Raw genomic sequence first — 57,671 nt, forward strand, 5'->3', positions numbered from 1 at the left:
CGAGTACAACCACTACCGTCCGCATGAGGCTCTGGACCAACGGCCGCCCATAGAACGCTATCGGCCCAGCCCACGTAGCTACCCGGAACAACTGCCAACAATCGAGTACGAGCCGGGAGACCACGTGGTGAAGGTACGTCGGACCGGGCAGGTGTATTTCAAAGGGCTCAACGTCTTCGTCAGCGGAGGTTTATACGGGGAAAGGGTCGCCATCCGCCCCACCGCCGAAGATGACGTCTACGATGTGGTTTTCATCCGCAAAACGCTGCGTCAGATAGACCTGAGGCAACGGGCAACATGATCATCAACCTGTTACCCATGTCCCCCGACAGGTGTTTACCATGTCCCCCGGCTGAACACCGCGCGCACCAGGTGTTTGACGATTTCACGGTATCGGTTTTGGCTCGGTGCGCATGGCTTAACCTGCGCTGCTGCGTCAGTCGCGTAGCCCGGATGCAATCCGGGATTGATTGTCGAGACGTAGAACCTCCCCGGATTTCATCTGGGCTACGCAGCGTGTACGGCAGGTATTCAACGTTCGCGCATGGCTTCCGAGCGTGCCTTGAGCACGGGCTTGAGCAGGTAGGCCAGCACGCTTTTCTCGCCGGTGATGATGTCCACCGTAGCGACCATGCCGGGAATGATCAGCAACGGATGCTCTTCGCTGCCCAGGTGGCTTTTGTCCGTACGCACCTGAATCAGGTAGAAGCTGTTGCCTTCCTCGTCGGTGATGGTGTCGGCGCTGATCAGCTCCAGGTTGGCCTTGAGGCCGCCGTAGATGGTGTAGTCGTAGGCGGTGAACTTGACCATGGCCTTCTGCCCCGGATGCAGGAAGGCCACGTCCTGCGGCCGAACCTTGGCCTCGATCAGCAGGCTGTCGTCCAGCGGCACGATTTCCAGCATGTCGCTGCCGGGCTGTACCACGCCGCCGATGGTGTTGACCTTGAGCTGCTTGATCACCCCGCGCACGGGTGAGGTCACGGTGGTGCGGGTCACCTTGTCCTGAATGGCGACGCTGGTGGCGGTGATCTTCTGCAACTCGGTGCGCACTTCGTTGAGCTCCTTGAAAGCGTCGGAGCGAAAGCCCAGTTCGGATTCCTCCATCTTGCTCCTGATCTCGCTCATGGCCGCTTCGGCACGCGGGATGGCCAGGTTGGTGGCTTCCAGCGAGCCGCGCAGCTCGACCACGCTGCGGCGCAGGCGCAGTACCTCCACTTCGGAGATGGCGCCGGAGGCCACCAGCGGTTGTGACATGTTCAGCTCCTGTTGCAGCAAACCCAGGCTGGAGCGGTACTGCTGGGCCTTGGAGCGGAATTCGGCAAGCTCCTGCTCCTTCTGCCGCAGCTGTTCGCTCAGGGTGCGCTGTTCACTCTTGAGGCGCTGCTGGCGTGAGCGATACAGGGCCAACTCGTCTTCGGCCAGCTGTGGGGCGGTTTGGGTGATCTCTTCGGGTAGAGCCAGCTCGCGTCCTTCGGCTTCCGCGCCGAGCCGCTCCAGGCGCGCGACCAGCGCCAGTCGATCGGCCTCGGTTTCGCCGCGGTTGGACAAAAAGCGCGTGTCGTCCAGGCGCAGCAGCGTATCGCCCTTGTCCACTACCTGACCTTCACGCACGAAGATCTCGCTGACGATGCCGCCTTCGAGGTTCTGGATCACTTGCACTTTGCTTGAGGGGATGGCCTTGCCTTCACCCGTGGTCACCTCTTCCAGTACGGCGAAATGCGCCCAGACCAGTGCGCTGAGCAGGCAGGCGCTGACCGCCCACACGGTGATGCGACTCAGCCAGGGCGAGTCCTCGAGGATAGCGCCTTCCACTTCCGGCATGAATTCGGTGTCCTGGCGTTTCTCGCGCAGGCCGCCGAAGTAGTTGCCGAGGCTCTGGGTCATGGGCATCTCGCATCGCTCCTACAGGCTGGCTGGGCCGACGCGGCCCTTGCGCAAGGCTTCGATCACGGAGTCTTTCGGCCCGTCCGCGACCACATGGCCGTTGTCCAGCACGGCCAGGCGATCCACCAGGCTGAGCATGGAGGCGCGGTGGGTGATCAGGATCAGCGTCTTGCCCTGCACCCATTTGTGCAGACGCTGGCGCAGCAGGTCTTCGCTGGTGTTGTCCATGGCGCTGGTGGGCTCGTCGAGCACCAGAATCGGCGGGTCGAGCAGTAGCGCGCGGGCCAGCAGCACGGCCTGGCGCTGGCCGCCGGAGAGCAGTTGGCCGCGCTCGCCTACCGGGCGGTCGAAGCCCTGCGGATGCTGCCGCGCCAAGTCGACCACACCGGTCAATTCAGCGACTTCGAGCATGCGGGCATCGTTGATGTAGCGGGCACCGAGGGTCAGGTTGTCGCGCAGGCTGCCGGCCAGCAATGGCAGGTCGTGGGCGACGTAGCCGATCTGGTGGCGCAGGTCGGCGACGTCGATCTGCCGCAGGTCGAGGTTATCCAGCAGGATCTGGCCTTCGTCAGCGCTGTAGAAAGCCATCAGCAGTCGTGCCAGGGTGCTCTTGCCCGAACCGCTGCGGCCGATGATGCCAAGACGTTCGCCAGCGCCCAGGCGCAGGCTGATGTGGTTCAGTGCAGGCGCGCTCTGGCCGGGGTAGGTAAAGCTGATCTGACGGATGTCCAGAGCGCCTTTGAGTTGGGTGCGGTCCAGCGGCCGCTGCTTGTCCTGGCGCTCCTGCGGCAAGGCCATCAGCGCGTCGGTGCTGGTCATGGTCAGGCGCGCCTGCTGGTAGCGGGTGATCAGCCCGGCAATCTGCCCCAGCGGCGCGAGGATGCGACTGCCAAGCATGTAGCAAGCCACCAGCGCGCCGACGCTGAGGTGGCCGGCGATGATCAGATAGACCCCGGCGACGATGGTGGCCATGCCGGCGAACTGTTGCAGGAACAGCGTGCCGTTGGTGGCCAGCGAGGCGAGGAATTTTGCATGACCGTCGAGGCGGGTGAGGGCGCCATGGGTTTGCTCCCATTGGTGCTGGCGCTCGCTCTCCGCGCCGCAGGCCTTGAGCGTTTCCAGGCCGCCGAGGGTTTCGATCAGCAGCGCCTGGCGTTGCGCGCCGAGCTGCAGACTCTTCTGCACCGTGTCACGCAGGCGCACCTGGATGATGTAGGCGAACAGCGCGGTGATCGGGAAGGCCAGCAGCGGGATGAACACCAGCGGCCCGCCGATCAGGCCGATCACCAGCAGCATCAGCAGCGAGAAGGGCAGGTCGATCAGGCTGGTCAGGGTGACCGCGGTGAGAAAATCGCGCAGCCCCTGGAAGTCATGGATGCTCTGGGCAAAACCACCGATGGTCGCCGGTCGCGCTTTCATCGACATGCCGGTGATGCGCTCGAACAGGGTGGCCGAGAGCACCACATCGGTCTTCTTGCCGGCGGTGTCCAGCAGGTGGGCGCGCAGCACTTTCAGCAGCAGTTCGAAGCCGGTGCCGATCAGCAGACCGACGGCCAGTACCCACAGCGTCGAGGTGGCCTGGTTGGGCACTACGCGGTCGTAGGTCTGCATGACGAACAGCGGCACCATCAGGCCCAGCAGGTTGATCAGCAGACTCGCCAGCACGGCATCGGTGTAGAGCCAGCGCGACAGCTTGAGGGTGTCGCGGAACCAGGCTTCGATGCGCGGCACCAGCGGCGTACGGGCTTCTTCCAGTTCGTGTCGCGGGCGGGCGAAGAAGGCCTGGCCGCTGTATTCAGCAGCCAGTTGTTCGCGGCTGACCCATTGTTCGCCGCCATCCGTTTCGCAGGGCAGGATCTGCGCCTGCTGCTTTGGCCCCCACTGGCGCAACACGGCGCTGCGGCCATCCTTGAGCAGCAGCAGGACCGGCAGATTGAGCGCTGAGATGCTCGCCAACTCGCGCTGCAGCAGGCGACCCTGTAGCCCCGCCCGTGCCGCTGCACGCGGCAGCAGGTCAGGACTCAGGCGCTGGGCCGGCAGGGGCAGACCTGCACTCAGGCTGCCACGGCTGACCGAGCAGCCGTGCAGCCTGCAGAGGATCAACAAACCATCCAACAACGGATCGTCGTGACTGAGCCGCGGATCACTGGCCGGCCCTGTTCGTTCCATGGTGGTCAATTTCTACTACTCCTCAGAGCCTGTGCCAGGTTTGCTGCGCGTCGGCCCACGTGCATTCGCGTGGGCCTTCGAGCCGCGCCTACTTCATATCTGGCAAGCGTGCTTCGCTCTTCACTTCAGTGAGGGCTACCGCTTCTGCCGGGACTACGACCTGTTGCTGACGCAGCAGATCACCCATGGCCGCGACGACGCGGTACATCGAGAACTCCTCGCCGTAGCGAACCTCGGTGTAGCGGCGGTTGGCGGTGAACAGTTCGTTTTCGCTGTCGAGCAGATCGAGCAGAGTGCGTTGGCCCAGGCTGAACTGCTGTTGATAGGCCTCGCGGACCCGTGAGGTGTAGTCCGCGTAATCACGTGCCTTGGGGGTTTGCAGGCGCGCGTTCTCCATAGCGTTCCAGGCCAACGAAAGGTTTTCGTTGAGTACGCGCAGAGCGTTGTTGCGGATGTCCATCGATTCGTTGATCTGGTGCGCGGCCGATTGCAGCCGAGCCTTGTCGCGCATGCCGTTGAACAGGTTGTAGTTCATCACCACGGCGGCTCGCCAGGTGTTGTAGTGGCCCTCGTCACCCTGCACGTTGTCGTTGGCGTTGGTGGCCAGCTCCAGGTCGAAGCGCGGGTAGAAGGGCGACTTGGCGACCTCGTACTGCTTCTCGGCGGCGTTGACGTCCGACTGTGCCGACTTCAGGAAGGGGTTGTTGTCCATCACGGTCTGGCGAGCGGCGAGCAAATCGGCCGGCATGTTGCCCTTGACCGTGGCGGGTGACTCCAGCTGATCCGGCAGGCGACCTACGGCGCTGAAGAAGTTGGCTTCGGCATCGGCCAGGTTGACTTCCTCGGTGTAGAGGTTGTTTTGCGCCAGGGCCAGGCGGGCCTCGGATTGATCAAGGTCCGCGGTGCTGCCGACGCCCTGACGGCTGCGCATACCGATCTGATCGTTGATGCGCTGGTGGGCCTGCAGGTTGTTGCGCGCCAGGGTGACCATTTCGCGCCGCATCAGTACATCGAGATACACCTCGACGGTACGCAGCGCCAGGCTTTCGGATGTACCCAGCAGGCGATAGGCGCGGGAGTTGACCACTGCTTGCGTACGCGCCACTTCGTTGGGCGTATTGAAACCGTCGAACAGCATCTGCCGCAGGCGCAGCTCGGCATCGCGGTAGTTCAGGGTTTCCTTGTTGTGGTCACCGAGGGCGCGGGTACTGGGGCTGTCGGTGCTTTCCCGGCCGTAGCCGACCAGCAGGTCGACAGTGGGTAGATAGCCGCCCTTGGCGAATTTCACATCTTCATCCGATGCGAGTCGGCTATTGGCGGCAGCGTGGATTTCCGGGTGGTTATCCAGGGTGCTCTGAATCGCTTCCGAGAGATTCATGGCTTGCGCCTGACTGCAAACAGTCGCCAAAAGCATGGCGCTCCATAGCGGGGTTAAGGTGCGCATTGGCGTTTCTCCTGACTGAAGTTCTTATCCTGTCGCCATAAAAATGGCGTTTTTTCCTGTCAAACCGTTTCAGGCTTGTAACATCAGAGCTAAGAACAACTTTTGGAGAACCTAAGATGTTTTTTTCACAACCTATATTCAGAAAAAATCTTATGAACTCTGCGAAAAGCAGCACATTGTTTGAACCTGTGAGCTGCGCAAGTCCTCGTTTCCCGTGGGCTGCGCAGCTGAAATGGGTTGTCAGGCATCAAAAGGGCGGGGATTCATCTGATGGAGTAGTTCGACGCATGCTGTGGTGACATTTTTTTGTCAGTAGCGTTTTTTAGGATTTTGCGCCGTTCCATTTCAATCAGCTGTCTGGTTTCTCTCCTCGGCTTCGAAAAGGTGCTCTGACCCTTTCGGTAGGTACGTGTCGGCGGTGGTCGGCAGCTGTAGTGAGGATGGAATCATGGCTACTCTTATTGGTGTCGTCAGTCAGGTTGTCGGCGAAGTGTTCGCGGTAGCGAGCGATGGATCGCGCCGGCCAATCAGTGAAGGTGATCGTGTCTATGCCGGTGAGCAACTGGTCACCGGAGTATCAGGTGCAGTTGCAGTCGCCATGAGCAACGGGCAGCAACTGACACTGGGACGTGACAGCAGCATCACCCTCGATACGCAGATGATCGCGGACCGCGGCGAGCCCCAGGCACCCGTCGCCGAAACCCCACCGACTGCTCCCAGCGATGACGACCTCACCGATGTCGAGCGCCTGCAGGCTGCCATCGAAGCGGGTGACGACCCGACCCAGCAAGGTGAAGCCACAGCGGCGGGCCCTGGCGCTGGTGCCGGTGGAGCTGGCGGCGCAGGTGGTGGCCACTCGTTCGTGATGTTGGCCGAGGTGGGTGGGGCACTCGATCCGGTGATCGGTTTTCCCACTGCTGGCCTGCCGGGTGGGCCGGAGTTTCCGGACGCGCTACCCCTCGCTACTGCCGACCCTGAAGTGGACGGCATACCCACTGGAGGCACTGCCTCGAACGCGGTCGACGAAGATGGCTTGCCGGACGGCATCGTCGGTGGTGTGAACGATCTGGATGGCGAGGCTACGTTCGTCACCGGCGTGCTCGGCTACAGCTTCGGGCCCGACGGCCCGGGCACGTTTACCTGGTCGACCGCTGGCCTGGCGGACATGGGCGTCAGTTCGAGTGGTACGCCGCTGACCTATCAGGTAAGCACGAATGGCTTGACCCTGACCGCCTATGCTGGGGAAACGCTGGTATTCGTCGCCCAGGTCACCAACCTGGCGACCGGCGCCTACCAGTTCGAACTGTTCGCGCCGCTCGATCACGCCGCTCCGCCACTTGGCGGCAGCGACGAAAACGACATCCTGTACCTGTTCAATTACACCATCACCGATGGTAACGGTACGCCGGCCAGCGGCAGCCTGAGCATTCTGGTCGACGATGATAGCCCTGCGCTGGTAGGAGGTGAGGGGGAGCGCCCATTCGTCAGAGGGCTGGTGCACGAGGACGCACTGAGCACTGGCAACGCTGAGCCCGGTAGCCTGCCTGTGCAGACTCATCAGGCCATAGGTGAACCCGGCACTCTGGATGCGCTGGTCAATTTCGGTGCCGATGGTCGCGGTGGCTTCCAGCTGAGCACCGACCCTGAGGCGCTGGCCGATCTGCAGGCATTAGGGCTCGAGTCGGGTGGCGATCCGCTCGTGTATTCCGTTTCGGCGGATGGCACCACCCTGACTGCTATCACCGAGACGGGCGGAACTACAATTTTCACCCTAGTGGTGAGCTCAGATGGTGGCTACGTCTTCACCCTGCAGGGGGCGATCGATCACCCTCGTGCCGACGGTGACGATTCCGAGCGTCTGGGCGACGACAGCCTGGCATTGGACTTCTCCAAACTGCTGGTCGCCACTGACTACGATGGTGATGCGGTTCCCGGTGGCTTCAATGCCGGCAGCTTCGTTATCGACGTAGAAGACGACGTACCGGTGCTGGTCGAGGATGGTGTCGAAAACTGCCTGACCCTGACCTATCAGGGCGGTGATGCTGGATACAGCAACAGCTATGGCTACTACATCAAGGGGGCGGAGGGTGTTCCGCTCAGTGGCCAGATCATCTGGAGCAATACCTCCGCTCTCAGTGAGGGTAACTCGGTGAGCCTGCACGGGCTGGATCCGAGCGAGGTGGGCTTCTTCATCATTCCCAATGGCGCGGCCAATGAAATTGCCAATGGCGCCGAAGTGACCTTCCAACTGATAGATGGCCAGTGGCAAGCCTTCATTGGGGACATGCCTTTGGTTGGCGAAGGCGGTGCCAACATCGTATTCGACAACCCGGCGCTCAACCCTGGTGGCAAGTCCCATGTCGAGGACAACGGCGCACCGGGCAACCAGAACTGGGAGGACATCAACGCCGGTGGCGACAACGATTACAACGACGTCAACATCCAGACCACATGGACGACCAAGGCGCCGGTCGGTGGCACCGTGCATGAAGATCAACTGGAAACGCCGCATCAAGGTAATCCGGAGGCTGGTCAGCGTTTGCTGATCAGTACAGATGGCGGTGCTGGTAGCCTGGCGGCACTGGTCAAGTTCGGTGCTGATGGCCCCGGCGCATTCGGCCTGGCAGACAGTGATACGGTGACTGATGCGCTCGCTGCCCAGGGCGTCAAGTCGGGCGGCCAGGTATTGGTCTACAGCATCAGCGAAAGCCTCGATGACGATGGCAACCTGCTCAGCACAACACTGACCGCCACGGCGGCCGAAGAACTGGGTGGCTACCCGGTTTTCACTCTGACGGTGAATGCCGATGGCAGCTTCAGTTTCGAGTTGCAGGGGCCGATCGATCATCCGCGCGCCGACGGCGACGACAGCGAACTGTGGGCGTCCAAGGCTGGTATCGGTATCGACTTCACCCAGCTGTTCACTGCCACTGATGGCGACGGCGATCCGTTGCAACTTCCCGAGGGTGCGAAAGGCCTGTTCGTCATCAATATTCAGGATGACGTGCCGCTACCGGCCCAGCCCAGCCCGCAACAGCCGGTGGTCGGTGGCTTGGTGCACGAAGATGCCTTGGGTAATGGCAATGCCGAACCCGGCAGCGAGCCGCAGCAGACCCTTACCGTAGAAGGCGGGGCGCGCACGTTGGATGCGCTGGTCAACTTCGGTGCCGATGGTCGGGGCGGTTTCCATCTGAGCCAGGAGCCCGGCGCGCTGTCCGGTTTGCAGGCGCTCGGCTTGACCTCCGGTGGCGTGGCGCTGTTCTACGCCGTGTCGGCGGACGGCACGACATTGACTGCTACTGCGGGTGACGGTGGTAGCCCGGTATTCACGCTGCAAGTAGGTATCGATGGTAGTTACCTGTTCACGCTCAACGGTGCGTTGGATCATCAGGAGGCGGATGGTGTCGACTCGGAAACCTTGGGTGACAACAGCCAGGCGCTGGATTTCTCCGGAGTGCTGGTCGCCACTGATGGCGATGGCGACCCCATCGCCGCAGGTTTCCCGTCTGGCAGCTTCGTCATCGACGTGGAAGATGATGTACCGATTCTCAAGACCCTTGACCCGCAGCAGCCTGCTCTGGGCGGTACGGTACACGAGGATCTGTTGACCAGCCCGAACGCGGGCAACCCGGATGGCGTTACACAAACGCTGGTTGTCAGTACCGAGGGTGGTGCCGGCAATCTGAGTTCACTGGTTTCCTTCGGTGCCGACGGTCCCGGTGCATTTGGATTGGTCAATAGCGACGACGCCACTGCATTGCTGGACGCTCAGGGGCTCACCTCGGGTGGGGAAAGTCTGCTCTATGAGGTGGTTGAAATCCGCGTCGACGGCAAGCTGGTCAGCACCACGCTGACTGCGGTTTCCGCCGATAGCCTAGGCAATTATCCGGTGTTCACCCTGACGGTGAATGCCGATGGCAGCTTCAGTTTCGAGTTGCAGGGGCCGATCGATCACCCGGTGAACGACGGCAATGACGGTGAGTTGTGGAGCAACGATGGGGCTTTCGGCATCGACTTCACCCATCTGTTCACGGCCACCGATGGCGATGGCGACCACCTGCAGTTGCCGGAGGGCACCACGGGGCTGTTCGTCATCAATATCGAAGATGATGTGCCGGAACTGGTAGTGAGCGAGCCGGAGTATTGCCTGACCCTGACCTACGAGGGGGGCGATGCGTCCTATGCCAACAGCTATGGCTACTACATCAAGGGCGTCGATGGCGTGCCGGTCAGCGGTGTGCTGATTTGGGCCGACACCACGTCGCTCAGCATTGGCAGTAGCGTCACGCTGGAAGGTCTTGATCCCTCCAGTGTCGGTTTCTTCATCATTCCCGATGGTGGTGCCAATGGTGTCGCCAATGGCGCCGAAGTCACCTTCGAACTGGTGGATGGCCAGTGGCAGGCTTTCGTCAACGGTAACCCACTGGCCGGAGAGGGAGGCGCATCGATCGTTTTTGACAACCCTGTGCTCAACCCTGGTGGCAAATCCCACGTGCAGGACAACGCAGCGCCGGGCAACCAGAACTGGGAAGACGTTAACGCCGGTGGCGACAACGACTACAACGACGTCAACATCCAGGCGACCTGGGGCATCAAGACACCACCGGCCATTGGTGGCACGGTGCACGAGGACAAGCTCGACAGCCCCAACCCGGGTAATCCGGAGGGCGGTCAGACTCTGGTGATCAGTACGGCGGGGGGAGCCGGTACGCTGGCGTCGCTGGTGGCATTCGGTGCCGACGGGCCTGGCAGTTTCGCTCTGGTCGACAGAAACACCGCTGCCACGCTGCTCGATGCCCAGGAGCTGACCTCCGGCGATGAGGCGCTGGTCTATACGGTTAACGAAAGCTTCGATGACGACGGCAATCTGCTCAGTACCACGCTGACCGCTTCGGCCGCCGATGACGTTGGTGGTTATCCGGTATTCACCTTGGTGATCAATGTCGATGGCAGCTTCACCTTCACCCTGCAAGGGCCTATCGACCATCCGCAGGCCGATGGCAACGACAGTGAACTGTGGTCGAACGATGGTCAGATCGGTATCGACTTCACCCACCTGCTGGCCATCACCGATGGTGACGGCGATCCGCTGAACATCCCCGAAGGCGTTGGCGGCTTGTTCGTGATCAATATCGAGGACGATGTGCCGACCCTGAGCCTTGGGGTCAATACTCAGGCACTGGCTCAATTGGACGTGGCGTTGGACGAAACCCGTGGCAATCAGGATCGTTACGCCGCCAACGATAACCAGAGCCAGGGCTACGTGAACGACGACAATGGCGCGTTGGCCAAGGTTACCACTCAGCTTGCCGGTGGCCTGACCTCGCTGTTCACCATCGGTGGGGCAGCTGGGGCTGATGGCGAGGCTTCGCTCAACGGTACGCTGAGCTTCTCCGGAGTACCGCCCCAGGGGCTGGCCACCAGTTTGTCGGCCACCAATGGCGGTGCCATCCGCCTGTTCGTCGACCCGGCCAACAGTCAGATGGTCAGAGGTGTCGATGCCACTGGCGATACGGTCTTCACCATCGCCATCGTCACTGTCGATGGCCAACCGCAGCTGCAGACCACGCTGTTCGAAGCGATCCGTCATCCGGACAACGATCAGCGTTTCGACGAAGCGGTCGATCTACTGATCAAGCACCAGGGTTCGTTGCAGCTGCAGTATCAGGTCACCCTTGTCGACGGTGATGGTGACGCCGTGACCCGTACCGCGAAGGTCGAGCTTGCCGGCGGCAATTCGTCCTACTTCTCCTTCCAGGATGACGGCCCGAAAGTCGTCAAGTTCGAGCTGGGCCACAGCGTCAAGCTGTACGTCGACGAGTCCGTTGGCACGGGTGGCTCAAGTCAGAACGAGCCCGGTCATGCTGCGCCGAATGACGAGCAGGGCCACGGTAATGTGCTGGGTTACGCCCGGATCGACGGCGACAAGCTGTTCAAATTGATCGCCGATGGTGGCTCGGATGGCCTGGACAGTGGCCGTACCCGCTTCTCCCTGAGCCTCGCCAGCAATGGCGTGGACTCCGGCCTGAATGCCACGGCCGGTGGCGACATCCTGCTGTACAAGGAAGCCGATGGCAGCATCCTGGGTAAAGCCAATGGCGTTACGGTGTTCAAGATCAGCGTCAATACCGCTGACGGCAGCGTGACCCTGGTGCAGTACAAGGCCATCGCCCATGGCGATACCAGCAGCCATGACGAGTTGGCGCTGCTCAAGGATGGCGTGCTGAAACTGAACGTGACGGTCTATGACAAGGACGGCGACCCGCAGAGCGCCAGCCTGGATCTGGGCAAGGTTGTCGGCTTCGAGGACGACGGCCCGAGAATCACCAAGTTCGAGCTGCAGCATGGCACCAAGCTGTACGTCGACGAATCGGTGGGCACCACCGGTTCCAGCCAGAACGAGAATGGCCATGTCGCGCCGAACGATGAGCAAGGCCATGGCGATGTGCTTGGCTATGCCAGCATCGACGGCAAGGATCTGTTCAAGCTCACGGTGGATGCAGGCTCGGATGGCCAGGACACCTCGCGTACTCGTTTCGAACTGAACCTGAGCCAGGATGGTGTGGACTCCGGGCTGGATGCCACCGCAGGCGGTGACATTCGCCTGTACAAGGATGCCGACGGCAATGTGCTGGGTGTGGCCAATGGCGTCACGGTATTCAAGGTCAGCGTCAATGTCGGCAGTGGCAGTGTGACCCTCGTGCAATACGAGGCCATCGCCCATGGCAATACCAGCAACCATGACGAACTGGCGCTGATCAAAGGCGGCGTGCTGAAACTGAACGTGACGGTCTATGACAAGGACGGCGACTCCCACAGCGCCAGCCTGGACCTGGGCAAGGTAGTCGGCTTCGAGGACGATGGCCCCTCCGCAGGGATCACCAATGCTGCCTATGCGCTGGACGATGAAGGCCTGCCCAATGGCATCAACGGTGGTGAAGGCGATGTGACTGGCGCGAACACCACTGTTACCGGCACGCTGGTATTCGACGCCGGTTCCGATGGCCTGCGTGGTATCGCCCTGTCCGGGCCGAGCGTATTGGGCACCGAGAACGTCACCTCGACCTGGAATGCCGGCAGCAAAACGCTGACTATCAGCAGTGCCGCGCGCGGCCCGCTGGTGACCGTGGTGTTGACCGATCCGGCGCTCGGCAAGTACGAGCTGCAGTTGCATCAACCTCTGATGCATCAGGCAGGCCAGGATGAAAACGACATCACGCTGCAGATCGGCTACACCGTGACCGACGGTGATGGTGATACCGCCACGGGCAAACTCGTGGTTACGGTCAACGATGACACACCGACTATTCAGGCTCTGCAGCCGGGCTTCGAGTCGCAGGCTACTTTCCTCGGCAGCGATGCCGGTTATCAAAACAGCTATGGCTATTACTCGCGAGATGCCGACGGCAATCCATCCGTTGGCAAGGTGATCTGGGCTGATGTGAAGGCGCAGGTGGCAGGCGCCACCTTCGATCTTGATGGGCTCGATCCGAGTGAGATCGGCTTCTTCATCATCCCCAATGGTGCAGCCAATGCTGCGCTGAGCAATGGTGCCGAGCTGACCTTCGAGCAGGATGTTGATGGCAACTGGCAGGCCCTGCTGGGCGGGGTGCCACTGACTGGCGCTGGTGGTGCCAACGTGCTGTTCGACCGTGCCGAGTTCAACCCGGGCGGCTCGCATCTGCAGGACAACGCCGAACCAGGCAACCAGAACTGGGAGGATCTCACCGACGCTCCCGACTATGACTACAACGACGTCAATACCAATGTTACCTGGGGCATGCCGCTGCAGGTGGACGAGACCTATCTGGGTACGCCGGATGCAACCGTCAGCCGCAACTTCAGCTCGGCCTTCAACGGCGAGTATGGTGCCGACGGCCCTGGCTCTCTGGTCTATCAACTGGTGATCAAATCGCCAGACTCCGGGCTGGTCGATACCGAGAGCGATGAAGCGGTCAAGCTGGTGTTCAACGGTTCGGTGCTGGAGGGCCGTACCGAAACCGGTAATGAGCTGGTCTTCACCCTGAGCGTCGACGCCGCAGGACTGGTGATCCTGACGCAGATGAGGGCCGTGGTTCATCCCACCGCCCAGCCGGATGAGTTGCACCTGCTGGGCAGTGACAAGATTGGGCTGCAGGCAACGATAACCGATGCCGACGGCGATCAGGCCTCGTCCAGTATCGACCTGGGTCAGGTGCTGGGCTTCCGTGATGATGCGCCGATGGCGGTCAACGATGAGATTGCCGGTGAGGTCTCACGCACGGCAGTTGATCAGGTCGTCGGTAACATCAACGACCTCACCGGCAACGACAGCTTTGGCAACGATGGCAAGGCCAGCGTCGCACCGGTGCAGATCATCGGTCAGGGCAGCCAGGGTGGCACGCTGGTCATCGATAGCAGCGGCAATCTGGTCTACAGCGCCGGCAGTGGTGCCAGCGCCGGTGCGGAGGTGTTCACCTATCAGATCACCGACGGCGATGGCGACGTTTCCACGGCCACCGTGACTCTCACGCTTGGCGGCAATGACCCGGTCGGCGGCCAGGCTTCCGGCAGCGTCGACGAGGATGGCTTGACCCATGGGCTGGCCGGAGGTCCCAACGACCTGGCTGGTGAAGCCACCACGGCCAGTGGGCCGCTCGGTTATCAGGTGGACAACTTCGGTGGTTTCGCCTGGGATGCCAGTGGTCTTGGCAGCCTGTCTTCAGGCGGTTCGGCGCTCAACTATCAGCTCAGTGCTGATGGCAAGACGCTGAGTGCGTTCGATGCCGGTGGCAATCCGGTCTTCACCCTCAGCCTGACCAACTCGGATACCGGGCAATACAGCTTCAAGCTGTTCAAGCCGCTCGACCATCCGGCACCAGACGTCGATGGTACGGCAGACGAGAACGACCTGAACCTGGCCTTCTCCTACACGCTCTGGGACTCTGCTGCGCCTTCGGCTCCGGCCACGGGTAGCCTGACGATCACGGTGGATGACGACTCGCCGGCCACGCCCGACGACATCGCCAAGTCTGCCAGCGAGCCGCAAGGCATCCAGACCAACCTGATGGTCGTGCTGGATCTGTCCGGCAGCATGGACGACGCCCCGTCGGGTGTCAGCGGTTTCAGCAGCAAGCTGGCGCTGGCCAAGGATGCCGTGCAACGTCTGATCGACAGCTACGACAACCTCGGTGACGTGATGGTACGCATCGTGACCTTCTCCAACAGCGCGAGTGCTGTGGGCAATGTCTGGATGACCGCCGCCGATGCCAAGGCCTGGCTCACTGACCTGGCCAACAACGCCGGCAATGGCTCGACCAACTATGACGATGCGCTGATCGAGGCGATGAATGCCTACGATTCATCCGGCAAGCTCACCGGCGCAGAGGTACAGAACGTTTCGTACTTCCTCTCCGATGGTCAACCAACCCTGTCCAATGCCAACCCGGGTAGCAACAACAGTGGCAGCCAGTACAACCCGGAACTGGGCGATGGCATCGGGACCGGCGAGGAAGCGGATTGGATCGCCTTCCTCACGGCCAAGGACATCAAGTCCTATGCGCTGGGTATGGGGCTGGGCAGTGACCTCGACAAGACCTTGCTCAACCCCATCGCCTATGACGGCAAGGCGGACGTCAACACCGATGGCATCCTGGTCTCCAACCTCAATCAGCTCAACGATACCCTGCAGGGCACGGTGACCGGTACGGTGATCTCCGGCAACCTGATCAGCGAAGGCAGCAATGGTTTCGGTGCCGATGGTCCGGGCCTGCAGCCGATTGCCGCGATCACCCATAACGGGGTGACGTATACCAGCGAGTCGGCGGCCTACGATGCCACGAGCCATACGCTGACCTTCACCACCGCAGGCGGTGGCTCGTTCAGCGTCAACCTGGTCACCGGGGCTTACAGCTACAACTTCAATGACGATGTCGCCGAGGATGTGACGGATACCATCCGCTACACCCTGATCGACCGGGACGGCGATGCAGTGTCCGCTGACCTGAAGCTGACCGTCACCGACAGTAGCGAGGTTTATGCCTACGACAACTACAGCCAGGCCATCGTCGGGCAGACATGGGTCACGCCCGATCCGGTAACCAAGGTACTGGCAGACTTCTCCAGTACCAGCAATCCGGCCTCGTCCGGGCCTAACTACAACCCCTGGATATTCGATACCAACGACAACGGCAACGTGAGTGGTAATGAAACCACGGTGATTACGCAGGCCGATGTAATGGCTGTGGCGGGCAGCAAGTGGGGTGTTACCGCTGTCAATTCGTCCAATGGTGTCAGTGTGCAGAGCAATGCCCTGCAGCTCATCGACAGCGATCGTAGCGCTGGTGTCAGCACCAAGGCTGCCACACCGACCTTCGAGGTAGCTGAGGGCAGCACGGCCACGGTGTCCTTCGACCTGGGCAGCATCAGCAACTTCAGCAGCAGCGGTTCTGGAGACCAGTTCACCTGGACCTTGTACAAGCAGAACGGCAGCGCTTGGACGCTGGTGCAGAGCGGCACCCATGCGTCCAGTAACTCGACTACCGTCACCAGCAATAGCGTGGGCGAGGGGACTTATCGCCTCTACTTCGAGGTCAATGATCGCACCAACAACAGCAACAGCTTCCGTGTTCGGGTGGACAACATCACCCTGATCACCGTAGCAGCTGCGATGCTGGTCGATACGGCCACGGCGGTGGCGGGCAACGTGCTGACAGATGCCAACAACTATCTCTACAGCGATCACCCATGGGGCGCGGTGGATAGCAAAGGCAGCGAAGGGGCGGTGCTCAGCGTGCTGGATAACGGCAGCTATGTGGCGGTGAGCACCTCGAAGACTATCGACGGGCAGTGGGGCAGCCTGCTGTTGCACAGCGATGGCTCCTACACCTACACGCCGGACCCCGACTACGCCAACCTGGGCAAGGAGGATGTCTTCACCTACCAGCTGACCCAGCCCGATGGCGACGTCAGCACGGCGCGTCTGGTGGTCGGTATCGGCTCGGGGCCTGCACCGCAGCCAAATGTGGTGATGGGCCACGAGGCGCTCAACGACACCTTGCTGGGCAGCGAAGGCAGTGATGTGCTGCTGGGGCTGGGCGGCAACGATACGCTCCATGGTCTGGGCGGCAATGATCGCCTGGAAGGTGGTGATGGCAATGACACCCTGATCGGCGGCAAGGGCAACGACATCCTCATTGGTGGTGCCGGTAACGACACCTTCGTGTGGAACGCTGATGATCGGGGCGGCAACTATCACGACATCGTCAAGGACTTCGGCAATGGCGACGACAAGCTGGATCTGTCGCAACTGTTGCAGGGCGTCACTGATGCAGGCAGCGCCGACGTGTTGACCCAGTATCTGAGCTTCGACTTCGTCAGCGATCCGGGCAGCACGGTGATCAACGTCGCCAGCGCAGGCAGTGGCACGCCGGTGGATCAGACCATTACCCTGGAAAATACCGTGCTGTCCGGTGGTAATGCGGCGGATATCATCCAGGGCATGCTGGACAACGACCAGTTGGTCGCCTGAGGCATTGAGTTGAAACCGTCGGCATGTAGCCGGCGGTTTCTCAGACACAAGGAAATGCTTCTCAGAGTTTCCTTAGTTCGAGCACTCAACTAGAGTAAGCCCGCTACCCGTTCCGGGAGCGGGCTTTTTTATGGCGTTTGCTGGAGGCACCGATGGTTTACGTACAGCGCGACGCGGCCGGGCGTTTGTTGCGGGTTGAACACGAGCCCTTCGATGGGATGACGGAAAACCTGGCGGTCGAAAGCGAGGAGTTGCATGCCTGGCTGGCTGCCAAGGAAGAGGTCAAGGCGCGCCTGGACAGCCTCAAGCAATCCGACCTGGAGTTGGTGCGCGTGCTGGAAGACGTGGTCAGTGTGCTGGTCGAGCGCGGTGTGATTCGCTATACCGATCTGCCCGAAGCCGCGCGGCAGAAGCTCGACCAGCGCGCCATCGCGCGGGCCGAGATCGAAGGGCTGAGTGGTCTACTCGGTGATGACGATCACCACCTGGTGTAGCCTCGCGCCATGACGGTATCGTGCCCCGTCCCCGGTAACGACTGGCCGAGAATCAAGGTGTCAGGCTAGTCAGCAAACGCCGAGCAGCTGCGCTTGCCGAGTACATTGATTTCACTGCCAGGGCGCCGGAGCGCCGATCAGGCGGCCCATGGCGCCGTGTACACCCAGTTCGGTCAGCACCTCCAACTCTCCCTGGGTTTCCACCATTTCGGCGATCAGCGGCAGATCGATGCTGTTGGTCGCGCGAAATATCGCCTCGATAAACAACCGCTTGTCGCTCTCCAGGTCGATGGCGCGGATATAGGTACCGTCGATCTTCAGGTACGCCAACCCCAGGTGGGTCAGGTTGCCGATCAGGCTGAAGCGCCCGCCGAAGTGTTGCAAACCCAGGCTATAGCCTGCTTCACGCAGGCTCTGGCTCAGCGCTTCCAGTTCCGTCGGTGGTGGCAGATGGCGCTCGTCGACTTCCAGAGTCAGCAAGCTGGCCTGCTCCGGATGTTCCTTGAGCAGCGCCAGAAGCTTTGCCCGCTTTGCAGGTTCACGTAGGGTCGCAGCAGACAAACTGAGCGCCAGTGGTTCGGGGTGCTGAGCCAGGTGGGTGAGGGCGTGTTCGAGCATGGCCAGGTCGAAACGGGCGCCCCAGCCAAGGCGTTCGATCCACGGCAGGAAGCGCCCAGCGGCAATGGCTTCGCCCTGCGGGTCGAGCAGACGCGCCAGCACCTTGCGTTGCAGCAGCGCGCCTGAAACGCATTCGACCACCGGTTGGAAGTACAGCTGTAGCTTGCCCTGGTTGAGCGCCTCGTCGATCCAGCCGCGCCAGTCGTGCAGGCCCTGGCTGCTCTGCGCGGTGAAGTCGTCGAGGCGTTCCCAGCACTTGGCCGCATTGCTTTGCGCCTGGGCCAGTGCCTGGTCGGCGCGTCCGATCACGCTGGCCGGCTCCTCGCCAGGGCGAAACGCCGCGATGCCGATATGGGCCACCGGATTGCAGTCGCTGGCACCGGTTTGATGCAGGTTGTTCAGGTGTTCGCTGATCTCTTCAGCGAGGTGGTTGGCGTCATCGCTGCTCAAACCCGGCGCGAGCAGGGTGAATTCGCCGCCACGGCTGCGTGAAGCCAGCCACTCGCTGCGCCCCGGAGCATCCAGCAGGCGCTTGAGCAGTTCTCCCAACGCGCCGATCAGTGCATCGGTGCGCTGCCCGCCAAGGCGCTGGTTGAGGCCGCCGAGGTCGTTGACGCGCAACAACAGCAGATAGCCTTCTGCGTTCTGTTCGTTGACCGCCAGTTGGTTGCTCAGGCGAATATCGAATTGTCGGCGGTTGGCCAGGCCGGTGAGGCTGTCCTGGTAGGCTTCTTCACGCAATTTCTCGCTGCGCGCGGCTTCTTCGGCGAACAGCGTTTTGAGCTTGTCGACCATCTGGTTCATGGCCAGTACCACGCGCTTGAGTTCCGGTGTACGCGGTACGCGTGGCAGGGTGAGAAATTCGCGGCGGGTGATGGCCTGCGCTTGCTGCACCATGTTGTCCAGCGGGCGCAGTTGTGTGCGCAGCAGCCAGCCACCGAGCACGGCGCTGACCAGGCCACAGAGCAGCAGCCAGAGCAGGCTGCCGATGGCGCCGTCCCATAACTTGGCCAGGGCGAACTGAGGATGGCTGAGCACCTCGACCCGCGCGGCCTGTTCCCAGCCGCGCATGATCAGTGCATCGCCGCCTTCGGGTTCGAGGTTCACCAGATCGACGAACCACTGCGGGACGTTTTCTGCTCGTACCTCAGTGCTGCGTTCGACCAGTACCTTGTCGTCGGGAATGCTCACCACGCGGATGCTGGCGAAGTAGCCGCTATCGAAGATCGAGCTGACCATCAGTTCGAGCATGGCCGGGTCGTCCACGTGTGGTGTCATCGACAGGCCCAGCGCCGTGGCGGCGTCCTGTGCGTGTGAGCGCAACTGGCTGAGCAGTTGTTCACGCGAGGTTTCGACGCTGGCGACGAAACTGCCGGTAAAAGCCACGACCAGGAACAGGCAAATGGCGAGGAATAGCTGCTTCAGTAAGGACATGTCGTTCCTCCTAGCCTTCGCCCACGGCGAAGCCTTCGGCGTGCATTTTTTTCAGGATGTCTTGCCAGCGCGAGAGCTTCTTCGAGTCGCTCTTGCGGGTATTGGAGCCAGGCAGATAGAGGCCTTCGGCATTGAAGGCATAGACCGGGAGCAGGTCCTTGCGCTGCGAGGCAGGGCGGATGTCGTTGATCAGGTTGTCCAGCACCAACGGCTCGGCGCTGGGGTTGGCGTAATAGGTCAGCACCATATGCGCCTGGTTGTAGTTCAGCGCCTTGACGTAAGTGATGCGCAGCTTCTCGCTGGGAATGCCGAGGCGACGCAGGGTGAAGTACTTGGCGATGGAGTAGTCCTCGCAATCGCCAGCGCCCTTGACCAGCATTTCCACGGGGGTGGCCCAGTAATCGTTTTCACGCCATAGCTGACTGTCGTCGACGAAGCGTACCTTGCGGTTGAAGAAGCGATTGACCTCGTTGAGCTTGTCGGCCTCAGGTAAAGCCGCACTGGCCTTGATCAGCGCTTCCCAGTCGAGGATGCGCGTGCGTGCCGGGCCGAGGTTGCCGTAGCGGCTTTCGGCGTTCTTCAGGATCTGTGCGAAGTCCCAGTTGGCCAACGCCAGGCCAGCCAGCAGCAGACCGCCGATCCAGAGGATCGACAGGTGCCACCGCCATCCCTGAACACGTCGCCGTCGCATGGGATCGTTGCCTCCAGGCCTGATTCGCAGAGTCTAGGCGAGGTGTCGATTTTTTGCCGGCCGCTTCGCTTGGGCGGATGTGCGGTGTCAAAAGGTTGTCGACTGTCGCGCGTAGCCTGGATGCAATCCACAGCGGACGGTCACTGACACAGCGCCTCAGGGATTGGGCAGCGTCTTCTGGCGCAGGATATAGAGGCTGACCAGCACGGCGCTGGTCAGCATGAAGGTGCGGGCCCAGAACATCGGCACCAGGTAGCAGGAGAAGGCGATGCTCGCCCACATCAGACTCAGCGCGTAGACCTTGGCCTTGCGCGGAATGCCCTCGCCGTCGAGGTAGTCACGAATCCACGGGCCAAGGTGCGGGTGCATCACCAGCCACAGATAGAAGCGCCGCGAGCTTCTAACGAAGCAGGCGGCAGCCAATAGTAGAAAGGGCGTGGTCGGCAGCACCGGCAGAAAGATACCGATGACCCCGAGCGCCACGCTCAGCCAGCCGATGGTCAGCAGCAGATAGCGGACACTGCGATGGCGGCTGGGCTGAATGTCACGCGGCATGGGCGAGTCTTGTCGGTAGCCGGGTGATGCCCCGGCGTGCATGAATCAGTGGCGGGGCTTGAGCAGTGCGGGTTTTTCTTCCGGAGCCTGGCACAGCAGGAAGAGGGCGGTGAGCAGTTCCGGGATCTGGTCGATCATGCTGTCCACCAGGTCGTGGTCACGGGCGATCTCGGCGAACTCCTGCTGCTCGTCGAACAGACCGGAGCCGACCATGATCGGCAACAGCAGCTCGCTGACTTCGTCCTCGGCATCTTCGAACCACACCGCTTCGCGCAGGAACACCCCTTCCATGAAACCGATGCACCAGCCGCGCAGATCGGAATCGTCCGGCTCTTCACCGAGGTCCAGGTCGCAAGGCAGCTCGGGCTCTTCTTCACCTGCAAGCTGACGGGCGATATGGGCCTTCAGGTGGATCAGGGTGCTTTCGATCTCTTCGCGCTCGGCGTCGCTGCGGTAGTGCGGCGGCTCGGCGAACAGCGCATCGATCCACTCACGCTCCGGCACCTGATCCGGGCAGATCGCCAGGGCGGTCAGGTAGCCATGGGCGGCCACGTAGTCCAACGCTTCTTCGTGCAGCTCATCGGCATCGAGGAAGGCTTGCAGGCGGGACAGTTGCTCGGCGAAGGACATCGTGGGGTTACCTTGAGGCTTAGGGGATAAACGAGGTTGGATTCTAGTTCACCGCCGCCTCTGCGACCAGCACGGGCGCTCTGCCAGCGGCGATTGAGCGGCTTCGGACGGGGAGGCGCCCTGTTGTAGCCGATCATGCGGCATAATGTGCGGCTCGATTTGGAGGCCTTCATGCTCGACCACGCCCAGCGCATTCTCAAAGACGTTTTCGGCTACGACGCCTTTCGCGGCAACCAGGCCGCGATCATCGAGCGTGTCGCGGCAGGCGGCGATGCCTTGGTACTGATGCCTACTGGCGGCGGCAAGTCGTTGTGCTTCCAGGTGCCGGCGCTGATGCGTGAGGGCCTGGCCGTGGTGGTTTCACCGCTGATCGCGCTGATGGACGATCAGGTGGCGACCCTCGACGAACTGGGCGTGGCCGCCGTGGCGCTGAATTCCACGCTGAGCGCCGATGAGCAGCGCGAGATCGCCGACCGCATCCGCCGCGGGCAGATCAAGATGCTCTACCTGGCGCCCGAGCGTCTGGTGCAACCACGCATGCTGAGCTTCCTGCAGGGCCTGGATATCGCCCTGTTCGCCATCGACGAGGCGCATTGCGTGTCGCAATGGGGCCATGATTTCCGCCCGGAATACCTGCAGCTCGGCCAGCTCGCCGAGCTGTTCCCCGCGGTGCCGCGTATTGCCCTGACCGCCACGGCGGACAAACGCACCCGCGAAGAGATCGTCCAGCGCCTGCAGCTGAACAACGCCGAGCGCTTCCTGTCGAGCTTCGACCGCCCGAACATCTTCTACCGCATCCAGCCCAAGGATCAGCCGCGCAAGCAACTGCTCGGCTTTCTCGCCGCGCGCAAGGGCGATGCCGGCATCGTCTACTGCCTGTCGCGCAAGAAGGTCGAGGAGGTCGCCGACTTCCTCAGCAGTCAGGGTTTCCCGGCGCTGCCTTATCACGCTGGCCTGCCCAACGAGTTGCGGGCCTTTAACCAGAAGCGCTTTCTCAATGAGGAAGGGTTGATCATGGTGGCGACCATCGCCTTCGGCATGGGCATCGACAAACCCAACGTGCGCTTCGTCTGCCACCTGGATCTGCCCAAGTCGCTGGAGGCTTACTACCAGGAGACCGGGCGCGCCGGTCGTGACGGCTTGCCGGCCGACGCCTGGATGGCCTACGGCCTGCAGGATGTGATCTTCCTCAAGCAGATGCTCAACAACTCCGAAGGCGACGAGCGCCACAAGCGCATCGAGCAGCACAAGCTCGATGCCATGCTCGCGCTGTGCGAAGAGACGCGCTGCCGGCGCCAGGCGCTGCTGGCCTACTTCGATGAAGAATTGCCCAACCCTTGCGGTCACTGCGACAACTGCATCGATGGCGTCGAGACCTGGGATGCCACCGAGCCGGCACGCCAAGCGTTGTCGGCCGTCTATCGCAGTGGCCAGCGCTATGGCGTCGGCCATCTGGTGGACATTCTGCTCGGCCGCGACAACGAGAAAATCCGCAGTTCCGGTCATCAGCACCTGGCGGTATTCGGCGTCGGTAAGGGCTTTTCCGAAGTCGAGTGGCGCACGCTGTTTCGCCAGCTGGTCGCCCGTGGCCTGGCTGACGTCGATCTGGAAGGCTTCGGTGGTCTTCGCCTGAGTGAGACCTGCAGGCCGTTGTTACGGGGCGAGGTTGGCTTGCAACTGCGCCGCGAGCCCAAGCCGGCGCAGGCGGCCAAGGCCTCCAGCAGCGCAGCCAGCCAACTGGTACGCGGCCACGAGCGGGAGATGTGGGAAGCACTGCGCGGCCTGCGCCGCAAGCTGGCGGAAGAGCACAGCGTGCCGCCGTACGTGATTTTCCCTGATGCCACGCTGCTGGAGATGCTGCGCAGCCAGCCCGGTTCGCTGAGCGAGATGGCCGAGGTCAGTGGTGTCGGGGCGCGCAAGTTGGAGCGTTACGGTCAGGCGTTCCTGGAAGTGCTAAATGGCAGCGCCGCGAACGAAGCGCCGGCCCCGGTCGCCGATTTGCGCCACGAGCTGGTCAGCTTGGCCCGTGCTGGAATGACGCCTGCGCAGATTGCCAATCAGCTGGGCTGCAGCGAGAAGAACGTCTACAGCCTGCTGGCCGAGGCCATCGCCCAGCAGCAACTGACGCTGGAGCAGGCGCTGGATCTGCCGGAAGAACTGCTGGGCGAGATTCAGGAGAGCTTCCTCGACGGCGAGGGCGAGTTGCCGCCGGTGAGCGAAGTCGCGCCACTGTTTGCCGGCCGTGTTGATGAAACGGTGCTCTATTGCGTACGCGCTGCGCTGCAGGTCGAGTTCGAGATGTAGGTGTTCTGTGGCGAAACTCGCCTGCATGATTCTGGCGGCATTTCGCTGACAAGGCTAAGGTGTGGGCAGGTCGCCACTGAACGAGGTAACGGTGCCTAACTACCATGCCTGGCTCGATGAGGTTCGTCCGAGCCCCTATGCAGACCAACTGAGCCTGGGTTTTCGCTGGTTACGTTTTTCTCGTGGCCTGGAGCGCGAGTACCGTGCCCATTTGCTCGAAGACAGCTTCGAGCTCAAGCGTTTCGCACTCATTATCGCCACCGTCATCTGGCTGTCCCTGGCAGCACTCGACATGCTCGTGGTGCCTGCATCGCACCTGGGCTGGGTGCTCGCCGTGCGCGTCGTGGTGTTGCTGATCCTGCTGATCTGTGCGGCCCTGATCCTGCAGCGTCGGCATATCCATCTTCTGTTGCCGCTGAGCATGACCTGCATTCTCGCGCTCGGCGTGGGCGCGTCGCTGATCGTCGGTATCGCCCATCGGGTCGAACCCAACTACCCCTATGAAGGTTTGCTGCTGGTAAGCATGGCGGCGTACTTTCTCGTCGGCTTGCGCCTGAGCGAGGCGCTGGCCTGTTCCCTGGTGGTGATGCTCACCTACGTGCTTGCGGATTTGTCCGCAGGGCTGGCCACGCCGCGCTTGATCAACAACATCCTGTTTCTCTCGTTCGGCAACCTGACGGGCGCCGTCGGCTGCTACCTCCTGGAATACAAGTCGCGCGAACACTTTCTGATCAGCAGGTTGATGCGCCTGCTGGCTTACCACGACAGCCTCACGGGGCTGCACAATCGCCGCAGTTTCAATCGACAATTCGAGCGTTTATGGCGCCAGGCGCAGCGTGACGGCAAGTCACTGGCGCTGCTGCTATGCGATATCGATCACTTCAAAGCCTACAACGACTGTTACGGCCACCAGGCTGGCGACGTGGCCTTGCAGCGCATCGGCGCGCTGATCGAACAGTCTGCGCGGCGGCCGCTGGACATGGGGGTGCGTCTCGGCGGTGAAGAGTTCGCACTGCTGCTGTTCGACATCGGCGCCGATGAGGCCAGACAACGTGCCGAAGTGTTGCGGCAGTCGCTGGAGGAGGCCGCCATCGCGCATCGCGGCTCTGACAGCGCCGCGGTGCTGACCATGTCCATCGGTGTAGCCTGGCTGAGCCCCGGTAGCCAACCTGATCTGAGTCAGCTCTATGAGCAGGCCGACCGTGCGCTATACGAGGCCAAGGCCTTTGGCCGCAACAAGGTCGCAGCCTGACATACAGCAGCAATGCGGGCGCTCGGTCGCATTCTGCAACGCTCACGACGCAATCTGCGCTTGCCCTGGGCATCGGGTTATGGCTAGCTGGCTAATAATTAGTTTTTGACCTTTGTATGAGTCCGCTTACCCATGTCTTACCCCGATCAACATCGTTTTGCCATGCAGGTTGCCCAGTTGTCGCGCGCCTGGCGTTCCGAACTCGACAGGCGCCTGGTCGGTCTCGGACTGTCTCAGGCTCGCTGGCTGGTGCTGCTGCACCTGGCGCGTTTCACTGAAATGCCGACCCAGCGTGAATTGGCGCAGAGTGTCGGTGTAGAAGGGCCGACCCTGGCTCGTCTGCTCGACAGCCTGGAAAACCAGGAGCTGGTGATTCGCGTGGCGGTGCCTGAGGATCGTCGCGCCAAGAAGATCGCGCTGCAGCCCAAGGCACAGCCGCTGATCGAGAAGATCGAAGCGATTTCAACCCAGCTTCGTCATGAGGTTTTCGCCGGCATCGACGACGATGATCTACGCCGCTGTCAGCAGGTCCATGCTCGAGTGCTCGGCAATCTGATGAAGTGAATCGGTTGATACTGTCAAAATCTGATCGTTTTTTGATCGGATTATTCTTTTGTGCCTAACTTTTGACTGATGGCGCTTGATGGCGCTTGATGGCACCGTGCTTTCGTCGGCAAACTGGCGTCCAAGCCGCTACTTTGTGAATTAGTAGCCATAATGCAATCCGAGACGATCTCGACAAGGACCTTGTCGCTCGTTCTCGGAACTATGAAGGGCGCCAGCCTCCCGGCCAAGGGAAGCTCAGACAGGAAGTCGAGGAGGTGGCGTTCGAGCCGGATAACCCTGGAGGTCACATGGCTCGGGTGCGTCAGTTAATGTTGGGTTTGGCTTCGGGCTCCGCTCTCTATTCGGGAATGGCACCGGCGCTTGGTTTGGGTGAGATCACGCTGCATTCGGCATTGAACCAGCCGTTCGAGGCCGAGATCGAGTTGCTCGAGGTGGGTGACCTGGGCGCTCAGGATCTGAGTGTTGGCCTGGCACCTGCCGAGGTATTCAACCGCTCGGGTGTCGAGCGTTTCTACTTTCTCAATGATCTGCGCTTCACGCCGCTGTTGCGAGGTTCGCGCAGTGTGATTCGTGTGGTTTCCAGCCGCCCGGTGCGTGAGCCCTACCTGAACTTCATCGTCGAAGTGGCGCGGCCCAACGGTCAGCTGCTGCGTGAATACACAGTCCTGCTCGATCCGCCTGGTTCCTCGGCTTATACCTCGGTGGCGGCGCCAAGTGCTGCTGCGGTCTCGCAAGCGGCTCCGCGCACTCAAGCCCCGGCTTCGTCGGTTCGAGCGATCACCCCGCCGAGTGCCTCGGCAGGGCATCGTCATCAGGTCGTGCGCGGCGATAGCCTCTGGTCCATCGCTGCGCGTTTGCGTGAGCAGGGCAGCACGCTGTCTCAGCAGGTATTGATGGAGGGTATTCTGGCCCTCAACCCCAGCGCTTTCGCCGGTGGCGACCCTGGTCGTCTGCAGGCCGGCGCCGATCTATTGCTGCCGGACGCCGCTCGTGCCGCTGCCGCGCAGCCGATTGTTGCTCCGCTAGCTGCCGAGGCCGCACCTGTGGTTGCAGAAGGCAGCATCGAAGGGCCGGTAAGCGCGCCGTTGGCTGCTGTCGAGCCCGCGCCGCAACCAACCGAAAGCCTTGAACTGCTGGCCGAGAAGCAGCGCCAGGTGGATCTGGAACTGGCCAACCAGGCAGCCGAAAACCTGCAACTGCAACAAGGCTTGGCGCAGCTGCAACTGCAACTCCAGCAATTGCAGGAGCAACTGGCGCAGAAAGATGCTCAATTGGCTGAGCTGGCTGCGCGTACGCCGATCGAGCCCGTTGCCGCTGCTCCGGCAAGCGTGGAAGAGCCTGTCGCCGAGCGCGGCTGGTGGTCGACGCTGCTGGCCGGTGGTCTCGGCCTGTTGCTGCTGCTCGGTGCGCTGTTCTGGGCCGCGCGGCGGCGTGGCGAGAAAGCCAAACCCGTGGTGCAGGTACAACCGAAGGCGCAGCCGCCTCAGCAGCAACCCCAGCCACCGCTCGCCGCGCTTGCCGCTACTGTGCCCGCCGAACCAGTGGCCAGGGCCGTACCGACGCCGGTGCTTGCTCGTGCTCAGGGGCCGGTCGACCCCCTTGAGGCGGTCAATGTCTATATCGCCTACGGTCGTCTCAGTGAGGCTCGCGGTGAATTGAACAAGGCGCTGGCTCAGGAGTCGCAGCGCAGTGATCTGCGTTTCCGTCTGCTGGAGGTCATGGCGATGCTCGGTGATGGGCAGGGCTTTGCTCGTGAGGAGGCGGTGCTGCGTGCCGAGGCGTTCGATGCCGCACGCATCGACGCGCTGAAGTCGCGTCATCCGAACATGCAGATGTCTCAGCAAACGCCGAAAGAACCTGTTGCGCCGTTGCCGGCAGCTGCTGAGCCGCTGGCCGAGCAGGATTTTCAGCTCAACCTCGACGATCTGTCATTGGATGCTGACTGGGATCTGGTCAGCCCGTTCCCGGCTGCCGCCAAGGCCAAAGCCAAGCCCGCTGCCGAGCCGGAGTTCGATGCGTCGTTCGCCAGCAACCTGCAGGAGCTGCCGGAGGTGTTCGAACTGCATCATGAAGATGAGCAACTGAGCGCCTTTGGCGAGATGGAAATGGTACTGATCGATGAGCCGCAGGGGCTGGACGACAACTTCCTCGACGCATTTGCCGGGGACGCTGATGCCACTGCGGCGCTACAGGGTGATATCGACCAGTTGGCGACCGACCCCGAGCACATGACCAAGCTCAATCAGGCGCTGGCCTATATCAAGCAGGGTGACATCGCCACCGCCTGCGACATCCTCAATGACGTGATCGACCATGGTGACGACGAGCAGAGAAAGGCGGCGCGCCAGCTATTGGCAGAAATCGCCTGACAGATTGCTGTAGCTGTACTCGACGAGGCCGCGCACATGCGCGGCCTCGTTGTTTCAGAAACTCTTACCGAGATTCAGGTACAGCGCCTTTTCCCGCTCGTCGTTGAAACCATAGCTGAGGTTGAGCGGGCCCAGCGGGGTATCCAGGCCGAGGAAGATGCTGGCGGCATTGATGTAGCCGCTGTCGAAGGCATTGTCGTTGTTCCAGGTGCGGCCGCGCTCCAGCGACAGACCCAGGTACAGCGGGAAGTTCAGTGGCAGCATTGAGTTCTGCGTCAGGCGCCGGTAGTAGATCATCCGCGCCAGCGCCATGTTCTGGCCGCTGAGCGAATCCTGGCGGAAACCCGACAACTCCTGAGCACCGCCGAGAATGAAGCCCGAGGTGACCACCTCCGCTTCATCCAGAGTGCGGCCATAGCGCCCGCCCAACAGCCAGGTGTTGGGGCCGTGGCTGTACGCCTTGTCCAGCTTCACTTGCCACTGGCGATACGCCTCGTCGGAGCCCAGGCTGCGGTCGTACTTGCGCAACATCACGCCGATATCCTCGCCGGTGCGCGGGAAGTCGAGGTTGTCGAGGGTGTCGAAGGAGTACAGCAGCTCGTAGTAGCCCTCGGTGAAGCTGAAGCTGGGCAGGTCGCGTTCGCCGACGCGTACATTCGCTTCGCCCCAGGCCTGGCCGACGCCGAAGCGGATCTCGCCGTTGTTGGCGATCTGCCGGCCGAGATTGAGGCCATAACCGTAGCGCTCCAGGCGATATTCGGCGATGGGGTCGTTGTCCAGAATCGCTTCGACGTTCTGCGCCTCGCCGAACAGGTAGGGCGCGACGAAATAACGCGAACCGGCGTCCAGTGGTTGATAGAACTCGCTGTAGAGCTCCTGACGGTCACCCAGTTGCAGGCGCGTCAGCCATTCGGCGCCGAGTTCGTTGATGCCGTTGATGCGATAACTGGCGCCGATGTTGAAAGCGCTATCGCCGCGCATGTCGTCGGACAGGTTGAGCCCCAGGCGCAGGTAGTCGGTGCCGGTGCGCTTGCCACGCGCATCGATCACCAGTGCGCTGCCGCGTTCATCCAGTGGCTCCACTCGGTATTGCACGCGCTCGAAGTAATCCAGGCCGTACAGCGTGCCCATGTCCTTCTGCAGGCGATCCATGTCCAGCGGTTCGCCCAGCGTCTGGCGGATGTGACGGCGAATGACCTCATCGCCGACTTTTGAGTCATTCTCCACGTGAATCTCGCGGATCACCGGGGTGCGCTGCTCGCGGGTGCGGGCCATGGCCAGAGCCGGGTTGCCGGCGCCGGTGGTGCGCAGGCGTGCCAGGCGCTCGGTCTGAATCTGCGTGGCGCGGTAGCCGGCCTCCATCATCTGTTCGCCACGGCTGAAGTCGGCCACGCCGAAGCCAGCCAGCGGCGGCTGGATCAGCACGTCGTCGGCGCTCAGCGTCGCCAATTGCGCTTCAGAGTTCTTGCGCATCATCAGGTTGATCGACTGGTTCATCACGTCGACCACGGTGAGCAGATCCTTGGCCGGTTTCAGCGGCATGCCGAGGTCGACGACGATGACATGGTCGACCCCCATCTGCCGTGCCACGTCGATTGGCACGTTGTTGACCATGCCGCCATCGACCAGCAGGCGACCGTCCACTTCTACCGGTGCGAATACTGCAGGGATGGACATGCTGGCGCGCATCACCTGCGGCAGGTGCCCGCTGCCCATGATCACCTGCTCGCCGCTGACCACGTCGGTGGCCACGGCGCGATAGGGGATCGGCAGATGATCGAAGTCGCGGGTGGCGCTGCGGTGTACCAGCAGACTTTCCAGCAGCAGCGCGAGGTTCTGTCCCTGGATCACACCCAGTGGCAGGCCCAGACTGCCGTCGTCGCGAAAGCTGAGTTTTTGCTTGATCAGGAAGTCGCGGTCATCCTGCTTGCGGCGAAAGGGGATGTCCTCGCGTGGCGGTGAGTCGGACAGCGCCTGTTGCCAGTCCAGTTCCAGCGCCAGGCGCTCAAGCTCGGCTACCGAGTAGCCGGCAGCGTAAAGCCCACCAACGATGGCGCCCATGCTGGTGCCAGCGATGGCATCGATACGGATGCCTTGTTCCTCCAGCACCTTGAGCACGCCAATGTGCGCCAGGCCGCGGGCGGCACCGCCAGACAACACCAGCCCGACACGTTCGGCAGCGAAGGCAGGCTGGCTGGAGAGGGCGAGCAGACAGATCAGCGAAAAGAGCAGGCGGCGCATGGTGGTTTCCGGCAGAAGCAGGGACAAAGGCCGCTATTATAGGCATCAAGCCCCACCGTAGAGCCGCTGCCATGTCCGATCACAAGCCAGAAATCGTCATCACCTATTGCACGCAGTGCCAATGGCTGCTGCGCGCCGCCTGGCTGGCCCAGGAACTGCTCAGCACTTTTGCCGATGAGCTGGGACGGGTCAGCCTGGAGCCGGGCACGGGCGGTGTTTTTCGCATCCTCTGCAACGACCAGCAGATCTGGGAGCGCAAGGCCGACGGCGGTTTCCCGGAGGCCAAGGTGCTCAAGCAGCGGGTGCGCGATCTGATCGATCCAGGTCGCGACCTTGGGCATAACGACCGCTAGAGCCTATTTATGATCTGCTGCGCGTCGGCGTTACTGCGTTAAAAACAATCTGGAGCGCCAGCCCGGTCGAAATGCTCATGTACAAAAGTACAGTCGCTCGCGACTCCGACCGTGCCTCGCTTATTTTTGTGGGGCCGCCATCGGTGTTGTACCGCTCTAGCTCGCGAGATCCTAAACAGGCTCTTGGGCGACGTCTTAGGGTCAACGCGCCATCCGTGCGGAAACGAAGATGGCGCTGACGATCAGCACGCCCCCTGCGAGCATGCGCAGCGTCGGCTGCTCGCTGAACAGCCACCAGGCGAACAGAATCCCGTAGACCGGCTCCAGGGCGAAGATCACCGCCGTGGTGCGCGCCTTGAGCACGCGCAGGCTGGCGACGAACAGGCTGTGCGCCAGGCCCGTGCAGAAGATCCCGAGCATCGCCAGCCACAGCCAGTCCACCGGGCGCACGCTGGGCAGCAGTGGCCAGGCCAGCGGCAGGAAGCAGATCAGCACCGTGATGTTTTGGTACAGCGCAGCCTTTACCGGGTCGAGGCCGCGGGTGCTGGCGCGATTGAGCAGCGACAGCAGGGCGAACAGAAAGCCCGACAGCACGGCCCACAGCAGCCCGACGGTGGCGCCACTGTCGAGGCTGAATTCGGGCGTGACCAGAACCAGCCCCACGCACACCACACCGACCATGGCGAACTCGCTGGGCCGGGTGCGCTCACGAAACAGCAGGCCCTCGAGCAGGACGGTGAAAGCCGGGAAACTGGCGAAACCCAACGTGGCGATAGCTACACCGGATATTTTTACCGCCTCGAAGAAGGTGACCCAGTGCGTGCCCAGCAGCAGGCCGCCGAGTGCCAGCAGCGCCATCTGCCGCAGGCTGGGACGCACAGCGTTGCGGCTGCGCCAGAGTGCGGCAGCCAGGCTCAAGGCGAGCACGGCGAAGAGCGCGCGGCCGCCTGCAATCATGTTCGGTGTGGTCGCCGCCAGTTTGCCGAAAATGCCTGACAGGCCGAACAGCAGGGCACCCAGGTGAATCGCCAGCAGGGCGTTACGTTCCGTCATGCCAGGCGCGCACCGTTGGGCAGCGGCTTGTCGAAGCCGGCCAGGACGACGCGATTCTCACTGTCATAAACACCGGTCACCAGTACTTCCGAGCGCACCCCGGCGATGCGCTTGGGCGCGAAGTTGCAGACGCACAGCACCTGACGACCAATCAGTTCGTCACAGCCGTAGTGCGCGGTGATCTGAGCACTGGAGGTCTTGACGCCCAGTTCGCCGAGATCGACCTCCAGCACGTAGGCCGGCTTCAGCGCTTTTTCATTGCGGCGGGCGCTGCGAATGGTGGCGACGCGTAGCTCCACCTTCTCGAAATCCTGCCATTCGATGGTTTGCATGGGGGTACTCCTTCGATGATGCCGCGCAGTCTAGGTGCCGTAGGCGGCCATTGTCTGTCGCGGGAATCAGACGTTTTGTCGCCAGGCTATCGAGGGCACGTGCGGCATCGCTAACGGCCGGTGCGCGCGGCGCACCCTACTGCTCGTGTGCTGGCTAGCGCGTACGGCGCAATTGCCGTGGGGTCATGCCCAGGTGGCGGGAGAGGGCGGCGGTGAAGGCGCTTTGTGAGCTGTAGCCGACCCGGGCGGCGATTTCGCCAACGGCCAGGTCGCTGCCGCGCAACAGCTGCTCGGCCAGTTGCAGGCGCCGCTGGCGGATGTGCTCCATGGGGGTACGGCCGGTTTCAGCCTGGAAGCGGGCATGCAGACGCGCCACGGAAAGGCCGGCCAGGCGTGCCAGGTCCGCCACCTGCAGCGGGTGAGCGGCATGCTGATCGATGTAGTGATCGAGAGCGGCCAGGGGCAAACCAGCCGGTTCGCGTTGCTGGCGGCTGCAGGCCAGGCTGCCCAGCAGCAGGGCGGCGCCCTGGCCGGCTATGATCGGGTCGTTGATCGGGCTGCTGGCCAGCCAGTTGAGCAACTGGCCCTGGGAGGGATCGAGCTGCAGTGCGTTGGGTCTGTCCAGCAGGCGCTGGATGTCGCTCGCGTGATGGCCAAGCTGGCGTTCGAGCCAGTCGTTGGCCGGCAGGTCCAGCACCAGGCACTGGCTGCCGCGTGGGCTGCCGCAGGTGTGGCGTGCTTCGGCCGGCACTACGGCCAGGTGATGACGCAACACCCGGCTGCCTTGGCCATCCACGTCGAATTGCAGCTCGCCAGCCAGGCCGAAGACCAGTTGCGCATGCTCATGGCTATGGCTGAGCACTTCGTGGCTGTAATGACGCAGGGACAGAATCGGGTGCATGGCGGGTTCCTCGGCAACCGCCGCAGTGTAACGCCTGGGCCGAAGCACTGCTGCGTCATGAAACGGTCTTTTTCCTGTCACAAGCCTTTCACCGCAACGCCTCAAGCTCGACTAAACCCAGCCGGAGGCCGCCCATGACCAGCGCCCAGCTCGCCAAGCCCAGCCGCAAACAACGTGTCCGCACCCTGTGGATCTCTGATGTGCACCTCGGTACGCGCGATTGCCAGGCTGAGCACCTGGCGGCCTTCCTCAAGCGTTATCACGCAGACCGCATCTACCTGGTGGGCGACATCATCGACGGCTGGAAACTGCGTGGCGGCATCTACTGGCCGCAGGCGCACACCAACGTGATCCGTCGCCTGCTGACCATGAGCAAGCGCGGCACCGAGGTGATCTACGTCACCGGCAACCACGACGAATTCCTGCGCCGCTACTCGAGCTTGCTACTTGGCAATATTCAGTTGGTGGACGAGGCGGTGCACGTCACGGTCGATGGCCGCCAACTGCTGGTGATCCACGGCGACCAGTTCGACGTGATCACCCGTTATCACCGCTGGCTGGCTTTTCTCGGCGACTCGGCCTACGAGTTCACCCTGACCCTCAATCGCTGGCTCAACCACTGGCGCAGCCGCTGGGGCTATGGCTACTGGTCGCTGTCGGCCTACCTCAAGCACAAGGTCAAGACGGCGGTGAACTTCATCAGCGACTTCGAGGAGGCCATCGCTCATGAGTGCGTCAAGCGCGGCCTGCAGGGCGTGGTCTGTGGCCATATCCACCATGCCGAGATCCGCCAGGTGAGCGGCGTGGAGTACATGAACTGCGGCGATTGGGTGGAGTCCTGCACGGCGCTGATCGAGCACTGGGACGGGCAGATCGAGCTCTATCGCCTGGCCGAGGCGCAGCAGACCAGCGAGGAGCAGACTGTCGTCCTCGAGACCGGCGCATGAGGATACTGATCGTCTCCGACGCCTGGGCGCCTCAGGTCAATGGCGTGGTTACCAGTCTGGCAGCGCTGATCGGTGAGCTGCGTGGGCTGGGGCATCAGGTCAAGCTGTTGTCGCCCGCCGATTTTCGCGCCGTGCCATGTCCGACTTATCCGGAGATTCCGCTGGTGTGGGATCTATGGCGCGTTGGTGCGGCGATTCGCGATTTTCGTCCTGACTGCGTGCACCTCGCGACCGAGGGGCCGCTGGGCTGGGCAGCGCGGCGCTGGCTGGTCAAGCGTGGGCTGGCGTTCTCCAGCGCTATCCATACGCGTTTTCCTGAATACGTCAGCACGCGTTGGCCGTGGATTGCACCGCGCTTCGGCTATGCCTTTCTGCGAGCCTTCCACCGTCCCAGCCAGGCGGTGCTGGTCACCACCGAACGTCTGCGCGAGGAGTTCGCCAGTTGGGCACTGCAGCGCTTGCAGCTGTGGCGTAAGGGTGTCGACACCCAACTGTTTCGACCAGACGCAGCGCGCCTTCGGCCCGTGCGGCCAGTGTTTCTCTATGTTGGGCGGATCGCCCCGGAAAAGAATCTACAGGCCTTTCTCGATCTGGATCTGCCGGGCGAGAAACGTGTGGTCGGTGACGGTCCGCAGTGTGAGGCGCTGCAATTGCAGTATCCGCAGGTGCGCTTTCTCGGTTATCGCCATGGCCAGGCGCTGGCCGAGGCCTACCAACAGGCATCGGTGCTGGTCTTCCCCTCGCGTACTGATACCTATGGCCTGGTGATGCTGGAGGCGCTGGCCTGCGGTACCCCCGTGGCCGCGTTTCCGGTGGCCGGGCCTCTGGATGTGCTGCAGCAAGGGCTCAGTGGCGTGATGGACGAGGATCTGCACGTCGCTTGCCTGGCTGCGCTGGAGCTGGATCGGGAGCGTTGCGCGGCGCTGGCGGCAGCGCAGTCCTGGCGCGCCTCGGCGCTGGAGTTTCTGGCATTGCAGACGCTGATCGATGGTGAACCGGTGGTAGTGACTGAGGCGTTGCTGGATACCGCGCTGTAGGCGATTCTTTCGCGGCTGAAGCCGCTCCTACAAGGGTTTAGGCCGGTGCTTGCATCAACGTAGGAGCGGCTTCAGTCGCGCAGCGCCCCCAGGTAGTTCACTTCAGAGAATGACCTTGTCACGCAGCTTCTCGGCCGCCTGGTTGAGCGCCTGGATCACCCGCTCCTTGTCGAAGTTCTGAATGCCATTGGTATCTAGGTACATGGAGAAGCCCGGCAGCTCGTGCTCGACGTAGCTGGAGGTCGCGCCGAGGTCGCGACGGAAGTCCACCACCTGGTAGATCTGCACCGGGCGGGTGAAGCCCTTGACGGTGATCTGGCCCTTATCGCGGCACATGATCACGTCCTTGACCAGCGAATAGGTCTCGTGGGAGATCAGGATCTCGCCGGATTCTGCAGCGCTTTCCAGGCGACTGGCGAGGTTCACGTCGCGACCGATGATGGTGTAGTCCATGCGCGTATCGGCGCCGAAGTTACCCACCGTGCAATAGCCGGTATTCAGGCCCATGCGGATTTCCAGTGGTTTGGTGATGCCCTGGGCGCGCCACTGCTGGCGTAGCACCTTCATGTGCTTGCGCATGGCGATGGCCATGGACACCGCTGCTACGGCATCTTTCTTGGCGCCGTTGCTGCTGGGGTCGCCGAAGAACACCATCACGCAGTCACCGATGAACTTGTCGATGGTGCCGCCGTATTTCAGGCTGATCTTCGACATTTCGTTGAGGTAGGTGTTGAGCAGGTCGGTCAGCGCTTCGGCTTCCAACTCTTCCGACAGCTCGGTGAAGCCCTTGATGTCGGAGAAGAACACCGTGAGCTTCTTGCGCTGGGTTTCCAGGCGCACGCTCTTCTTGCCTGTGAAGATCGACTCCCAGACCTGCGGTGACAGGTACTTCGCCAGGTTGCGCGCCAGGCGTGCGGCTTTTTCCTGCTCGCGCTTGATCTCGCTGCGCACCTGGGCCAGGCGCAGGCCCTGCTGGTTGACGAAATAGGCGGTGATGCAGATGTACAGGGTGGCGAAGAGGATGCTGACCAGTGCCACCGGGGTTGGGGTGTCAGGCTTGGGGTGAACCTCGATCAGCGCAGCGCACAGTGCCATGCCGCTGGCAGCCACCAGCAGTGCCAGGCCCAGGTAGCGCATGCCGCCGATGACCAGGGCGCTGAAGCAGAGGATCAACAGGAACATCAGGCTGGGCACGGCAGAGAAACCGAGCAACACGCAGGCTGCACCAACATGCAACGCATCGAAGAACAGCAGGGCGAGATCGGTCTGTGCGGGGTAGTCGCGCTTGAAGCGGCGGCTCAGGTTGTGTGCCAGATGGGGATAGAGCAGGGCGTAGGGCACCATCCACAGGATGTCGTAGCCGAAGTGGCCCACGTAGGTGCCGGCAGCGATGCTGGCAGCCGTGGCGATATAGGCCAGCACGCGCGAATAGTATTCGCGCAACGGTGGCGTCGGCAGCCCGTTGGCACGGCTGGTGGTTGCTGGCTTCATCTGCTGGAACTGTCCCTGCTGGATTTCTGGCGTCTCTGCTGGACGCCTGGCTGGTCTGCAAGACCTGAGCCAGAGGCTCGCTGGGCGGGGATCATAACCAAGGGGGTGGCGGCCAGCCAAGCACGGCCGCCGAACGGTGGCGCAACAGTGGCCAGCGGTCAGGCGCTGGCGCGGTCCATGGCGGCCAGGTAAATGGAGTTCTTCGGCCGGGCGAAGACCCGCTGCAGCATGGGTTCGAAGAAGCTCAGCGGTAGGCTTTGGTAATCCGGGTCGAAGGCGGCGGCGTCGTACTTGGCACAGAATTCGATGGTTGCCTGGTACTGCGGGTGGTCCTTGAACTGCTCGCGCAGGTGACGATCCATGCCCAGGTGGTGGAAGAAGTAATAGCCTTGGAAGATGCCGTGCTTCTCCACCATCCAGAGGTTCTCGGCGCTGACGAAAGGCTTGAGGATGGCCGCGGCGATGTCCGGGTGGTTGTAGCTGCCGAGCGTGTCGCCGATGTCGTGCAGCAGCGCGCAGATCACGTACTCCTCGTCGCGGCCGTCGTGATGGGCGCGGGTCGCGGTCTGCAGTGAGTGAGTCAGACGGTCGACCGGAAAACCACCGAAATCGCCGTCGAGCAGGCGCAGGTGGGCAAGGATGCGCGCGGGCAATTCAGCGGCGTAGGCGGCGAAGTCCTGGGCGATGATGGCCCAATCCTCGGCCTGGCCGTCTTGCATATGGGTGAAGCGGGCTCGGCTATTCATGGCTTTTCTCGTTCTTGTTGTTATGGGAATGTGTGTAAACACGGCCAACGATAGGTTAAACCACCGTCATTCCCACGCAGGCGGGAATCCAAAAGACCTGTACCACCTAGACTCCCGCCTACGCGGGAGTGACGGTAATGCTTTTTGAGGCGCGTGTGGCCGCCGGCTAGAAGCGGATGCGACCGGTAAAGGCATCCTTGAGCATCACCCAGTCGCCCATCAGGCTGTACAGCGGGTAATCGAAGGTCGCCGGGCGGTTTTTCTCGAAGACGAAATGACCGACCCAGGCGAAGCCGTAACCGGCCAGCGGCATGGCCAGCAGCCACAGCCATTGTTGGCTGAACAGGGCATAGGCGAGGATAGTCAGCACCAGCAGGCTGCCAACGTAGTGCAGGCGGCGGCACACGGGATTGCTGTGCTCCTGCAGGTAGTAGGGGTAGAACTCGGCGAAGCTCTGGTAGCGTTCGGTGGTCTGGGCGGTCATGGCGCACCTCCTGTTATTGTCACTGTCAGTGTAAATGCGCTGTCTCCGTGGGCCACTGACTTAAGGTGCCAGTCTAGTATCCTTGCGCCGCCAAGCATGGCCTTGCTGATTGATCATAAGAACAAGACGATGAGTGAACGAACCACCTCTTCCAACTGGGCATTGGCCATCGTGCAGGCGCTGGAGCTGGGCGGCGTGGACTGCGTCGGTCTGTTCGCCGAGCTGGGTATGGATTACGCCGCGCTGAACGACCCGGATGCACGTTTCCCGCAGGACGGCATGACCCGCCTGTGGCAGCGCGCTGTGGCGTTGTCGGGCAACCCGGCCATCGGTCTGAACATGGCGCAGGTGGTGCGTCCGGCGTCCTTTCATGTGGTGGGTTACGCGCTTATGTCCAGCCGCAACCTGCGCGACGGTTTCACTCGCCTGGTGCGTTATCAGCGCATCATCGGTGAAGGGGCGGACCTGAATTTCCTGCCACAACCCGACGGCTACGCACTTAGCCTGGCCATTCACGGCGATCGCCTGCCGCCAGCGCGGCAGAGCGCGGAGGCTTCGATAGCGTATTGCCTGGCGTTCTGCCGCTGGATGACCGGCAAACCGATCCGCCCGCGCGAGGTTCGCCTGCAAGGCCCTGCGCCGGCTGAGCTGGCGCCTTATCAGCAGGTGTTCCAGGCGCCATTGAGGTTCAACGCCGAGCGCTATGAACTGATCTTCGAACGGGCGGATCTGGAGGCGCCGCTGCCCAGTGCCAACGAGGCGCTGGCGCAACTGCATGATCGTTTTGCTGGCGAGTACCTGGCGCGTTTCTGCAGCAGTCGTGTCACCCATCAGGCACGCCAGGTGCTGTGCCGCCTGTTGCCCCAGGGTGAACCGCGCCGCGAGGTGGTGGCGCAGGCGCTGCATCTGTCGCAGCGCACCTTGCAGCGGCGCCTGCAGGAAGAGGGCACCAGCTATCAGCAGTTGCTCGACGATACGCGCCGAGAACTGGCCGAGCAGTATCTCGGCCAGGTCGACCTGACCCTGCTCGAGGTCGCCTACCTGCTTGGTTTCGCTGACCCGAGCAACTTTTTCAGGGCTTTTCGCCGCTGGTTCGGAGAAACGCCGGGCGAGTACCGGGGGCGGCGTGGCCTGGCCGGCTGAGATTCAGCTGTCGATCAATGGCGCCAGAAGGCCGGGAACAACAGCACCAGCACGGTGAGGATTTCCAGGCGCCCGAGCAGCATGCCGAAACTCAGCAACCACTTGGCCATGTCGGGAATCGCGGCATAGTTGCCGGCAGGGCCGACCATCTCGCCCATGCCCGGGCCGACGCCGGAAACCATCGCTGCGGCGCCGGTCAGGGCGGTGATCCAGTCCACGCCACACATTGCCACCGCCAGCGCCAGGGTGGCGATGGTGATGGTGTAGAAGAAGGCGAAGGCCAGGATCGACCGGACGATGTCTTCATCCAGCCGGTGGCGGTTGTACTGCTGCTTGATCACCGCACGCGGGTGAATGAGCTGCTTGAGGTTGGCCTTGAGCAGGATGTAGGCAACCTGAAAACGGAAGATCTTCAGGCCGCCGGCGGTGGAGCCGGAGCAACCGCCGACGAAGCCCAGGTAAAAGAACATCATGCTGGCGAACGGGCCCCACAGGTGGTAATCGCCCACGGCGAAACCGGTGGTGGTCATGATCGAGGTGATGTTCACCGCCACCAGGCGCAGCGCATCGAGCCAATACAGGTCGCTGGTGAGCCATTTCCACCCCGCCAGCACGAACCAGCTGCCCACCAGCAGTATCAGGAAGCCACGCACCTGGGCGTCGCGAAACAGTGCGCGGTAGTTGCCGCGCAGGGTGCTGACATAGAGCACGAACGGCAGGCTGCCGAGCACCATCACCACGATGGCGACCCAGTGAATCGCCGGCTGTTGCCATTTGCCCAGCGAGGCATCCGAGGTGGAGAAACCGCCGGTGGCGATCGCCGACATGGCATGGTTGATCGCATCGAACAGGCCCATGCCGGCCCACCAGAATGCCAGCACGGCAAGGGTGCTGAGGCCGAGATAGGCCAGCACCATGTACTTGGCCACCATGTGCGAGCGCGGCATGACCTTTTCCGAGCGGTCCGATGACTCGGTCTGGAACAGACGCATGCCACCGATACGCAGGATCGGCAGGATCGCCACGGCCATGCCGATGAAGCCGATGCCGCCCAGCCAATGGAGTAGTGAGCGCCAGATCAGGGTGCCGGGCGACATGTCGTCGAGGCCGCTGAACACCGTGGCACCGGTGGCGGTGATGCCGGACATGCTTTCAAAATAGGCATCGGTGATGCTCGCGCGCTCGGCGAAGATGAACGGCAAGGCCGCGAATATCGACACCATCACCCAGCTCGACACCGTCAGCATGTACATGTCGCGTGGGCGCAACTGCGTTTGCTGGGGCCGGCCCTGGGCGATCATGGCGATGCCGACGAGCGCAGTGATCAGGCTCGACCAGAGAAAGGCATTGATGCCCTGCGGTTGTTCGAAGATCAGCAGGGTGATCACCGGCACCAGCATGCTCAGCGCCAGGGTGACGAGGAAGATGCCGTTGATGAAGGCGAGGATGCGCAGGCTGGCTAAGGGCATCGGTCAGTGCTTCCAAAAACTACGGGTGACCAGCACCAGTACGGTCAGAATTTCCAGGCGGCCGAGCAGCATGCCGGCACTGAGTAGCCACTTGGCCGAATCCGGCAGGCTGGCGAAATTGCCGGCCGGACCTATGATCGGTCCAAGTCCGGGGCCGACGTTACACACCGCGGTGGCAGCGCCCGTCAGCGCGGTGACCCAATCCAGTCCGACCAGGGTCAGGGCCAGGGCCAGCACGCCGATGGTGATGGTGAAGAAGAAGGAGAAGGTGATCAGCGAGCGGACGATCTCTTCATCCAGATTGTGGTTGTTGTACTGCTGCTTGATCATCGCGCGCGGGTGCACCAGCTGCATCAGGTTGGCCTTGAGCAGCACGTAGGCGACCTGGAAGCGGAAGATCTTCAAACCACCGGATGTCGAGCCAGAGCAGCCGCCGACGAAGGTCAGGTAGAAAAACAGCAGGACGGCGAAGCTGCCCCAGGTGGTGTAGTCGCCGAGGGCGAAGCCGGTGGTAGTGACGATCGAGGTGACGTTCACCGCGACGATGCGCAAGGCGTCGAGCCAGGCATAGTCCGAGTTGATCCACAGCCAGGTGCCGAAAACTAGCCAGGTCAGCAGCAGGAAGCCGATGAAGCCGCGCACCTGATGGTCCTTGAACAGCGCCTGGCGATTGCCGCGAACGAAGGCGACATAGAGCATGAAGGGCATGCCGCCGAGCAGCATCAGCACCACTGCCGTCCAATGTACGGCGGGCTCCGGCCAGTGCGCCAGGGATGCGTCGGAGGTGGAGAACCCGCCCGTGGAAATCGATGCCATGGAGTGATTGATGGCGTCGAAGGGGCTCATGCCCGCTGCCCAGAAGGCCAGAAAACCGAGCAGTGTCAGGGCCAGATAGATCAGCAACAGGTACTTGGCGGCCATGTGCGAGCGGGGCATCACCTTCTCGCCCCAGTCCGAGGATTCGGTCTGGAACAGGCGCATGCCACCGACGCGCAGCAGCGGCAGAATCGCCACGGCCATGCCGATGAAGCCGATGCCGCCGAGCCAGTGCAGCATCGAGCGCCAGATCAGAATGCCGGGCGACATGCTATCCAGCCCGGTCAGCACGGTGGAGCCCGTAGTGGTAATGCCGGACATGGTTTCGAAGATGGCGTCGGTGTAGCTGATATGGGCGATCAGCATCAGCGGCAGGGCGGCGAACGCGCACACCACGGACCAGCTGCCGGTGGTCAGCAGGTACATGTCACGCGGGCGCAGTTGGGCGTTCTGCGGGCGACCGGGTATGACCAGTGCAAGGCCGGCGACCAGAGTGATCAGGCTGGACCAGAGAAAGGCGTTGAGATCTTCTGGATGTTCGAAGATCAGCAGCGTCAGCATGGGGATGGCCATGCTGATCGCCAGGGTAATCAGGAATATGCCGATGATAAAACCGATGATACGTAGCGTCGGCAAGGCCATTTAGAGGGCTCTGGCGGGTTGTAAAAGTGCGCCATTCTACCCGCGGACGGGCGGCTGTAAACCGCTGCAATCCAGGCTGTTTTTAACAGGGCGCCGAAGTTTCACATATGCCTGGTGTAGGGGCTTTACAAGCGCATTACCAAGCATAGAATAGCCGCCAGTTGCCGGCGTCCGTCGGTTTCCGAGTTCTCCTCAAATGTCCGAAGCTAATCCCTGCCTCACGTGCGGCGCCTGCTGCGCGTTTTTTCGTGTGTCCTTCTTCTGGGGCGAGTGCCAATCCGCGGGCGGTAGCGTTCCGGACGAGCAGGTCATCCAGATCAGCCCTCACTACGTCGCCATGCGTGGCACCGAGAGCAAACCGGCACGTTGCACACAACTGCTGGGCGACGTCGGTTGTGGCGTGCGTTGCACCATGTACGAACAGCGCTCGAGTAGCTGTCGTGAGTTCGAAGCGTCATGGGCGAACGGTGAGCACAATCCGCGTTGCGACGATGCGCGTAAGGCTTACGGTCTGCCGCCGCTGACGCCGCCCGTGCAACCGGTCATATCGCCTGATCGCGTCGCCTGAGAGCAGCCATAAACCACAGGTTGCAAGCCAGTGTGTAGCCCGGATGCAATCCGGGACCAGCGACCCCCGGATTGCATTCGGGCTACGGCTCGACAGACTTCTGACATCCGCTCCGTGCATTGGTCAGCTTGCAGCTTGCAGCTTGCAGCATTGAGAATGCGCCCTCTTTGTCTTAGGAGGTGGCCGATGGACGCTCTCGACGCTCTGCTCAACCGTGTTTCCGTTCCCCGACTGGTCGAACCGGCCCCGGATACCGCACAGCGTGACCTGCTGTTTCGTGCCGCCCTGCGCGCACCGGATCATGCTCAACTGCGGCCCTGGCGTTTTCTGACGATCGAAGGGCCGGCGCGTGAGCGCATGGGCGAGCTGTTCGCTGAGGCTCTGCAGGTCGCCGATGCCCAGGTGTCGCCTGAGGCTCTGAACAAGGCACGTGGCATGCCGCTGCGCGCGCCATTGCTGGTGGTGGTGATCGCCCGCGTTCAGGCTCACCCCAAGGTGCCGGCCTGCGAGCAGGTGATCGCGGCTGGTTGTGCGGCTTACGGCATGTTGTTGGCTGCGCATGCTCAGGGCATCGGCGCAGTCTGGCGCACCGGGGACATGGCCTACGACGCCCACGTGGGCAAAGGCCTGGGCCTGGCGGCGGACGAACAGATCATCGCCTATCTCTACCTCGGCACGCCGGAGCGTGAGCTGCGTCGCGCCCCAGACGTGGTGGTCGAGGACTTCGTCAGCGCCTGGGAAGGCTGAGCGAAACGCGCTCAGCTTGCCTGCTGTCTGGCCGGCAGGCTGAGCGTGGCGACGAAGCCGCCCTCTGGGTGGTTTGCCAGCAGCAACTCGCCGCCATGGCGCTGCGCGGCGCGGCGGGCGATGGCCAGCCCGAGGCCGTGGCCGGCGCTGCTCTGACCGGGCGCGCGAAAGAAGGGTTTGCCCAACTGCTGCAGGTGCTCGCTGGCCACGCCAGGGCCATGGTCGCGCACGCTTAGCATTACGTTTGCCCCCTGGCGCTGCATATTGAGAACGACCGGTCGATCTGCCGGACTGAAGCGAAAGGCGTTGCGCAGCAGGTTGTCCAGAGCGCGCTCCAGCATGTCCGGCCAGCCTTCCAGGCGTGCGTCTGGGTCGAGATCGATCTGTAGCTGCTGTTGCGGGGCTGTCAGGCGCGCGTCGCCCTGCAGATTGTCGATCAAGGCGCTCAGGTCGACGGCTTGCGCTGCGCCCGGGTCTGCGTCCAGGCGCGCCAGGGCAAGAATTTCGCTGATCAGCGCTTCCAGCCGGTCACATTCCTGACTCAGGCGCGGCCAGAGTCTTTCTCGCTCCGCCGCGTCGGCGCGCTCCGCCAGGGCTAGGGCGATGCGTAGGCGCGCCAGGGGCGAACGCAGTTCGTGGGAAACATCGCGCAGCAGCTGGCGCTGGCTGCCGATCAACCCCTGCAGGCGCTCGCCCATGCGATTGAAATCCTTGGCCAGCAGGCCCAGCTCGTCGCGGCGGGTGGCCAGGCGAGCCAGGCTGTTCTGCTGGTAGGCGGTCTGGCCGAGGTCATGCACGGCGCCGCGCAGGCGATCCAGTGGACGGGTGATCGACAGTGTCAGCATCAGGCTGAACAGCGTCAGTACCACTAGGGCGATAGCGATGGCACTGAGGGGCCAGAACAGGCTGCCGCGATGCCAGGCCGCCAGCTCAGGGTGTGGGATGCGGTAGATGAACAGATAGCTTTCGCCGCTTTCCGGGCTGGTGTACTCGGCAGTCAGGCGGCGCCAGGGCAGGCGACGGTCATCGCCGTGGCGTGCCTCGAAGGCGGCGGCGCGTGATGGAAAGGTACCCTTGACCAGTTGCTGGCCGCTCTCGCCAAGCACTTGGGTGTCGATGCGGTACTTGCGTTTGCGCTGCTCGAGGAAATCCTGGGCAGCTTCCGGCCCCTGCTGTTCGTAGCGCTTGACCCATTTGCTGTCGAGGCCATCCAGGCCCGGGTGCAGGTTCAGGATCCAGGCGTCCTGATTGAGGGCGCGACCGAGCAGCAGCGACAGGCCTGCCACCAGAGCGATGGCCAGCCAGAAGCTCGCCAGAATGCGCCAGAACAGTGAACGCACGGTGATTCCTCATGCAAAAGCCGCCGGGCTCAGAGAGCGCGGCGGCGGGTCAAGGGCTATGAATTAGTTGCTTTTGCCATCCTTCTCGGCCTTCCAGGCCTTGAACTCGGCCATTTCGGCGCGGCGGGCCTGCATTTTCTTCTGGTGCTCGTCGAAGGCCTTCTGCTGTTCGGGGTTGAGCAGGTCACGCAGTGCCTTGTGCTGGTCGGCGCGGGCCTTGTCCAGCTCCTTCCTCATGGCCTGCTTCTCGGCTTCCGGCAGCTTGTCCAGGTAGCGCTTGGTGATGTCGCGATGGGTCTTCATCTGCTCGCCCATCAGTTTGCGAAATTCCTGGCGCTGTTCCTTGCTCAGGTTCAGCTCCTTGAACATGCCGTGGTCGCGATCATGGTGGCGCGGGCCACCGTCGGGCATGGCGAAGGCCAGGGTCGGCAGGGTGGCAGCGAGCAGCAGTGCGGTGAGGGTCTTACGCATGGTGATTCTCCTTGTCTCGAAACCGGTAACGACCGGATGGGCTCAGTATGCGGCGGTCAAGGTCAAGGGCAGTCAGGCGTGGGTAAAGCTTGGGTAAAGGCAATGTTGCGGGTTATTTACGCAACGCCAAGGCGCGCTTACTGCGCGTAGTAATAGCCACGGCTGCGCAGGGCGAGAATGCGCGGGCGACCATCCGGGTGTGGGCCGAGCTTCTTGCGCAGGTTGCTCACGTGCATGTCCAGGCTACGGTCGTAGAGGGTCAGCTTGCGGCCCAGAGCGAGTTGCGCCAGGACCTGTTTGTCCACCGGTTCGCCCGGCTGGCGCAGCAAGGCCTCGAGCAGGCGGCTTTCGGAAAGGGTCAGGGGGATGTCGTGCTCGCCGATGCTGACCACGCCGCGATTGGGGCTGAAGCTGAGGTCACCCAGTTCCAGCTGGCTGCTGGCCGGAGCGGGTACGGTGCGACGCAGCACGGCACGTAGGCGTGCGGTCAGCTCGCGTGGGTCGCAGGGTTTGGCCAGGTAGTCGTCGGCGCCCAACTCCAACCCCAGGATGCGGTCCAGCGGCTCGCCACGGGCAGAGAGCATCAGCACCGGCAGGTCCGGGTGCTCGCCACGCAACTGTTTGAGTAGCTCCAGACCGCTGCCGTCCGGCAACATCACGTCCAGCACCACGGCATCAGGCGCTTGCGTGACGAGGGCCTGACGGGCGCCGCTGGCCTCGTGGCAAGCGGTGACCTGAAAGCCTTCCTGGGTCAGCCAGCTGGCCAGCAGCTCGCAGAGTTCCTGGTCGTCATCGATCAGCAGAAGACGGCTCATGGCTTAGTTGATCCACTCGCGACGGGTCTTGCGCCGACCGCGCAACAGCGCACCGAGCACCATCGACACCAGGCTGAGAGCAGCGCCGAGGGCAAACCAGGTCTGCTCCTCGCTGAGCAGTTGTGGCCTGGCCTGGGCCTGGCTTTCCTTGAGTTGCATGCGCAGGCGCTGGTTTTCCTGGCGCAGGCGTTGCAGTTGCACGGCGCTGCTCGCTTGCTGCTCGTTGCGCAGTTGCTCGCTTTGCGCCAGGCGCTGTTCCAATTCCTGGCGCTGGTTATCGACACTTGCCGCCGGAGCGGGCGGTTGAGCGAACTCTTCCTCTGCCTGCGCCGAAGCGCAGGTCAGCAACACGGTGACCAGCAGGGACAGCGGGATCGAGCGCATCGCGATTCCTTGTATGCGAGAGCAGCGTTGGTGACCCTGTATTCAGGGCAGCACTTTCTTGAAGGGTTTGACCAGAACGTTGGCATATACGCCAGCGGTGCGGTAAGGGTCGGCATCGGCCCACTTCTGTGCGGCTTCGAGGGAGTCGAACTCGGCAACCACCAGGCTGCCGCTGAAACCCGCTGGGCCCGGATCGTTGCTGTCGACGGCCGGGTGCGGGCCGGCCAGCAGCAGGCGACCTTCCTGCTTCAGCTGCTCCAGACGGGCGAGGTGAGCGGGGCGGGTAGCCAGGCGATTTTCCAGGGAGTTTTCGACGTCGGTGGCGATGATGGCGTAGAGCATCTCAATCCTTATTTGGGGTCGAAGCGGGGGAGGAAGTGAAACCTTTGCGCCACACGGCAACAGCCTTGAGGCTAATGTGAGGCATAATAACAAACATCAATCTCAACGAAAGCGCCGCCATGATTGTCGATCTTCACTGCCACAGCACCGCCTCCGATGGCGCCCTGGCTCCCGCCGTACTGGTGGCCCGGGCGCATGAGCGTGGTGTGCGGATGCTGGCGCTGACTGATCATGACACCCTGGAAGGCCTCGATGAAGCACGTGGCGCTGCCGAGCCGCTAGGCATGCAGTTGGTCAATGGCATCGAATTGTCCTGTACCTGGGGCGGGGCGACCATTCACGTGTTGGGCTATGCCTTCGAACGCGAGGCACCGGCGCTGTGTGCTGCCATCGAGGCCTTGCATCACGGGCGCTGGCAACGTGCCGAGGAAATCGACCGACGCCTGGCAGCCAAAGGCATGCCTGGCGCCCTGGAGGGCGCGCGCGCTGTCCAGCAGGAACTGGGTGACAGCGGTAACGCGCCGGCGCGTCCGCACTTCGCCGATTTTCTGGTGCGCGCCGGTCACGTGCGTGATCGCGCCGAGGCGTTCCGTAAATGGCTGGGCTCGGGCAAGTTGGGTGACGTCAAGCAGCATTGGCCTATGTTGGAAGAAACCGTCGCCACCTTACGCTCGGCCAGGGCCTGGATCAGCCTGGCGCATCCGTGGCAGTACGACTTTACTCGGAGTAAGCGTCGACGCCTGGTGGCCGACTTCGCTGCGGCCGGTGGTCATGCCCTGGAAGTGGTCAATGGCATGCAGCCAGCCGAGCAAATCGGTGGCCTGGCGATTCTGGCGCGTGAGTTCGGCTTGATGGCCAGTGTCGGCAGTGATTTCCACGCGCCGGGCGACTGGTCCGAGCTGGGCATGTACCGCCCGTTGCCCGATGACCTGACCGCGCTCTGGGAGCGCTTCGAACATGCACAGCCATCCGCTGTCACTTCATGAGCAGGGAGCAAGTGTGAGTCAATTTTTCCAGATTCATCCGGAAAACCCACAGGCACGCCTGGTAAAACAGGCCGTGGAAATCATTCGTGGCGGCGGGGTGGTGGTTTATCCGACTGATTCCTCATACGCACTGGGCTGCGCCATTGGCGACAAGAATGCGGTAGAGCGCATTCGTCGCCTGCGTCAGCTCGACGACAAGCACAACTTCACGCTGGTTTGCCGCGACCTTTCGCAGATCGGTCTGTTTGCCAAGGTCGACACCGCCTCCTTTCGCCTGCTGAAGAATCACACCCCGGGGCCCTACACCTTCATCCTCAACGCCACTCGCGAAGTGCCGCGCATGCTGCTGCACCCCAAGCGTCGCACCATCGGCATCCGTATTCCCAGTCATCCCATCGCCCTGGCGTTGCTGGAGCAACTGGGCGAGCCGTTGATGAGCGTCAGCCTGATCATGCCAGGCGATGAATTGCCAATGTCCGATCCCTACGAAATGCGCCAGATCCTCGAGCACCATGTCGACCTGATCATCGATGGTGGTTTTGGCGGGCTGGAGGCCTCTACCGTGGTCAATCTTGCCGACGACAGCCCTGAAGTGCTGCGTGTCGGTTGCGGCGATCCGACGCCGTTCAAGGATCTCTGAGGTAAGCCCGAAAAAAGCCGTCATGCCCGCGCAGGCGGGCATCCAGAATCTTCGAATGACCTGGACTCCCGCCTTCCGCGGGAGTGACGATAAATCGCTTCTTCAGAACATCCCTGACACTGCCTTTTCCGTTGTGGCTGCAGCTACCCTATACTCCGTGGCCTTGTCTGGAATTTGGATAGAACGGTTTGAGCTTTAACGACTTCGAACGTCGGGTGCTTTCAGGGATGCGTCCGAGCGGTCGTCTGCATCTTGGGCACTATCAGGGTGTGCTGAAGAGCTGGGTCAAGTTGCAGCACGAATACGACTGCTTTTTCTGCATCGTCGACTGGCATGCCCTGACCACCGAGTACGCCGACGCCGGCCAGCTTTCCCAGCACGTCATGGACATGGCGGTGGACTGGTTGGCGGCAGGCGTAAGCCCCAGCTCCGCGACGCTGTTCGTGCAGTCGCAGGTGCCGGAACATGCCGAACTGCATTTGCTGCTGTCGATGATCTGCCCGCTCAGTTGGCTCGAGCGCGTGCCGTCCTACAAGGAGCAGCAGGAGCGCCATAGCGGCAAGGATCTCTCGACCTACGGTTTCCTCGGTTACCCGCTGCTACAGGCAGCAGATATCCTGTTGTATCGCGCCGGTCAGGTGCCGGTAGGTGCCGATCAGCTCCCCCACATCGAATTTGCCCGTGAAGTGGCGCGCCGCTTCAACCATCTATACGGCAGCGAGCCGGATTTCGAGCGCAAGGCCGAGGCCGCCATCGGCAAGCTGGGCAAGAAGGTCGGCAAGCTCTACAGCAACCTGCGCAAGGCCTATCAGGAACAGGGCGATGTACAGGCGCTGGAGACGGCGCGCGCCTTGCTCAAGGAGCAGACCAGCATCACCCTGGGCGATCAGGAGCGTCTCTACGGTTATCTGGAAGGTGGTGGCAAGGTAATCCTGGGCGAGCCGCAGTCGATCGTTTCGGAGTGCTCGCGAGTACCTGGGCTGGATGGGCAGAAGATGGCCAAGTCCAGTGGCAATGCGATATTCCTGCGCGATAGCGATGCAGAACTCGAGGAAAAGCTGCGGCGCATGCCCACCGATCCAGCGCGGGTGCACCGTGACGATCCGGGTGAGCCGCAACGCTGTCCGGTCTGGCCGCTGCATCAGCTCTATTCCAATGACGAGCAACTGCACTGGGTCCTGGACGGCTGTCGCAGCGCCTCGATTGGTTGCCTCGAATGCAAGAGCGCGCTGTGCTCGTCTCTGCAGAGCGAACTCGCGCCCCTGCAGCAGCGTGCCATCGATTATGAGGACAGCCCCGACCTGGTGCGCAGTATCCTCGCCGAGGGGGCCGAGCGTGCACGTGACGAAGCGCGTGAAACCCTGGCCGAAGTGCGCATGGCCATGGGCCTGAATTATCGTTGAAGGAGCGCCAGTCGATGAGTGATCCCGCCACGCCAACAGTGGACAGCCAGGCCGGCGCCCAGCAGGAGCTGCCGTTCGCCCTGGTGTATGGCGAGGCGGTCACCGAGCTGCCGCTGGACCTCTATATTCCCCCGGATGCGCTGGAGGTCTTCCTCGAGGCCTTCGAGGGGCCGTTGGATCTGCTGCTCTATCTGATTCGCAAACAGAATATCGACATCCTCGACATCCCGGTGGCCGAAATCACCAAGCAGTACATGGGCTATGTCGAATTGATGAAGTCGGTGCGCCTGGAGCTGGCCGCCGAATACCTGGTCATGGCCGCCATGCTCGCCGAGATCAAGTCGCGCATGCTGTTGCCGCGTTCGGCCGACGTTGAGGAAGAAGAGGACGATCCGCGCGCCGAGTTGATCCGCCGCCTGCAGGAATACGAGCGCTTCAAGGCCGCTGCCGAGAGTGTCGATGAACTGCCGCGCGTCGGCCGCGACGTGACCGTACCGAAACTGGATGCGCCCGAAGCCAGGGCGCGCAAGCTGCTGCCGGATGTGAGCCTGGAAGAAGTGCTGCTGTCGATGGCCGAGGTGCTGCGCCGTGCCGACATGTTCGAAAGCCACCAGGTGACCCGTGAGGCCCTGTCCACCCGCGAGCGCATGAGTGAAGTGCTGGAGCGCCTCAAAGGCGGGGCGTTCGTGCCTTTCGCCGAACTGTTTACCGCCGAGGAGGGCCGGCTTGGCGTGGTGGTGACCTTCATGGCGGTACTCGAATTGATCAAGGAATCCCTGGTCGAGCTGGTGCAGAATGAGCCCTTCGCCGTCATCCATGTCCGAGCCCGCGCCGAATGAACCTGAACGACCCCAAAGACCTGGCCCAGTTGCTCGAAGCCTTTCTCCTGGCTTCCGGCAAGGCGCAGTCGCTCGAGCGTCTTTTCGAACTCTTCGAAGAGGCTGAGCGGCCTGAGCCCGAGCAGTTCAAGAAGGCGCTGGAGATTTTGCGTAAGTCCTGCGATGGCCGCGCTTTCGAGTTGAAGGAAGTTGCCTCGGGCTATCGTTTGCAGGTACGTGAACGCTTTGCCCCCTGGGTCGGCCGGCTCTGGGAGGAGCGCCCGCAGCGTTATTCCCGTGCGCTGCTGGAAACCCTGGCGCTGATTGCCTATCGCCAGCCAATCACGCGTGGCGAGATCGAGGACGTGCGCGGTGTGGCAGTCAACAGCAACATCACCAAGACCCTGCTCGAACGCGAGTGGATTCGCGTGGTGGGTTATCGCGATGTGCCGGGTCGCCCGGCGATGTTCGCCACGACCAAGGGCTTTCTCGATCACTTCAACCTGAAGAGTCTCGACGAACTGCCGCCGCTCGCTGCCCTGCGCGAGCTGGAGCCAGAGCCTGAGCTGGCGCTGGATGACGACGCCGAGGTACCGGCTGGGCTGCAGGCACGCGCCGATCTGCTCTTGCAGGACGATGGCGAAGCCGCCGAACCTCGCGAGGAAACCAACTTCCGCAGCCTGCTGGCTGAGCTGGATACCATGGAGCAAGGACTCAAAACCGATTTCGATGACCTGCGCTTGGCCGAGGAAGAAGAGGATGAAACGGTCGAAGATGATCTGGCCGACCTGGACGGCGATCAGCCGTTGCATTGAGATCGTTTAAGCCGTTTATCGAATACTTCAATCTCGCTGTTTGTCACTTGGCCTTTATTCTTGCGCTCGTTCGACCCTTTGCGGTCCAGGAGATCCAATGAGCAAGAGTCCGTGCATCAAGGTCTGTGAATTCGAAAAGGACATCTGCCTCGGTTGCGGCCGCAGTCGCCAGGAGATCAAGGGATGGAAGCGGCTGGGCAAGGGCGAGCGCCTGGCTTTGCTGGCCGAAGCCGCTATGCGTCTGCTGGCGCTGGAGGCAACCGGGCGCCGCAAGTATTGATCGCATGCTCGTGCAGGCGCCGCGCCTCGCGCCGTCTTGCAAGCCATGGCCAGGCGAATGCGGCAGCATCGTCTACCCTATGAGCTCCACAGCGCGTATGATGCGCGCCCTTCGATCATCAACTACTACACCGGGAGGTGCCCAAGATGACTGAGCACGAACAACCGCGTCCTGCAGGCGAGAAACTGCAGAAAGTCCTGGCTCGCCTTGGCCTTGCTTCGCGTCGCGAGATCGAGACGTGGATCGCCGAAGGTCGGGTCAAGGTCAATGGCGCTGCCGCGACCCTGGGTCAGCGCGTCGATGCCAACGACGCCATCGCCCTCGACGGTCGCTTGCTCAAACGCGAAGAAATCACCGGCTCGGTACGCCGCGTGCTGATCTACAACAAGCCGGATGGCGAGATTTGCACCCGTGACGACCCGGAAGGGCGGCCCACCGTCTTCGACCGCCTGCCGCGCCCCAAAGAGGGCCGTTGGATCAACATCGGTCGCCTCGATATCAACACCACCGGCTTGTTGCTGTTCACCACCGATGGTGAGCTGGCCAACCGCCTGATGCACCCTTCTTATCAGATGGACCGCGAATATGCGGTGCGTGTGCGTGGCGAAGTCACCGAGGAAATGCTGGAAAACCTCAAGAACGGTGTGATGCTCGAGGATGGCCCGGCCAAGTTCACCGATATCAAGGAAGCGCCCGGCGGTGAAGGCTTCAACCACTGGTACCACTGCGTGGTGATGGAAGGGCGCAACCGTGAGGTGCGTCGTCTGTGGGAGTCCCAAGGCCTGGTGGTCAGCCGTCTGAAGCGCGTGCGCTTCGGTCCGGTGTTCCTCACCTCCGAGCTGACCATGGGCCGCTGGCGGGAAATGGAGCAGCGCGAAGTGGATATCCTCAGCGCTGAAGTCGGCCTTACCCCGCAGGCGCTGCCGGCGATGAAGGAAAAGACCCGCGAGAAGCTCGATCGCCTGCAGCGCAAGTCGGCCAAGCCGGTAGAGGTGCGTGGCAAGCGGGTGTTGCGTCCGGCAAAAGACGAGGCCGGTGCCGAGAGTGCGCGCCCGAGTCGTACACCACGCCGTGAAGATGCTGAGCAGCGCGCGCCGCGTGGTCCGCGTAAAGAGGGTGGTGAGCGCCGTGAGAATGGCCGTGGCACACCGGTGGCGGAGCGTCCGAACGATGTGAAGAAGCGTCAGCCGCGTCCGTCCGTGGAGTTGGCCGACCGTCCGGCGCGCAAGCCGCGCCCGACGGCGCCTGGTAAGCGCCCACCTTCTGGTGATGGTCAGCGCCCGGGCTTCGGTCGCAAGCGCTGATAAACGAAAAAAGGGACTCCGCGGAGTCCCTTTTTCATTCTGGTGCAGATACAACCTGAACCATGCTTCTAGAGCGTTCCCGGATTTCATCCGGGCTACGCAGCGCGGTCTTTCAGCCGGCCATGGACAGGCGATTACGGCCTTCGCGCTTGGCCACATAGAGTGCGTTGTCGGCGCGGCGTAACAGGCTTTCGCTTGACTCTCCCGGCAGCAGGCTGGAACAGCCCAGGCTGATGGACACGTCGATGGGGCGGCCGGCATCCAGGCATTGCAGCTCCATCACGGCAAAGCGCAGGCGCTCGCCCACCAGCGCGGCCCCTTCGCGGCTGGTACCGGAAAGAACCACCAGAAACTCCTCGCCGCCATAGCGAAACACCATGTCGATGTTGCGCAGCTGGTTCTTCAGGGTCTGGGCGACCGCTTTCAGCACTTCATCGCCAAGCGCGTGGCCGTGGTTGTCGTTGATGGTCTTGAAGTGGTCGATATCGAGCATCAATAGCGACAACGGTTGCAGGTTGCGACGGGCCAGGTCCACCTCGCGCTGCAGGACCTGATCCATGGCGATGCGATTGCCGGTGTCGGTCAGCGGGTCGCGCAGGGCGCTTTGCAGGGCGGTGCGGTAGAGCAGGGCATTGCGTAGTGGGAACAGCAGGCTGGCCAGCAACGATTCCAGCTGGACCAATTCATCTTCAGCGAAGCGTTGCTTGCGGCGGAATATCAGCTCACCCAGGTACGCACCCTCATGGCTCAGGCGATAGCCGGCCGAGTGGGGCGCACGCTCGCCCAGCTCGAGGCGCAGGTCATGCGAGGGATGCTGGAAAGCCAACGCGTCGAGCGGCACTAGGCGCTGCACTTCACGAAAGAACAGGTTGAGGATTCGTTCCACATCCAGGCTGGTCTGCAGTTGCAGACTCAGTTGGTGGCGCAGCTCGACCAGGCTGGCGGGCTTCAGTGGCAGCGTACGCGTGCCGGTGAAGCCGAGACGTTGCAATTTGGCAGCGTCGAAATCGATGGTGTTGGACTGGCTGGGGGGAACCATGGAGCTGAACCTCTGGCGCGATGGTGCGACGAGAGGGTTAGAGCGAATTTCATGCCAGGTGGTTCAGATTGGGTAAAAGTCCTGTGAAGTCAGTCACTTATATTGTTTCAGTCGTGCTGGGCGGCAAGTGATTGCCGGTTGTCTGACGGCAGTGCTGGCAATGTGCTGCCGCTCGGCGGGGGCTGTGGCGGATTTTTGTCGTGCCATGACCCGCTGATGGGGGTGGGTCATGGCACGGTGCTTACTGGGCGTCGAGCGCCTGGCCGTTGACGCCCTTGCTGTCCGGGCCCATCAGGTAGAGGTAGAGCGGCATGATGTCCTCGGGGAGTGGGCGAGTCGCCGGGTTCTCTCCTGGGTAGGCCTGGGCGCGCATGGCCGTACGGGTTGCGCCGGGGTTGATGCTGTTGGCGCGAACGTTGGCGATACCGTCCAGCTCGTCCGCCATGACCTGCATCAGGCCCTCGGTCGCGAACTTGGACACCGCATAGGCGCCCCAGTACGCGCGGCCCTTACGCCCGACGCTGCTGGAGGTGAAGGCGACGGAGGCATCCTCCGATAGCTTGAGCAGTGGCAGCAGGGTGCTGCTGAGCATGAACATGGCGTTGACGTTCACGTGCATCACGCGCATGAAATTGTCGCCGGACAGTTGCTCCAGCGGCGTACGCGGGCCGAGGATCGAGGCATTGTGCAGCAGGCCGTCGAGGCGGCCGAACTCGTTTTCGATCAGCACCGACAGTTCGTCGTACTGATGCGGCAGGGCGGTTTCCAGATTGAAGGGGATCACCACCGGCTGCGGATGACCAGCCGCCTCGATCTCGTCATAAACCTGGCTCAGGTTGGCTTCGGTCTTGCCCAGCAGCAGCACCGTCGCGCCATGTGCGGCGAAGCTCTTGGCGGCGGCCGCGCCGATACCACGGCCGGCACCGGTGATCAGGATGACGCGATCCTTGAGCAGGTCTGGGCGGGCGGTGTAGTCGAACATGTGAAGATCCTTCGGAGAACGCTTGGGGGTAGGGCGGGTGGAACCCGCCAAATGGAAGAGTGGCGGGTTGCAACCGCCCTACGCGATCAGCAGCCGCACAGCGCGCGATCGAGCACCGCACGCAGCTCCCGGGGGTGATCCACGACCACGTCGGCGCCCCAGTTGCGCGGGTTGTCTTCGGGGTGGATATAGCCATAGGCCACGGCTGCCGTGCGGCAGCCGGCGGCGCGACCGGACTCGATGTCGCGGGCGTCGTCGCCGATGAACAGCACTTCCTCGGGGTTGACCCCCATCTGTTGGCAGGCAAGCAGCAGCATGTCTGGCGCGGGTTTGCTTTGTTCGACGTGGTCGGGGCAGACCAGCACCGCCGAGCGCGTCGCCAGATTCAGTCCCTGCATGATCGGCTCGGCGTAGCGCAGTGGCTTGTTGGTGGCGACGCCCCACAGCAGGCGCGCCTGTTCGATGTCGTCGAGTAGGGTTTCGATACCGTCGAACGGGCGGGTGAGGACGGCGCAGTGTTGCTGGTAGCGCTCCAGAAACTCCTGGCGCAGGGCTTCGAAGGCGGCCGAGTCCGGTGCTTCATCGAAGGCGCAGGCGACCATCGCGCGTGCACCACCGGATACCTGGTCACGAATGGCCTTGTCTGCCAGTGGCGGCAGGCCGCGGTCGGCACGCATGGCCTGGGTGATGGCGATGAAGTCCGGCGCCGAGTCCAGCAGGGTGCCGTCCATGTCGAAAAGAACTGCTTTCAAACGCATGCGTTCTACTCCTTGCGCAGCGTCTGGATCATGTAGTTGACGTCGACGTCGGCTTCCAGTTTGTAGTGTTTGGTCAGCGGGTTGTAGGTCAGGCCGATGATGTCCTTGACCTCAAGCCCGGCTGCGCGGCTCCAGGCGCCCAGTTCGGAGGGGCGAATGAACTTCTTGAAGTCGTGGGTACCGCGCGGCAGCAAGCGCAGGATGTATTCGGCGCCGATCACCGCGAACAGGTAAGCCTTGGGGTTGCGGTTGATGGTGGAGAAGAACACCTGGCCGCCCGGCTTGACCAGTGTGCAGCAGGCGCGGATGACCGAGGAGGGGTCGGGAACGTGTTCAAGCATCTCCAGGCAGGTGACGACATCGAACTGGCCTGGCATTTCCTCGGCCAGGGCTTCGGCGGTGATCTGCCGGTAGTCGACTTCAACGCCGGACTCCAACTGGTGCAGTTGGGCGACCGACAGCGGCGCCTCGCCCATGTCGATGCCAGTTACAGTAGCGCCACGTTGGGCCATGGACTCGCTGAGGATGCCGCCGCCGCAACCAACGTCCAGCACGCGTTTGCCGGCCAGGCCGACGCGCTCGTCGATCCAGTTGACCCGCAGCGGGTTGATGTCGTGCAGAGGCTTGAACTCGCTTTGCAGGTCCCACCAGCGGTGTGCCAGGGCCTCGAATTTGGCGATTTCGGCGCGGTCGACGTTGCTCATAAGCATCTCTATTCAAAGCGTGGAAAGCGTAGCGCCGCTATGTTGCCAGTTTAAGACCGGGCGTGGGGCGGCGCGGATTCGTTCAATGTATGTCAGTTTGTCGCAGGTGTTTGGGAATGTTGTCGTGCCCAAGGTTTATCGGCGGCTCACCTACTTCGTTGATACTCGGTCTGCCCCCTCTCCCATTTATGGGAGAGGGTTGGGGAGAGGATACGCCGTGTTATTTGCTGGCAATCCGGGTTCCCCATTCCCTGGCCTTGGCGATCAGCTCGCTTTCGTCCATACGGGTCAGGCGTCCATCGTCCAAGAGTTGCTTGCCGCCTACCCAGAGGTGTTTCACGCAGTCGCGGCCGCTGGCATAGATGAGCTGCGAGACCGGGTCGTAGATCGGTTGCTGGGCCAGGCCGGAAAGGTCGAATGCGACCACGTCGGCCAGCTTGCCCAGTTCCAGCGAGCCGGTCTGTGCTTCCAGTCCCAGTGCGCGGGCGCCGTTCAAGGTCGCCATGCGCAGGGCGCTATGCGCGTTCAGTGCGGTGGCGGAGCCGGCAACGGCCTTGGCCAGCAGGGCAGCGGTACGGGTTTCGCCGAGCAGGTCGAGGTCGTTGTTGCTGGCGGCGCCGTCGGTGCCGATGGCGACGTTGACGCCGGCTTGCCACAGGCGCTCGACCGGGCAGAAGCCGCTGGCCAGTTTCAGGTTGGACTCGGGGCAATGCACAATGCTGCAGTTATGCTCCACCAGCAGCGCCAGATCCTCATCATCGATCTGCGTCATGTGCACGGCCTGAAAGCGCGGGCCGAGCAGGCCGAGGCGGGCCAGGCGTGCCAGCGGGCGTTCACCGTGCTTGGCGACGGCCTCGGCCACTTCCTGCGCGGTTTCGTGCACGTGCATATGAATGCCGGCGTCCAGCTCATCGGCCAGTACGCGAATCTGCTCGAGCTTGTCGTCGCTGACGGTGTAGGGCGCGTGGGGGCCGAAGGCGATACGGATGCGCGGGTGCTGCTTGAGGTCATCGAACAGCTGCAGGCCCGTACGTAGGGCTTCGGCGGCATTGAGTGCGCCGGGTACCGGGAAGTCCAGCACAGGAACGGTGATTTGCGCACGCACGCCGGCGTTATGCACGCGTTCGGCGGCGGTCTGCGGGTAGAAGTACATGTCGGAGAAGCAACTGATGCCGCCCTTGATCTGTTCGGCGATGGCCAGATCGGTGCCGTCGCGGACGAAATCCTCGTCGACCCACTTACTCTCGGCAGGCCAGATATGCTCGTGCAGCCAGGTCATCAGCGGTAGGTCATCGGCAATGCCGCGTAGCAGCGTCATCGCCGCATGCCCGTGGGCGTTGATCAGCCCCGGAGCGAGCAGGCATTGTGGCAGTTCGCGCACTTCCGTTGCCGGGTGGCGCAGTGCCTCTGCACGTGGCGCGATCAGCGTGATGCGCCCGTCGCGGATGCCCAGGCCGTGATCGCGTAACACCACTCCGGCTGGCTCCACGGGCACCAGCCAGGTGGGCAGCAGCAACAGGTCGAGAGGGGCTTCGGGCATGGGGATTGTCCGTCTGGCTTGATCAGTGCAAGGAAGGCCGCCAGTGTATAGATGAACGCGCGCAGCTTGAAGTCGTCAGGGCGTGCCGGATTGTTCGGCTGGCACCTGCCGGTCTGCGTATAATCCGCGATTTTTTGGCGGTGTAGGATGGAGTGTGCGA

46 protein-coding genes and 1 pseudogene (1 of these 47 running past the window's edge) are annotated in these 57,671 nt (G+C 62.5%); 21 read left to right on the forward strand and 26 right to left on the reverse strand.

The features are described 5' to 3' along the window. Positions 1–301, forward strand: a pseudogene (locus tag BM059_RS25830) (IS481 family transposase); the annotation flags it as partial. A 230-nt stretch (positions 302–531) separates the two neighbouring features. Here BM059_RS25830 and BM059_RS16335 read toward each other — a convergent pair. The 3 genes from BM059_RS16335 to BM059_RS16345 form a co-directional block, all read right to left on the reverse strand. Next, positions 532–1,890, reverse strand: a complete 1,359-nt coding sequence (locus BM059_RS16335; protein ID WP_037002444.1) for an HlyD family type I secretion periplasmic adaptor subunit — start codon at positions 1,888–1,890, stop codon at positions 532–534. A gap of 12 nt (positions 1,891–1,902) precedes the next feature. Next, the gene (locus tag BM059_RS16340; protein WP_139220749.1) at positions 1,903–4,053 is read right to left on the reverse strand and encodes a type I secretion system permease/ATPase; all 2,151 of its coding nucleotides are present in this window, start codon (positions 4,051–4,053) and stop codon (positions 1,903–1,905) included. 88 nt (positions 4,054–4,141) lie between these two features. Next, positions 4,142–5,497, reverse strand: coding sequence for a TolC family outer membrane protein (locus BM059_RS16345; RefSeq protein WP_037002440.1), 1,356 nt, complete (start codon positions 5,495–5,497; stop codon positions 4,142–4,144). 448 nt (positions 5,498–5,945) lie between these two features. Between BM059_RS16345 and BM059_RS16350 the strand changes: the two genes are divergently transcribed. Both BM059_RS16350 and BM059_RS16355 read left to right on the forward strand, forming a co-directional pair. Next, positions 5,946–17,006, forward strand: a complete 11,061-nt coding sequence (locus BM059_RS16350; protein WP_074940069.1) for a retention module-containing protein — start codon at positions 5,946–5,948, stop codon at positions 17,004–17,006. Between the two features lie 152 nt (positions 17,007–17,158). Next, on the forward strand, positions 17,159–17,500 hold the full coding sequence (locus BM059_RS16355) for a hypothetical protein (protein WP_037002437.1): 342 nt from the start codon (positions 17,159–17,161) through the stop codon (positions 17,498–17,500). A 111-nt stretch (positions 17,501–17,611) separates the two neighbouring features. Here BM059_RS16355 and lapD read toward each other — a convergent pair whose 3' ends face one another. The 4 genes from lapD to BM059_RS16375 all read right to left on the reverse strand — a co-directional run bounded on the left by lapD (position 17,612) and on the right by BM059_RS16375 (position 21,428). Beyond that, positions 17,612–19,552, reverse strand: coding sequence for a cyclic di-GMP receptor LapD (lapD, locus tag BM059_RS16360; RefSeq protein ID WP_037002436.1), 1,941 nt, complete (start codon positions 19,550–19,552; stop codon positions 17,612–17,614). A gap of 10 nt (positions 19,553–19,562) precedes the next feature. After that, positions 19,563–20,243 carry a cysteine protease LapG gene (gene lapG, locus BM059_RS16365; protein WP_074940071.1) on the reverse strand — a complete coding sequence of 227 codons (681 nt, stop codon included), beginning with the start codon at positions 20,241–20,243 and terminating at the stop codon, positions 19,563–19,565. 156 nt (positions 20,244–20,399) lie between these two features. Continuing rightward, positions 20,400–20,798, reverse strand: coding sequence for a YbaN family protein (locus BM059_RS16370; protein WP_074940074.1), 399 nt, complete (start codon positions 20,796–20,798; stop codon positions 20,400–20,402). A gap of 45 nt (positions 20,799–20,843) precedes the next feature. Continuing rightward, positions 20,844–21,428: a UPF0149 family protein gene (locus BM059_RS16375; RefSeq protein WP_037002432.1), complete on the reverse strand. Its 585-nt coding sequence runs from the start codon at positions 21,426–21,428 to the stop codon at positions 20,844–20,846. A gap of 171 nt (positions 21,429–21,599) precedes the next feature. Here BM059_RS16375 and recQ point away from each other — a divergent pair, with 171 nt between their 5' ends. The 4 genes from recQ (at position 21,600) to BM059_RS16395 (ending at position 27,920) form a co-directional block, all read left to right on the forward strand. After that, positions 21,600–23,732 (forward strand): DNA helicase RecQ, encoded by a 2,133-nt coding sequence (gene recQ, locus BM059_RS16380; protein WP_074940076.1) that lies wholly within the window; start codon positions 21,600–21,602, stop codon positions 23,730–23,732. 91 nt (positions 23,733–23,823) lie between these two features. Then, a complete protein-coding gene (locus BM059_RS16385) occupies positions 23,824–24,984 on the forward strand; it encodes a GGDEF domain-containing protein (RefSeq protein WP_074940079.1) in 1,161 nt (386 codons plus the stop codon). Between the two features lie 132 nt (positions 24,985–25,116). Further along, complete coding sequence (locus BM059_RS16390) at positions 25,117–25,548, forward strand: MarR family transcriptional regulator (RefSeq protein WP_037002424.1); 432 nt, start codon at positions 25,117–25,119, stop codon at positions 25,546–25,548. 368 nt (positions 25,549–25,916) lie between these two features. Further along, positions 25,917–27,920 carry a motility hub landmark protein FimV gene (locus BM059_RS16395; protein WP_449240073.1) on the forward strand — a complete coding sequence of 668 codons (2,004 nt, stop codon included), beginning with the start codon at positions 25,917–25,919 and terminating at the stop codon, positions 27,918–27,920. A 54-nt stretch (positions 27,921–27,974) separates the two neighbouring features. Here the strand turns inward: BM059_RS16395 and BM059_RS16400 are convergent, their stop codons facing one another. Beyond that, entirely contained in the window at positions 27,975–30,161 is a 2,187-nt protein-coding gene (locus BM059_RS16400) for a patatin-like phospholipase family protein (protein WP_074940084.1), read from the reverse strand. Between the two features lie 71 nt (positions 30,162–30,232). Between BM059_RS16400 and BM059_RS16405 the strand changes: the two genes are divergently transcribed. Then, positions 30,233–30,514, forward strand: coding sequence for an Rdx family protein (locus BM059_RS16405; protein ID WP_074940086.1), 282 nt, complete (start codon positions 30,233–30,235; stop codon positions 30,512–30,514). A gap of 201 nt (positions 30,515–30,715) precedes the next feature. Here the strand turns inward: BM059_RS16405 and BM059_RS16410 are convergent, their stop codons facing one another. The 3 genes from BM059_RS16410 to BM059_RS16420 form a co-directional block, all read right to left on the reverse strand. Further along, positions 30,716–31,567, reverse strand: a complete 852-nt coding sequence (locus BM059_RS16410) for a DMT family transporter (RefSeq protein ID WP_074940089.1) — start codon at positions 31,565–31,567, stop codon at positions 30,716–30,718. After that, on the reverse strand, positions 31,564–31,899 hold the full coding sequence (locus BM059_RS16415) for a tRNA-binding protein (protein ID WP_074940091.1): 336 nt from the start codon (positions 31,897–31,899) through the stop codon (positions 31,564–31,566). Before BM059_RS16415 ends, BM059_RS16410 begins: the two co-directional genes overlap by 4 nt. Before the next feature lie 154 nt (positions 31,900–32,053). Continuing rightward, positions 32,054–32,800 (reverse strand): helix-turn-helix transcriptional regulator, encoded by a 747-nt coding sequence (locus tag BM059_RS16420; RefSeq protein ID WP_037002415.1) that lies wholly within the window; start codon positions 32,798–32,800, stop codon positions 32,054–32,056. A 134-nt stretch (positions 32,801–32,934) separates the two neighbouring features. Here BM059_RS16420 and BM059_RS16425 point away from each other — a divergent pair, with 134 nt between their 5' ends. Together BM059_RS16425 and BM059_RS16430 are read left to right on the forward strand one after the other, a co-directional pair. Beyond that, entirely contained in the window at positions 32,935–33,747 is an 813-nt protein-coding gene (locus BM059_RS16425; protein ID WP_074940094.1) for a UDP-2,3-diacylglucosamine diphosphatase, read from the forward strand. Then, positions 33,744–34,784 carry a glycosyltransferase family 4 protein gene (locus tag BM059_RS16430; RefSeq protein WP_074940097.1) on the forward strand — a complete coding sequence of 347 codons (1,041 nt, stop codon included), beginning with the start codon at positions 33,744–33,746 and terminating at the stop codon, positions 34,782–34,784. The genes BM059_RS16425 and BM059_RS16430 overlap by 4 nt, the downstream gene beginning before the upstream one ends. 102 nt (positions 34,785–34,886) lie before the next feature. Here the strand turns inward: BM059_RS16430 and BM059_RS16435 are convergent, their stop codons facing one another. From BM059_RS16435 to BM059_RS16445, 3 genes are all read right to left on the reverse strand, one after another. After that, positions 34,887–36,275, reverse strand: a complete 1,389-nt coding sequence (locus BM059_RS16435; RefSeq protein ID WP_037002409.1) for an adenylate/guanylate cyclase domain-containing protein — start codon at positions 36,273–36,275, stop codon at positions 34,887–34,889. A 158-nt stretch (positions 36,276–36,433) separates the two neighbouring features. Continuing rightward, positions 36,434–37,021, reverse strand: coding sequence for an HD domain-containing protein (locus tag BM059_RS16440; protein WP_074940099.1), 588 nt, complete (start codon positions 37,019–37,021; stop codon positions 36,434–36,436). Between the two features lie 166 nt (positions 37,022–37,187). Continuing rightward, positions 37,188–37,505 carry an Mpo1-like protein gene (locus BM059_RS16445; RefSeq protein WP_074940102.1) on the reverse strand — a complete coding sequence of 106 codons (318 nt, stop codon included), beginning with the start codon at positions 37,503–37,505 and terminating at the stop codon, positions 37,188–37,190. Between the two features lie 129 nt (positions 37,506–37,634). Here BM059_RS16445 and BM059_RS16450 point away from each other — a divergent pair, with 129 nt between their 5' ends. Beyond that, on the forward strand, positions 37,635–38,648 hold the full coding sequence (locus BM059_RS16450; RefSeq protein WP_074940416.1) for an AraC family transcriptional regulator: 1,014 nt from the start codon (positions 37,635–37,637) through the stop codon (positions 38,646–38,648). 14 nt (positions 38,649–38,662) lie between these two features. Here the strand turns inward: BM059_RS16450 and BM059_RS16455 are convergent, their stop codons facing one another. Together BM059_RS16455 and BM059_RS16460 are read right to left on the reverse strand one after the other, a co-directional pair. Then, positions 38,663–40,117 (reverse strand): TrkH family potassium uptake protein, encoded by a 1,455-nt coding sequence (locus tag BM059_RS16455; protein ID WP_074940104.1) that lies wholly within the window; start codon positions 40,115–40,117, stop codon positions 38,663–38,665. A gap of 3 nt (positions 40,118–40,120) precedes the next feature. Continuing rightward, positions 40,121–41,575: a TrkH family potassium uptake protein gene (locus BM059_RS16460; protein ID WP_074940107.1), complete on the reverse strand. Its 1,455-nt coding sequence runs from the start codon at positions 41,573–41,575 to the stop codon at positions 40,121–40,123. Positions 41,576–41,771: 196 nt separating this feature from the next. Here BM059_RS16460 and BM059_RS16465 point away from each other — a divergent pair, with 196 nt between their 5' ends. Both BM059_RS16465 and BM059_RS16470 read left to right on the forward strand, forming a co-directional pair. Continuing rightward, complete coding sequence (locus tag BM059_RS16465) at positions 41,772–42,143, forward strand: YkgJ family cysteine cluster protein (RefSeq protein WP_037002400.1); 372 nt, start codon at positions 41,772–41,774, stop codon at positions 42,141–42,143. Between the two features lie 186 nt (positions 42,144–42,329). Then, positions 42,330–42,890, forward strand: coding sequence for a nitroreductase family protein (locus BM059_RS16470; RefSeq protein WP_074940109.1), 561 nt, complete (start codon positions 42,330–42,332; stop codon positions 42,888–42,890). An 11-nt stretch (positions 42,891–42,901) separates the two neighbouring features. Here the strand turns inward: BM059_RS16470 and BM059_RS16475 are convergent, their stop codons facing one another. The 5 genes from BM059_RS16475 to BM059_RS16495 all read right to left on the reverse strand — a co-directional run bounded on the left by BM059_RS16475 (position 42,902) and on the right by BM059_RS16495 (position 46,242). After that, the gene (locus tag BM059_RS16475; protein WP_074940112.1) at positions 42,902–44,230 is read right to left on the reverse strand and encodes a sensor histidine kinase; all 1,329 of its coding nucleotides are present in this window, start codon (positions 44,228–44,230) and stop codon (positions 42,902–42,904) included. A 63-nt stretch (positions 44,231–44,293) separates the two neighbouring features. Next, positions 44,294–44,701: a Spy/CpxP family protein refolding chaperone gene (locus BM059_RS16480; protein WP_074940114.1), complete on the reverse strand. Its 408-nt coding sequence runs from the start codon at positions 44,699–44,701 to the stop codon at positions 44,294–44,296. Between the two features lie 137 nt (positions 44,702–44,838). Then, on the reverse strand, positions 44,839–45,516 hold the full coding sequence (locus tag BM059_RS16485) for a response regulator transcription factor (RefSeq protein ID WP_074940117.1): 678 nt from the start codon (positions 45,514–45,516) through the stop codon (positions 44,839–44,841). A 3-nt stretch (positions 45,517–45,519) separates the two neighbouring features. Further along, entirely contained in the window at positions 45,520–45,900 is a 381-nt protein-coding gene (locus tag BM059_RS16490) for an SH3 domain-containing protein (protein ID WP_074940119.1), read from the reverse strand. Between the two features lie 42 nt (positions 45,901–45,942). Next, complete coding sequence (locus BM059_RS16495) at positions 45,943–46,242, reverse strand: YciI family protein (protein ID WP_074940120.1); 300 nt, start codon at positions 46,240–46,242, stop codon at positions 45,943–45,945. Between the two features lie 119 nt (positions 46,243–46,361). On the opposite strand from BM059_RS16495, the gene BM059_RS16500 reads away from it, so the two are divergent. From BM059_RS16500 to rluB, 7 genes are all read left to right on the forward strand, one after another. Next, positions 46,362–47,228, forward strand: coding sequence for a PHP domain-containing protein (locus BM059_RS16500; RefSeq protein WP_037002387.1), 867 nt, complete (start codon positions 46,362–46,364; stop codon positions 47,226–47,228). A gap of 13 nt (positions 47,229–47,241) precedes the next feature. Then, on the forward strand, positions 47,242–47,868 hold the full coding sequence (locus BM059_RS16505) for an L-threonylcarbamoyladenylate synthase (protein WP_139220750.1): 627 nt from the start codon (positions 47,242–47,244) through the stop codon (positions 47,866–47,868). A gap of 188 nt (positions 47,869–48,056) precedes the next feature. Further along, positions 48,057–49,271 carry a tryptophan--tRNA ligase gene (locus tag BM059_RS16510; RefSeq protein WP_074940126.1) on the forward strand — a complete coding sequence of 405 codons (1,215 nt, stop codon included), beginning with the start codon at positions 48,057–48,059 and terminating at the stop codon, positions 49,269–49,271. A 14-nt stretch (positions 49,272–49,285) separates the two neighbouring features. Then, complete coding sequence (locus BM059_RS16515) at positions 49,286–50,110, forward strand: segregation and condensation protein A (protein WP_037002378.1); 825 nt, start codon at positions 49,286–49,288, stop codon at positions 50,108–50,110. Further along, the gene (scpB, locus tag BM059_RS16520) at positions 50,107–50,904 is read left to right on the forward strand and encodes an SMC-Scp complex subunit ScpB (protein WP_074940128.1); all 798 of its coding nucleotides are present in this window, start codon (positions 50,107–50,109) and stop codon (positions 50,902–50,904) included. Before BM059_RS16515 ends, scpB begins: the two co-directional genes overlap by 4 nt. Positions 50,905–51,001: 97 nt before the next feature. Then, the gene (locus BM059_RS16525; RefSeq protein WP_074940130.1) at positions 51,002–51,184 is read left to right on the forward strand and encodes a DUF1289 domain-containing protein; all 183 of its coding nucleotides are present in this window, start codon (positions 51,002–51,004) and stop codon (positions 51,182–51,184) included. 146 nt (positions 51,185–51,330) lie between these two features. Then, on the forward strand, positions 51,331–52,488 hold the full coding sequence (gene rluB, locus BM059_RS16530; RefSeq protein ID WP_074940133.1) for a 23S rRNA pseudouridine(2605) synthase RluB: 1,158 nt from the start codon (positions 51,331–51,333) through the stop codon (positions 52,486–52,488). A gap of 112 nt (positions 52,489–52,600) precedes the next feature. Here rluB and BM059_RS16535 read toward each other — a convergent pair whose 3' ends face one another. From BM059_RS16535 to BM059_RS16555, 5 genes are all read right to left on the reverse strand, one after another. Continuing rightward, positions 52,601–53,527, reverse strand: a complete 927-nt coding sequence (locus BM059_RS16535; RefSeq protein WP_037002371.1) for a GGDEF domain-containing protein — start codon at positions 53,525–53,527, stop codon at positions 52,601–52,603. A 241-nt stretch (positions 53,528–53,768) separates the two neighbouring features. Then, positions 53,769–54,509: a YciK family oxidoreductase gene (locus tag BM059_RS16540; protein WP_037002370.1), complete on the reverse strand. Its 741-nt coding sequence runs from the start codon at positions 54,507–54,509 to the stop codon at positions 53,769–53,771. 86 nt (positions 54,510–54,595) lie between these two features. After that, a complete protein-coding gene (mupP, locus tag BM059_RS16545; RefSeq protein ID WP_074940135.1) occupies positions 54,596–55,267 on the reverse strand; it encodes an N-acetylmuramic acid 6-phosphate phosphatase MupP in 672 nt (223 codons plus the stop codon). 5 nt (positions 55,268–55,272) lie between these two features. Beyond that, the gene (ubiG, locus tag BM059_RS16550; RefSeq protein WP_037002367.1) at positions 55,273–55,971 is read right to left on the reverse strand and encodes a bifunctional 2-polyprenyl-6-hydroxyphenol methylase/3-demethylubiquinol 3-O-methyltransferase UbiG; all 699 of its coding nucleotides are present in this window, start codon (positions 55,969–55,971) and stop codon (positions 55,273–55,275) included. 220 nt (positions 55,972–56,191) lie between these two features. Then, complete coding sequence (locus BM059_RS16555; protein WP_139220751.1) at positions 56,192–57,511, reverse strand: TRZ/ATZ family hydrolase; 1,320 nt, start codon at positions 57,509–57,511, stop codon at positions 56,192–56,194. 159 nt (positions 57,512–57,670) lie between these two features. Here BM059_RS16555 and mtnA point away from each other — a divergent pair, with 159 nt between their 5' ends. Continuing rightward, position 57,671, forward strand: a 1-nt sliver of a protein-coding gene (gene mtnA, locus BM059_RS16560; RefSeq protein WP_074940140.1) for an S-methyl-5-thioribose-1-phosphate isomerase. 1,076 nt of this gene lie beyond the right edge of the window; a 1-nt sliver of its 1,077-nt coding sequence is all that appears in the window; its start codon straddles the right edge of the window (only 1 of its three bases is visible, at position 57,671); its stop codon lies beyond the right edge, outside the window.

This window comes from Ectopseudomonas composti (assembly GCF_900115475.1).
Lineage (GTDB): Bacteria > Pseudomonadota > Gammaproteobacteria > Pseudomonadales > Pseudomonadaceae > Aquipseudomonas > Aquipseudomonas composti.

Excerpts from the sequence above, each read along its gene's own strand:
- BM059_RS16335 (WP_037002444.1), bottom strand. The coding sequence starts at position 1,890 with ATGCCCATGACCCAGAGCCTCGGCAACTACTTCGGCGGCCTGCGCGAG.
- BM059_RS16340 (WP_139220749.1), bottom strand. The coding sequence starts at position 4,053 with ATGGAACGAACAGGGCCGGCCAGTGATCCGCGGCTCAGTCACGACGAT.
- BM059_RS16345 (WP_037002440.1), bottom strand. The coding sequence starts at position 5,497 with ATGCGCACCTTAACCCCGCTATGGAGCGCCATGCTTTTGGCGACTGTT.
- BM059_RS16350 (WP_074940069.1), top strand. The coding sequence starts at position 5,946 with ATGGCTACTCTTATTGGTGTCGTCAGTCAGGTTGTCGGCGAAGTGTTC.
- BM059_RS16355 (WP_037002437.1), top strand. The coding sequence starts at position 17,159 with ATGGTTTACGTACAGCGCGACGCGGCCGGGCGTTTGTTGCGGGTTGAA.
- lapD (WP_037002436.1), bottom strand. The coding sequence starts at position 19,552 with ATGTCCTTACTGAAGCAGCTATTCCTCGCCATTTGCCTGTTCCTGGTC.
- lapG (WP_074940071.1), bottom strand. The coding sequence starts at position 20,243 with ATGCGACGGCGACGTGTTCAGGGATGGCGGTGGCACCTGTCGATCCTC.
- BM059_RS16370 (WP_074940074.1), bottom strand. The coding sequence starts at position 20,798 with ATGCCGCGTGACATTCAGCCCAGCCGCCATCGCAGTGTCCGCTATCTG.
- BM059_RS16375 (WP_037002432.1), bottom strand. The coding sequence starts at position 21,428 with ATGTCCTTCGCCGAGCAACTGTCCCGCCTGCAAGCCTTCCTCGATGCC.
- recQ (WP_074940076.1), top strand. The coding sequence starts at position 21,600 with ATGCTCGACCACGCCCAGCGCATTCTCAAAGACGTTTTCGGCTACGAC.
- BM059_RS16390 (WP_037002424.1), top strand. The coding sequence starts at position 25,117 with ATGTCTTACCCCGATCAACATCGTTTTGCCATGCAGGTTGCCCAGTTG.
- BM059_RS16400 (WP_074940084.1), bottom strand. The coding sequence starts at position 30,161 with ATGCGCCGCCTGCTCTTTTCGCTGATCTGTCTGCTCGCCCTCTCCAGC.
- BM059_RS16405 (WP_074940086.1), top strand. The coding sequence starts at position 30,233 with ATGTCCGATCACAAGCCAGAAATCGTCATCACCTATTGCACGCAGTGC.
- BM059_RS16410 (WP_074940089.1), bottom strand. The coding sequence starts at position 31,567 with ATGACGGAACGTAACGCCCTGCTGGCGATTCACCTGGGTGCCCTGCTG.
- BM059_RS16415 (WP_074940091.1), bottom strand. The coding sequence starts at position 31,899 with ATGCAAACCATCGAATGGCAGGATTTCGAGAAGGTGGAGCTACGCGTC.
- BM059_RS16420 (WP_037002415.1), bottom strand. The coding sequence starts at position 32,800 with ATGCACCCGATTCTGTCCCTGCGTCATTACAGCCACGAAGTGCTCAGC.
- BM059_RS16425 (WP_074940094.1), top strand. The coding sequence starts at position 32,935 with ATGACCAGCGCCCAGCTCGCCAAGCCCAGCCGCAAACAACGTGTCCGC.
- BM059_RS16430 (WP_074940097.1), top strand. The coding sequence starts at position 33,744 with ATGAGGATACTGATCGTCTCCGACGCCTGGGCGCCTCAGGTCAATGGC.
- BM059_RS16435 (WP_037002409.1), bottom strand. The coding sequence starts at position 36,275 with ATGAAGCCAGCAACCACCAGCCGTGCCAACGGGCTGCCGACGCCACCG.
- BM059_RS16440 (WP_074940099.1), bottom strand. The coding sequence starts at position 37,021 with ATGAATAGCCGAGCCCGCTTCACCCATATGCAAGACGGCCAGGCCGAG.
- BM059_RS16445 (WP_074940102.1), bottom strand. The coding sequence starts at position 37,505 with ATGACCGCCCAGACCACCGAACGCTACCAGAGCTTCGCCGAGTTCTAC.
- BM059_RS16450 (WP_074940416.1), top strand. The coding sequence starts at position 37,635 with ATGAGTGAACGAACCACCTCTTCCAACTGGGCATTGGCCATCGTGCAG.
- BM059_RS16455 (WP_074940104.1), bottom strand. The coding sequence starts at position 40,117 with ATGCCCTTAGCCAGCCTGCGCATCCTCGCCTTCATCAACGGCATCTTC.
- BM059_RS16460 (WP_074940107.1), bottom strand. The coding sequence starts at position 41,575 with ATGGCCTTGCCGACGCTACGTATCATCGGTTTTATCATCGGCATATTC.
- BM059_RS16465 (WP_037002400.1), top strand. The coding sequence starts at position 41,772 with ATGTCCGAAGCTAATCCCTGCCTCACGTGCGGCGCCTGCTGCGCGTTT.
- BM059_RS16470 (WP_074940109.1), top strand. The coding sequence starts at position 42,330 with ATGGACGCTCTCGACGCTCTGCTCAACCGTGTTTCCGTTCCCCGACTG.
- BM059_RS16480 (WP_074940114.1), bottom strand. The coding sequence starts at position 44,701 with ATGCGTAAGACCCTCACCGCACTGCTGCTCGCTGCCACCCTGCCGACC.
- BM059_RS16485 (WP_074940117.1), bottom strand. The coding sequence starts at position 45,516 with ATGAGCCGTCTTCTGCTGATCGATGACGACCAGGAACTCTGCGAGCTG.
- BM059_RS16490 (WP_074940119.1), bottom strand. The coding sequence starts at position 45,900 with ATGCGCTCGATCCCGCTGTCCCTGCTGGTCACCGTGTTGCTGACCTGC.
- BM059_RS16495 (WP_074940120.1), bottom strand. The coding sequence starts at position 46,242 with ATGCTCTACGCCATCATCGCCACCGACGTCGAAAACTCCCTGGAAAAT.
- BM059_RS16500 (WP_037002387.1), top strand. The coding sequence starts at position 46,362 with ATGATTGTCGATCTTCACTGCCACAGCACCGCCTCCGATGGCGCCCTG.
- BM059_RS16515 (WP_037002378.1), top strand. The coding sequence starts at position 49,286 with ATGAGTGATCCCGCCACGCCAACAGTGGACAGCCAGGCCGGCGCCCAG.
- scpB (WP_074940128.1), top strand. The coding sequence starts at position 50,107 with ATGAACCTGAACGACCCCAAAGACCTGGCCCAGTTGCTCGAAGCCTTT.
- BM059_RS16525 (WP_074940130.1), top strand. The coding sequence starts at position 51,002 with ATGAGCAAGAGTCCGTGCATCAAGGTCTGTGAATTCGAAAAGGACATC.
- rluB (WP_074940133.1), top strand. The coding sequence starts at position 51,331 with ATGACTGAGCACGAACAACCGCGTCCTGCAGGCGAGAAACTGCAGAAA.
- BM059_RS16535 (WP_037002371.1), bottom strand. The coding sequence starts at position 53,527 with ATGGTTCCCCCCAGCCAGTCCAACACCATCGATTTCGACGCTGCCAAA.
- BM059_RS16540 (WP_037002370.1), bottom strand. The coding sequence starts at position 54,509 with ATGTTCGACTACACCGCCCGCCCAGACCTGCTCAAGGATCGCGTCATC.
- mupP (WP_074940135.1), bottom strand. The coding sequence starts at position 55,267 with ATGCGTTTGAAAGCAGTTCTTTTCGACATGGACGGCACCCTGCTGGAC.
- ubiG (WP_037002367.1), bottom strand. The coding sequence starts at position 55,971 with ATGAGCAACGTCGACCGCGCCGAAATCGCCAAATTCGAGGCCCTGGCA.
- BM059_RS16555 (WP_139220751.1), bottom strand. The coding sequence starts at position 57,511 with ATGCCCGAAGCCCCTCTCGACCTGTTGCTGCTGCCCACCTGGCTGGTG.